Consider the following 57,671-nt stretch of genomic DNA (forward strand, 5'->3'; position numbering starts at 1 on the left):
TGGATAAGCCGGGTAAACTGACCCACCTTCGCCGGATGAAACTGACCATGGCAAATGGACTGCCCAGATTTGATCTATCCTTGGGTTAAACTTAGTTTTTATTTTTCAATTTTCTTCTCATTGATTCTCCTTTTATATCTATTCTGTGGGCTGTATGCACCAAACGGTCGAGGATGGCATCGGCCAGTGTTTTCTCCCCGATAATGTCGTGCCACTTTGATACGGGCAATTGTGATGCTATTATAGTGGATTTTTTGCCGTGCCTGTCCTCGATGATCTCCATAAGTGCATGCCTATTGATGTTGTCCAATGGTTTAAGGCCGAAGTCATCCAAGATGAGCAAGTCCTGTTTTTCAAGTTTGTTTATCTGTTTTGGATAGGAACCGTCTGCCTTTGATGTCTTGAGCAGGGTAAAGAGCTTCGCAGTATTGAAGTACATCGTTTTTGACCCCATGGAACAGGCCTGGTGGCCGATGGCCGATGCCAGGTAACTTTTGCCCACGCCGGTACTACCGGTAATAAGTATGTTCTCCCTTTTTTGGATGAACCCGCAGGAACCGAGCCGCCGGACCAGGTTCTTGTCCAGTTGGCGCGACGGTCGGTAGTCTATAGCTTCCATGACGGCCGTATACCTGAACCTTGCGGACTTGGTCAATCGCTCTATCCTACGGTTGTGACGGTCGTCCCATTCGCTCTGGACGAGATAGGCGATCAGTTCATCGTTGGTGTAACCGGTGGACGGACCGCCGGTTTCCATTGTTGTGGTGAAGGCCCTGTGCATTCCATAGAGCCTCATTTCTTTCATCGATTGCATTGTTTTTTCGTTCATATGTTCTGTTTTTAAGTATTGTTCCTATTCGTAGTATTTTCCTCCCCTTATGTTGTTGTGCTCGGGCATTTCCATGTCCCCGTCGATACCTTCATCGATCTGGTCCCACCCCTTTTTCAGGATGCGCTCGACCATATTGTAATTGTACGCACCATATTCCGCGGCACGCCTACAGGCACCGTCAAGACGTTCCCTTCCGTACTTTTTGGCAAGGTGGAGCACGCCCAGACAGGACTTATAGGATTGTTCCGGGTGTTGCTTCTTCTCCAGGATGGCAATGATGTACCCTTTACAGTGTCCGCCGATATCGCTTGCCCAATCGATGAACTTTTCACTGCTCCACTCGCTTATGAAACGATGGTGCGAGGGCATATGGTCGGCCAAGGTGGTATAGCCGTATTTCTTCCTGTTCCTTGTATGTACGGCGAACCTTTCGTGCTTATGGTAGATCTCGACGATACTGTCGGTATAGACCAGCTTGACCTGTTTGCCTATATGCCTGTAGGGCACGCTGTAATAATGCTTGTCCTTCCCAAAATAAACATGGCTGTTCTTGTGTACGGTGGCCTGGGCATAGCGTTTTACCTCATAGCGTTTCGCCGGTAACGGCATCAGTTCGTCCTTCTCGATCTCCATAAAAAGCGAACACCTGGAATATTCCCTTCCCCTGAACGACATTGCGTTGTGTTTTTCCAACAGTTCCCTTATCGCGATGTTGATATCGGTCATGCTATGGAAGACCTGGTTCCGTAAAGGGGCGAACACCCTGGTGTAGATTATCTTCACGGCGTTCTCCACTATGGCCTTGTCCCTTGGCCTATAGGTACGTGTGGGCAGTACTGCCGTTTCGTAGTGTTCGGCAAAGTCGGCGAACACCTCGTTGACCTTGGGCTCGTAACGGCTGCTCTTGGTAACCGCCGACTTAAGGTTGTCCGGCACCAAGGCCTTTGGTACGCCGCCGTAGAACCATAGTGCGTTCTCGGTGCAGCGGATGAAGTCCTCCAGTTTTTGGCTTGCACAGGCCTCTACATAAGTGTATTGGCTGCTACCGAGTATACACACGAACACCTCCAGTTCCTTCAGTTCACCGGTGTCCCTGTCAACAATATGGAGTTTCTTTCCCGTGAAGTCTATAAAGAGCTTGTCGCCGGCCTTGTGCTCCATGTGCATTACCGGAGAGGTCTCCTTGCGCCATTCGGCGTACCAATACTTGAACTGTGAGAGCTTGAAGCCATCGGGGTGCTTGGCATAATATTCTTCCCATAACAATTGTCTGGTCACCCCGGTCTTGCGAAGCTCTTTGTCAAAATAGGGAAAGTACTGCCTTAAGGTCAGCAAACGTTGGCTCTTGCGCTTTTGCCCGTCCTTAAAAAGGTTGTGGAGTTCCTCTAGGGTCATCTTCTCCACTTCGTAGGCGGTAAAACGGTACCGCCTGAAGAATTCGATGTACTTCCTGACCGTGACACGGGATATGCCCAATTGTTGGCTTATCCCACGCTTGCTCGTACCGGAGGTGTACAGTTTGTAAATCAGTTTTGTTTTTCGCATGTCTATCTGCTTGTTCGCCATGGTGCTTTTTAACAAAAAAAGCACTTAGACTTTTTACAGATAGATCTAATCTAAAGGTGGGTCACTTTGGCCCGGCGGGGGTGGGTCACTTTCGTCCGGCCAGCTATGGTCACTTTAACCCGGCGAGGGTGGTATACTATGTCCGGCGTTTCCATTAAAACCGAAATATCAATAACCAAATCAGTATTGTTCTTAAATGAAAAGTTGTTAAAAGTAACATTATCAAACTGTTGATGAAGTTTTGAATTACGAAATTCAGTTGTAGAAATCACGGACAAGTTTATATTTGGCATTTTAAGATGCCTTATGTTTTCGTCACTTGACAAACTGAATAACTTCGATAGCCAATTTTGAAAATCTTTGAAGGCTAGGTTTGCACATGGAATATCTCGTTCCAAAACAGTTAAATTCCATTCTTCGTTTTCCAAACTAAGCTTTCCTGATAGTAGTAATTCAACTATTATTTTTTGAAGGCGTGCAATAGCAAAAGGTGCAAGCGTAACTTCAAGATATTCCAACCATTTTGTATCATGAAGTGTTTTATTGTAGTTTTTACCTATGGTTTGAATATAATCTGATAATTCAGCATTATCCTTTGTGAACCATTTGATGAGTTGGTTTTCTTCTAATTCCCTTATTCTTAACGTTTCCCAATTTGAAAGATTAACTGATTCGTCTCTGGAATCATCAAGTAATTTTTGGGATAAGGAAGTGTGAAATTTTTGTCCATCAATTTCAATTACTGAACCTATATTTTTTCTATAACCTATTTTTTCATTTCCATATTTGGAATATATAAAACTGTTCAGATAGGGCACTTCTACGGCAAAATCAACCTGTTGCTTGGGAAATTTTGAAGCTAAGTGTTTAGGGACAATACTATCTACATTTCTCTGTGGTAAAAGTAAATGGGGTAAAAAAACCATTTTTTCTTGGGAGATGTAATCAAAAAGAAACTCTTTCTCAAAACCACTACCTAATAATTGGGTATTGTAGTTGTTTAGAGTAAATTTTATTCTTGGGTCAATCAGATGAAGTGCTTCATATAGATTATTTATCTCAATTTTTGAAAGGTTCGATTTGTAGTTAATATTGCCTAACTGTTTTGAATTTAGACTTTTGTCTATTGATTGAGCATCATACTTTTCAGTGAAAAAATCCTCAATAAAAGTGCTAGGTTTTGTTGGTATTCCTCTTGTAAAAATATTATTTAAAACAGAGCAATATGGATATTGAATGGACTCTTCATGTTGCAAGGATAAGTTTGTCTCAATGTCAAATACAGATAAACTTTGTAGTAAACCATCAACTTTATCTTTTGAAAATTTAGTTAAGTCCGACTTAACCCCTTCTAATATGTACCCAGCTTGAAATTGTTCCATTAAAAATCAGATAATCCATGGTCATAATCATAATGCCCCCCTTTGTCTGTCTTAGGAGCTTCAATGTGATCAAATACTTTTTCAATCGGTGTTATAATAATATCATTTTCCAAAGGAATAGATAAACCATATGATGTTGCCAAAATAGTGTATAGAATTTCATCAATGTGTTGATTTTTGATAAAAGGAATATTCAGTAGATTTCCGTTTACGAGTCTTATATCGTTAAAATTTAGCAAAGTAGTTTGCATACTACTATAAATTGCTCCACCGCCGCAATAAACAACTGGCCTATTTTCAAGAGCATTCATCAATTTTGAAGATGATAGATGGTGGGAAGGCCTTCTAGACTCGAATGATTTTGTAATCTTAGATACCATGTTTTTTACGTTAACTAGTAATTGGTCATGGTATTGTGAAATAGTGTTTTGGAATAATGATTCATCACCTTTCTTTTCAAGAAATATTTTCTGTACATCCGGAATTGATAATCGGGGGTTTTCCTTTATATAATTCTCAAAAATGTAATTCAATCCTTTTGGAAATGAATGAACCGTATGAATATCCGGTTGATTTTCACCAATGGTAAAAAACACTACATCAGTGGTCCCACCCCCAATATCAACTAATAAACTCATTCCATATTCCAATCTTTTTTGTTGGGTAATGGATGATAAACCAGCATATGCCTCTGGAATTACTTTTAAACCATAGAAATAAATATCATCCTCAGAATAAGGTGTTTGTAATTCTGTTAAATTTAATAGGTTAGTATATTTTTCTTTTAAATAATTCTCTTTAGTTTTATATTTCTCAACTAGTTTATATGCTGTAATCAGAAGAGCATAAGCCTTTTCTGTTTGATTTTTCAAAATGTCATGATTTGTACCACTAGGGATTCCCATCTGTACAAAGAAATTTTCACCTAGCTTTTCTTGCAAAATCAGCAAAATATAGGTGATAAACCAGACAGATATTTTGTCAGAGTCTATTTTGTGATTCCATTGTACAGAATTTGAAAACGCTGCAAGTTTGAAATACCTGTAGTAAAATTTTTCAACTAGATTTTCCTTCCATTCCGATAAATCATTTTTATAATCTATTTCTATCTTTTCATTCTGCTTACTCCATTTGATTAATCTTTCATTGTATTGTTCTTGAAGAATCCCACATTCCCTTTTCCATTCATTATTGGCTATATTGAAATTGTTTTGTATTCTGGTGCATTCTTTTTTCCAATCTATAATTTCAGGGGCAACATTTTGATTGATTTTACTAAATAATCTTTGAATTTTTTCTCTCCAGGAATTAGCTTGAATTATAGGTCTATCTGGAAAAATTGGAGTTCCTGGTTTTTTGGGGAGTTCTAAGATGGGCTCTTTTAACGGTTCAAACTTTGGCTTTTCTTTTCCTTCATTGTGCAACCATTTACAACTTTCATCATTTACAAAACCATAGCTTAATGTGTCATCTTCATTAATTTGAACTATTGAGGGAAATAGAACTGTTGGATTTCCAAAAGGGTTGTTAAATTCAACAAATTCGTAAGTCTTCTGAGCTGGATTAGTTGCATCTTCAATGCATACTTTAGTTTGATGTGTTCCAAAATCAAGGCCAACGGTAAAACTCATGTTAATAAACCGTTATATGGTTCAAGGAAAGTAATTGGGGAGATTTTGATAATATTTCACTAGCATTTAATTCACGTAAAACATTATCTTTTTCCTCTTCAAAATTAGACAGGACCTTTCTTTGAGCAGGCAGAATACTTTCAATATTTTTCCTTTCCTTTTGATTAAATGTTGTTTTAAGCCTATACTCTGAATTTTCAATGATATTTTTTTGTCTATTTATTTTGTTATCGTAGAATTCTGATTTCCGTTGAATCTGCATTTTTTTATGGGTTTCCAATCTCATTTTTTGTTCCTGTAAATTTTTGGACTCCATGAATTCAATTTCCTCTGCAAAAATGTATTCCAATTCAGAAATTAAATCATCTGGAATTTTTAGCCCACTCGAATTTGCTGTGGCATATAATTGCGATTCACCCAAGAATTGTTCTGAAATATTCTTGTCATTAATTACTTTCCCTTTGTGTACATCATATAATATTGGCAATAAGAGTTCTGTTTTTTGCTCTCGGTTATACCATTTTTTTATTGTTGTTGTGGAATAAATCGCTAGATAATAATCCCCTTTTTCAATATTATTTTTAAGAACCTCTTTGTCTAGTGCAAATTGAAATGTATTATCCGCTTTTAAATCTTGTGATTCAAAAAATTGCAATGCTGCAATAATGATTGGATGATAGGCATTTATCCGAATAATATTACTATTACTATAACCTACATCTTGTGAAAATGTAATTTTAAGTGAATTCCTCTCTCTAATTGAATTAATAAAACGTTTAAAAGAAATGATGGATTCTGAATCCTGTGGTTGAAACTCATTTAAAAAGTTTATTAATACTCTTGGTGAGCTTTTTGGTAAAATTAAATTATATGTTAGCTCTGCCTCATCTAATATTTCCAATTGACAAGTGGTTAGTTTTGAGCGAATCAGTATTTTAACATAATTAACTAATTCTTCTTCAGTTACGTAGCGATGGTTATTTTGAATGTTCTCAATCTCATTTTTAAAATAAATGTCATTTGTCAACGTATCTGTTAGTCCTTCACTTATTGATTCAAGATTTTTCTGTTCAGTGATAATGGCTCGTTCAATGGCATCTATTTTTTCTTTTCTATGTTCCTTTGATATTTCAGTACAATAAAGTTCCTTTTCCAAAGACTTAAACCATTCACGGATATTTCTTACACCAATATTTTCACTTCTATCCAAATCCTTATCCAGTATTGCTTCTAAATCTCCAATACAACCCCTGAAAATTCCAATCCTATCCAACAATCTAGTATAGATATCTTCCTGTATGGAGTCCTTTACAACCAAATTATAAATGTTAACAATCGAAGCTTTCTGACCAAATCGATCTATTCGACCTATTCTTTGCTCAACAACCATAGGGTTCCACGGTAAATCATAGTTAACCAACGCATCACAAAATTGCATATCCAAACCTTCACTCCCCACTTCCGATGATAAAAGAACCTGAACATTATCATCGAATTTAAATTTCTCAATCTCAGATGTCCTTTCATCAATCCCACCATGAATAATGGCAGATTGAATACCTTCTGATTTCAGTCTTATATTTAAATATTTTAGTGTTTTCTTAAAAATCGCAAAAACGATTAATTTTTTATTCTCCTTGTAAACAACCTGTTTTATTATTTTTAATAATTCCTCAAACTTAGCATCCCTTAAAGATCCATAGTTGTCTAAGTTATTATCTAAATCCTCAACTTTATTTAGGTATCCATATACACTACTTGCAACTTGACGTTTTTTTTGAACCAGCCCCAATGCACCACCCTGTGTCATTCTTTCATTACCATACTCGTCCATATAAGTCTTTTCATCAATGTAATTTTCAATAATTGCATCGAATTCTATACGTTCTTCAGGAAACAATTCAACAATTAATGTATGGGGCTCCCTAACAGCTTGAGACCAGTCTTGTGTCACCTCTTTTTTTCTTGTGCGTGAAAAGATTTTATTCAGCTCACTCATATCTGAAATGTCAAATTGCAACTGCACCCTCGTTTCAGGTGAATCATCTTTTGTTTTTAGATCGGATACAATCTTTTGGTATAAAGGGATACCATCGAATAAGTCCTTTATACATGAACGTTTTCTCCATTCAACACGATATTCCTCGCCTGAGCTATAGTAAAGAGATACCTCGGAATCTTCCAAATCTTTTAAAATCGTACTGAATAAAACTTGACTATTTAGCTGAGTCAATGCTTTTACAAAAGGGGCGTTCACCACTATTTCATTCTGAAAAGTTGAATATTCTGTATATTTATGTTCATCTAATAGCTGAAGAAGATTAAATAGATTTTGTTCACTAATCATTATTGGTGTTGCCGTCAAAAAAACCACAGCATTTGCCGTTTCCATTATTTTTTTTGCACCTCTAAAGGTCTGCGTTGTATGATTTCGTAAACGGTGCGCCTCATCACATAGAATGAAGTCGAATTTTAAATTCTTTTCATCTATTACCTCAAATAGGTTTTGACTTTTTGTATGTTTCTTAGATTCAATCTCCCTGGGCAGACGAATTTTTTCATAATTGACAATTGCTTTTATTGCTCCGCTTCGTTCCTTAATATCTGATATTAAATCTTTCGAAGAATCATATATTTTAAAACTAAAATTAAATTTTTCCCTTAGTTCCATTTGCCATTTTTCCTGTAACGATTTTGGGCAAACAATCAATGCATTTTTCAGCTCACGTCTTGCCATTAATTCAAGCATAATATGACCTGCTTCAATTGTTTTACCTAGTCCAACTTCATCAGCAACAAGAATTCTATGATTTTCTGAATTCAAAAACTTTAAAAGAGGTTTAAATTGATATGCTTTAAAAATTGTGTTGGAAGCTTTTAAGGAGGAAATTGTATTATTACTGGTATTATGTATTTTAAAACTTGTATTAATTCTTGAAAAGTCAAGAAATGAACCAAATATACCTTTTCGTAAACGCTGGAAGGGGTCTGACAAATCAGTATCTGGAATTAAGTTGCTTTCTAAGCAGTTTTTTATCTCATTATGTATACTGACACGATATAATTGGCGTCCTCTAGCTGGGGGGGACACTTCTGTCACTATTCCCTTTTCGTTTGAATTTACATATATTACCGAGTCTCCAATATTAAATCTTGCCATTTATCGATTTATAAGTATTTATGAAAGTAGATTTTTGGGTTCTTCAAATGCAAATATTGGTTGGTTTCGAGCTAACATTTTAAAGTTGATTAGCCATGTTTAATCCCATCAATATACGTTCTAGAACCTTCTTGCCTAGACTTAAAAATAGATCACTCTCTTTTTTGTTAATTCGACTTATATGAGCGGCCTTATTCCTGTAGTCATCAGTTAACAACCTTAATTCTTTTAAAAAACTTGTATTTAAAAAATACTCATTAGTATTATTAATAATATGTTTTCTAAATTCTTGTAAGAGATTAGAATTTGAAATTGTTTTACCATCTGAATCAACTATAAAACCAAGTGTGAAAACCATGGATCCCAAAGTAAATTTATCAGTTTTCTTCGCAAGGGATTTAGCAAAGGTTTTAGTCTTATTATCGCTAAACTCTTGTTCTAAAAAGTCAGGCTCCGTCTGAAGTATATTATTTAATCTAACATAAAATGAAATGAATAACTTATTTAGTAATTCACTTTCAATAGCACGAGAAAATTGTAGGATAAAAGGTGAGTAATCTTCAATGTTATTATTGTCAAATTTTTCTTTGAGAAAGAATGCAGATGCAAGGAACATTTTTGAGTTATCTTCTAAAACATCATATTTATTAAAACTATTTTTGACTTCCTTATAATACTCCTGAAGATTGTTAGAGCTCGAATTCTTATCTAAAATCTGATAAATCCCTTTAATTCTTTCTTCACTTTCTATAGAGGATTCCCTTATATCTTTAAATTGAGCACTGAGTTGTGAAAAATATGATTCCACCGTATTTCTTAATTCAAAGACGATATCTGTTAACTCTTTAATTTCGGAAAGAGTACTGTCTCCTATTCGATATCCAAAATTTTCTTCAATTATTTTAGCGATTTCTTTTGCTGATATTCCTCCTTTAGAATCGTCTTTGGTAATTATCAAGGTTCCGTTGTCACCTCCTCCATTTTCAACGGGTAAAATGTCATTTGATTTATACCAGCGTAGTTTTTCCTCCCACTTTCGAGCATAATCAACGTCATGTAACATTCCAAGATGTTCCCAGTAATATTCCACACCACTGTCATCATCAATAATAAAGAAATCGGGGCGTTTTACATGACCATCAATTTCCAATCTATACTCATATTCAGGTTCTAAACCATTTTTCAAAAGCAATTCATATATAATAACTTCTGATTTTGAACGTAAAAATTTACCGTCTGAAGCGCAGTGAATTAGATTCTTTTCAAACAAAACATCTTTATATTTTGTTATGTTAGGTTTATAAAACAGATTCGTAATTCGTTGTAAATTAGCAGAATGAAAATCATTAGTATAGTTGAAAAGCATCTGAGGATTGCCTTGATATAGTAGAATTACTTTATTTACTTGCCTCGTTAATGCTGTATACAAAAGCTCACGGGAAAGTAAAATACAAGGTTCTGGAATCGCTAAAATAACAGTTTTGAATTGACTGCCTTGTGCTTTATGAATGGTTAATGCATATGCCAATTCTAGATAACTACCATTCTCATCATCAAAGTCTTTTGCTGTAAATTGATATTTATATTCTTTTTGGGAGGAAAACACTGTTTCGAGTTGATAAGGCTGCTTTCCTTTCCACTTTGTATTCTTCCAATTTGTACGACCAACAGTTACTCCAATCTCCCCATTTGCTATATAGTTAATTCCATCATTTGGGTATGTGCCTTTACTTCTTGAGTGGTTCTGCAGATTTATTACTTTGTCTCCATATATTATTTCCTCTAAACCTAAAGGTTTTGGGGTCTTTTTTCCATTATACGCCCAGTGAAGAGCATCTTGTTTAAATCTTTTATGAAGTCCACGATTTAGTTGTTTTGTTCCAAAAACTTTAGCCCTTACCGGACTAAGTAGTTGCCAGTCCTCTATTTTGTCAACTGATTTATGACCGTCTAGATTAAAATTAAAAAAGCCCTTATCATTAGCACCAATTGATTTGTTGAACGACAATTCATCCGATATAGATAACTCCTCATTTAAAACTGTAATTAACAAATCTTCAAAATCAGATTCGTTGCTCCAATTATATATTTTAATATTATCATTACTACCACTAATCACTTTCTCAAAAACACTGTCTGCATTATTTTCTTGAACATTACCTCCAAATAAATTTGCGAAATCAGTGTCGAGCCTTTTTTTGTTATCCTTTTCCTCTTGTCTTGCAGAAGCTGTTAATTCAATATATGAATTGCTAATCTTGGGAAATATTCCATCGACATTGTTGGGTTTTATATATGTGATAATATCAAAAAAAGGTCTTCCCGCACCAATTGGGGGTAATTGCCGATAATCTCCCACTAAGATTAACCTTTCAACTCGTTTTAAATGTTGTAATGTAGCAGCCAGCATTTCCTCTGTTAGCATGGAACACTCATCAATAATAACTGTTTTGTACCCTGATTCTTTATCGGAATCATTAAGATGGAAAGTTTGTGTAGAACCTCTAAAACGACCAGATCTGAATAGAAAACTAGCAATAGTTTTTGCGGTTACACCGTGTTTTTTTGCCTTTTCTTCCATTCTCACCCTAGCTTTTCCAGTTGGAGCGAGAAAAAGGACATTACCTTGTTTGATTTTTGGAATTGAAGCCAATGCTGACAAAAGTGTGGTTTTACCAGAGCCAGCCTGACCTATTAAGACAGAAAACCTAGAATTTGCCATTGCCTCCAAGGCCTTTATTTTTTCTTCTTTAGCACGCTTATCGGCATCCGTAGTTTTAAATTCTATATCGCCTAGAAATTCTTCCCAATTCTCTTGTAAATTGTGTTTATTGGCTTTTAGTCTTTTATTAATTACAGTGTTTATTAATTCTGAAGTTTCATTAAATCGAGATAATTGATATGCCTTTTTATTGTCTGAAGTAGAATGGGTAACAATGCTTTCATCAAATATTTCGGATGCTAAATTAAAATAATCCGCATTTAAGTCACATTCAGGTTCTATTGGTAGGTTTCCAATGTTTTTAATGATTTCTTCTTCAGGAAACAATGTATGGCCGTTGTTAGCTTGACGCTCCAATTCCATAATTGAAAGAGCTTTGATTCTTTCTTTGCTTAATGGTGAGAATTGTTTAGTGTCATATGGTTTGAGTTCCTTATTCCGATTTAGCATTAGACCAGCATCAATTATTGAATAATTAATTGGTTCAATTGAATGAATTGATATTTCATAAAACAAATATGGATTCTTGACTAACTCCTCGTCTATAACATACTTGTAGCTTTTCTTCCTCTGTTCTAAATTGAATATGGTTTTGGCTTGATTTTCACTGAGGTTAAATCTGCTTATTAATTGTAAAAGAGACAAACGGGTTTGTTGTTTCTTGAAAAGATTCCAGATTTCTACATTTTCAATAGAAATACTTTCTTTCAATTTTTTTGGGAGCAACTCTAAATCACCCAATATCTTATCAAGATATTGCCAAGGACATTGGCCTTTTTCTATTTCATTCAAAATATGCTGGGCCAAAAAATGACCTCTTTCTATTCCCATTGTTGTAAGGGCAACACCAAGTCCAGGATAATCACCCCTTAGTTCTTTAATGGCTGCAAGCTTTTTGCTCAGCCATTCTAAAATATTATCCCAATTATTACCAATTTCTAATTTTTTGGCAAGCTCTATTTTTTTAATCGATTCTCGTAATATATAAATAGCGAAATCATGTGAGACATGCTCTGTTTTATAGGAAAACTCAGACCTGAATTCATTTGGAATTATTACTGCAATACTTTTCGGATCAAAATCGGGATATTCTTTTTGATATTCAAGTGCTTCATGGTAAGGGAAAATAAAACCATTTTTAAAATCAGGTCTTATGCCATGGTTGACCATATGTTCCCAGGGCATTGATATAAAACCAGTATCTTCTGATGTGTCGAAAGCTTTTGATTGAATTATGGATACAATTTCCCCCAAACCAATTAAAACCCGATTATTTTCTTCAACAAATGGAACTTCCTTTGCATAAAAAAAACTTAAAGATTCATTGGGGTTTATATGTTCAAAAAAGCAATCAAAAACAGCCTTCTGATTTTTAAGATCCTGTACCCAACTTGTTGTAAATTGCAATGATTCATCTTTGGTTTTATGGTAAGGTTCTCGGTGGGAATCATAATCTAGATCATACTGCTCAGCGAATACTTCTGCATTCTCGGGCATTCCCCATCTAAAAGGAATAGCGGGTGCACTATACTTAGGGAAAACTATGGGAGTCGGCAGCAAATGTTTATAATAATTATTGTATCCTTTGGCATAAGGATGTCTAATCTGTTTTGTAAAATTAAAATCAGCCATAAACATTGCACTTTCAGATATGCAGGGTGGTAGCTTATTTTCATCTCTTATGTCACAAATCTTTTGCCCAGATAAATCTTTTTCAATTTCATCACTCCTATTTTCGGCACAATTTTTTAATGCCAGGCAAGCATCATTGTTCTTAGCATTTTTACATATTGTGCCATTCCAAGCATTATCATGCCAAGGAACTCTTATTGAAAGGTGCTTTTTTGTGTATCTTGGGTTGTAGGCTATCTTCATGTATTAATAATTCTGTTTAGGATTGGCCGAATTGTAAATCTTCAATTATAAGTGGACTGAACTTTGTCTAAAGATAAGTGATGGTTTTGTTATCTTCAAGGCTAGCCTTGAATATGGTTCATTTACCATTTAAATCACTTTGAGTGACAACTTTTTTCAGGACGAGACAGATATATACATTTGTATGATCATACATTCATATAAATATTTGTATTGCTTGAAATTTCTGTAAAATATTTGTGGAAAGGGAGAAAAAGACCAAAATCAGGGTTTGTCTGAGTGTCAGCGTAAACTTATTTTTTTTCTCCCTACCCATATCTCCACGGTAGTTGCCAAAAACATCGTTTTTGGCAACACCCTCATAAGAATCGAATAGTGATGGTAAGCCTCAGGAGGCTTACCATCACTATTTTGGATTTAACCTCAATTCCTTTGCAAATTTATTTTGAATGCTTCTTGATTTGCCATACACGAACCGATGTACGGCAAATGGATTAAATGCTGTTCAATGTTGCTAGGTTTGTTCAATAAAGTAAATCAACAAATACCAGTAATATGAAGCGCATATTTATCATGGACGACGATGGATTAAAGGAGTACGTTCCTGTAGAATCTCTCAAAAACAATCTAGCTCCAAAACTGGAGGATAAGGATAATCAAAATCAAACTGAAAATGAAATGTTGACGATTGCCGATTTGGTCAAGAAATTTAAAGTGACCAGGCCGACCATTTATTCATGGATGGAAAAGGGATTGCTCAAAAAGATACCTATTGGCGGACGTGTTCTATTTCATCCCAATGACATCGACGAGCTTATCGATCGGTTAAGGGGTATTTCTTCTTAAAAACAGATTGATGATCCAAAGTCAAAATAAAAAATGGATTTTATTAATCGGAGGTCACGAAGCAAGTTGTGTTTTTGTATACAAAAACTGCTCACTTTGTTCGCAAGCTTGTTGAAGATACTCCTCAATTCCTAAAATTATGGCACGGCCAAAAAAAGAAATTAGAGAGCTTAAAGCAATTCATATCAGTTTTAGAACTACAGTGGATAATTATCTCATTGTAGCTCATAATGCAGAATCTTGCGGGCTTTCAATCGCTGATTATATCCGAAAAAAAATTACTGGAAAACCTTTGCCTAGATATAAGGTCTCTCCTTATGAAAGAAAAATTTTCGTTGAGCTGAGCAGGATAGGTAACAATATTAACCAGTTGGCCATCAAAGTTCATTTAGGGCAGAACCAACCCGAAAAATTGACGGGACAACTTGTGGAATTACAAAGGTTACTTTCCGAAGTAAAACAAATTATGGTAAAATAAAGTCAAAACAGTTTGATTAAATTTTAGTAAAAAAAGGAGAACAATAGCAATAATTACTAATATTCTTCTAAATTTACTAAATGCTTCTCACTGATTTTATCAAAAGTAGATTGTCATTGGAAGAATATTCCTTCTCCCGTGATGAATACATGGCTTATTCAGGGAAGGACGCAAATGCTATTGCAACGGATTTGGCCTATTTATCCGAGAAAGGGGAGATCCTCTCTTTAAGAAAAGGATTCTACCTTATCATACCACCAAGATATTCAAAGTTGGGGGTTTTGCCATTGGAGCTTTATATCAATAAATTATTTGAACATTTGGATAAGCTCTATTACATTGGTTTATACTCAGCAGCACAAATACATGGAGCGGCCCACCAACAAGTACAGGCTGAATACATCATCACACAGGGTACAAGAATGTTGGATATTCATAAAAAGAATATAGCCATAAACTTTTTTCTTGCCTCTAATTGGCCCCAGGCTAACATTGTCCAAAAAACATCGGATGCTGGATATTTTAATGTTTCAGACCCATTACTCACCATTGTGGATTTAATATACCACCAAAGAAAGCTGGGAGGAATAAACAGAATGTTGGCGAATATCGAGGAGCTTTTAGAAGAAGTTGAACCAAGTGAAATGGATTCCTTACTGCAATGGTATCCGAATAAAAGTGTTTTACAACGATTGGGTTTTTTGATTGATTTCATAAGCCCAAAGAGTGATTTGGCTGATCTACTTATCGCATATTTGGAAAGGTATGGGTTTTACCCTGTCCTGTTGAATACATCGGATAAAATTAAACCGGGTGCAGTGGATAACAGATGGAAAGTTGATGTGAACTTAGCCCTAAATAGCGATATATGATACCAAGACCCTACATAGTGGAGTGGCAAGAACATGCACCATGGAAATACATATAGCCGCTTTTGATCGGCTTAAAAATGATATAATGACCAAAATGAAATCAACATAAAATGACAAGCATAGCACAAAGAGCAGAATTGCAAAATCAAATATGGAAAATAGCCAACGATGTACGTGGTTCTGTAGATGGATGGGATTTTAAACAATTCGTATTAGGGACACTGTTCTACCGTTTCATAAGTGAAAATTTCACCAATTATATTGAGGGTGGCGATGATAGTGTAAAGTACCCGAACTTATCCGATGACGTTATAACTTCAGAAATAAAAGAAGATGCCATAAAAACAAAGGGATACTTTATTTATCCAAGCCAACTATTTGTAAATGTGGTTAAAAACGCAAGTAATAATCCAAATTTGAACACCGATTTAGCGGCTATATTTTCTGCCATAGAAAGTTCAGCTATTGGATTTCCTTCAGAAGACGACATCAAAGGCCTGTTTGCAGATTTTGATACCACGAGTAACCGTCTGGGAAATACAGTTGAAAATAAAAACAGTCGTTTGGCTGCCGTTTTAAAGGGTGTCCAAGGCTTAAAGTTTGGTAATTTTGAAGACAATCAAATAGACCTGTTTGGTGATGCCTATGAGTTTCTAATCTCCAATTATGCTGCCAATGCAGGTAAGTCTGGCGGAGAGTTCTTTACCCCTCAAAATGTGTCCAAACTCATTGCACAATTGGCAATGCATGGGCAAACAACTGTGAACAAGATTTATGATCCTGCGGCGGGATCTGGTTCTTTACTGTTACAGGCCAAAAAACATTTTGACAGCCATATTATTCAGGAAGGTTTTTATGGGCAGGAAATTAACCATACTACCTATAACTTGGCACGTATGAACATGTTTCTGCATAACATCAACTACGATAAGTTTCATATTGTACATGGCGATACGTTACGGCATCCAGAATTGGGTGATGAAAAACCGTTTGATGCCATTGTGTCCAATCCGCCGTATTCTGTAAAATGGATTGGTAGTGATGATCCAACCCTAATCAATGACGACCGATTTGCGCCTGCAGGAGTATTGGCGCCTAAGTCAAAAGCAGACTTTGCATTTGTATTACATGCATTGAGCTATCTTTCAAGTAAAGGTAGAGCGGCTTTGGTGTGTTTCCCAGGTATTTTTTACCGTGGTGGTGCAGAACAAAAAATTAGAAAATATTTGGTAGATAACAACTTCGTAGAAACCGTTATCTCTTTAGCACCTAACCTATTTTTTGGTACATCCATAGCGGTAAATATTTTAGTGCTCTCAAAACATAAAACCGATACCAAAACGCAGTTTATCAATGCCAGTGGGGAAGATTTCTTTAAGAAAGAAACCAACAATAATGTGATGACAGATACCCACATTGAAAAGGTGATGAGCATGTTTGATAGCAAAGAAGAGGTTGCTCATGTGGCTACAACTTTTGACAATATTAAGATTGCCGAAAATGATTATAACCTATCTGTAAGTAGTTATGTAGAACCTAAAGATACCCGTGAGAAAATAGATATAGAGGTGTTAAATGATGAGGTCGCTAAAACTGTGATAAAAATAGAGAACCTTCGTTCAGAAATTGATGCTATTGTAAAAGAGATTGAGGGATGAGTTATATAGATACATTATTGCGAGGTGCTGATGTGGAATGGAAAACTTTAGGGGATGAAGTAGAAATTGCAAATATTGGAGTAGACAAGAAAATCAACGTAAATGAAGCGGAAGTAAGGTTGTTGAACTTTGTTGATGTTTTCAAAAATCAATACATATCAAATGCAACGCCAACTATGGTTGTAACCGCAAGTGAAAGAAAAATCACAGATTGTAACATAAAAGAAGGAGATGTTTTTATCACTCCCTCATCAGAACTCATAGATGAAATTGGCTTTTCTGCGATGGCAATCGAGGATTTTAATAATGCAGTGTATAGTTACCATATAATGAGATTAAGGGTTAATAATAAAAATGTTTTATTCCCTGCTTTTTTAAATTATCTATTTAGTTCAACTAATGTTAGAAAACAAATTCGTTTAAAAGCTCAAGGAATAACTCGATTTGGATTGACCCAACCAAATTGGAAATCCCTTCAAATTCCTATCCCAACAATAGAAATCCAACAAAAAATAGTTGACATTCTCGACACTTTTACAGAGCTTACAGCAGAGCTTACAGCAGAGCTTACAGCACGTAAAAAACAGTATACGTATTACCGTGAGCAATTGTTGGGGTATGATGAAAATGAGGTGGAATGGAAAACGTTGGGGGAAGTGTGCATAAAGTCATATTCTGGCTCTACTCCTAAGGCGGGTAATCCTAGATATTATGAAAATGGAACTATACCGTGGTTAAGGACACAAGAAGTAAAGTTTATTGATATTTATTCAACAGAAATAAAGATAACTGAAACTGCATTGGCTGAAACTGGGGCAAAATGGATTCCAGAAAATTGTGTCATTATTGCTATTTCGGGAGCAACCGCAGGTCGTTCAGGTATTAACAAAATACCCTTAACTACTAACCAACACTGTTGTTGTTTGGAAATTAATCCAAAACAGGCTTTATATAAATATGTGTTTTATTGGGTTAGTTTGAATTATGAAAAATTAAAGAATTCAGGACAAGGAGCAAGAGGAGATATAAATTCAGGTATAATAAAATCACTGCAAATTCCAGTACCTCCAATAGAAGAACAAGAACGCATTGTTGCCATCTTGGATAAATTTGATACTCTTACCACTTCTATTTCCGAAGGTTTACCCAAAGAAATAGAGCTAAGGCAAAAACAATACGAGTACTACCGCGAACAATTGTTAACTTTTCCGAAAGCTTAAAACTAACCACCGACCACCATGAATTACAAAACCATAGCAGAATCCAACAACTTTATTGTTTTAGATAGCTATAAAAAATTCTCAGAAGTAAATGAGACTCCTCTATCTTATCAAACAGAGGCAGATTTAGAAAGAGAACTGGTTCAGGATTTGCAACACCAAGGCTATGAATTTGTGGCTCATATCAACAATCAAGAACGTATGTTGGCTAATGTGCGTGTGCAATTGCAGGAACTTAACAACATGCAATTCACAGATAAGGAATGGCAGCGTTTTGTGGTAGAGTATTTGGATAGACCAAGTGATAGCCTTACCGATAAATCAAGAAAGATACACGATAATTATATCTATGATTTTGTGTTTGATGATGGGCATATTCAAAATATCTACATAGTAGATAAGAAAAACATTGCCCGTAATAAAGTTCAGGTCATTTCACAGTTTGAACAAAAGGGTACGCATGCCAACCGTTACGATGTTACCATTTTGGTTAATGGTTTGCCCCTGGTACAAGTAGAACTAAAAAAACGAGGGGTAGCTATTCGTGAAGCCTTTAATCAGGTACATCGCTACACTAAAGAAAGTTTCAATGCCGAAAATTCACTGTTTAAATATTTACAGCTGTTCGTCATATCTAATGGTACAGACAGTCGTTATTTTGCTAACACAGTACAACGTGATAAAAATAGTTTCGATTTCACCATGAACTGGGCCAAAGCTGATAATGCTTTGATAAAGGACTTAAAGGACTTTACCATTACGTTTTTTGAAAAACGTACCCTGTTGAATGTGCTTCTCAACTATTCTGTATTTGATATAAGCGATACCCTTCTTATCATGAGGCCTTATCAAATCGCAGCTACAGAGCGGATGCTATGGAAAATTGAAAGCTCCTTTAATGCTAAAAATTGGTCAACAGCAGAGAGTGGTGGGTACATTTGGCATACTACAGGGTCGGGTAAAACCCTTACCAGCTTTAAGGCAGCAAGATTAGCAACGCAGCTGGATTTTATCGACAAGGTGTTCTTTGTGGTAGACCGTAAAGATTTGGACTTTCAAACCATGAAAGAATACCAACGCTTCTCACCGGATAGTGTAAATGGTTCTGATAGTACGGCAGGTTTAAAACGAAATATAGAGAAAAAAGACAATAAGATTATTGTTACCACTATTCAAAAATTGAATAATCTTATGAAAAGTGAGAACGATTTGGATATCTACCAAAAGCAGGTCGTTTTTATTTTTGATGAAGCACATCGAAGTCAATTTAGTAGTAAAAAAGATGGTAGAACCATAGGTACACAACATAACCTGAAAAAGAGGTTTAAAAAATATTATCAGTTTGGGTTTACAGGAACACCAATTTTTCCCGAAAATGCGTTAGGTTCAGAAACTACGGCTAGTGTGTTTGGTCGTGAACTACATTCCTATGTCATCACGGATGCCATTAGAGACGAAAAGGTATTAAAGTTTAAAGTAGATTATAACGATGTCCGTCCACGGTTTAAAGGCATAGAAACAGAACAGGATTTAACTAAACTAAGTGCAGCAGAAAACAAAAAAGCCTTACTGCATCCTGTGCGAATCAAAGAAATTTCACAATACATCTTAAAGCATTACAGACAAAAAACGCATAGAACTAAGGGCGGTAACAGCGGTTTTAATGCCATGTTTGCCGTTAGTAGTGTAGATGCAGCAAAATGTTATTACGAAGAATTAAATACCCTACAACAAGATTATGATAAGCCATTAAGGACAGCCACCATATTTTCTTTTGCTGCCAATGAAGAACAAAACGCTATTGGTGAAATTGTTGACGAGACCTTTGAACCAACGGCAATGGAAATAAGTGCCAAAGAGTTTTTAACTCAGGCTATCAACGATTATAACAGGATGTTCAAAACAAGTTATGGAGTTGAAAGCAAAGAGTTCCAAAATTATTATAGAGACCTGGCAAAACGGGTGAAGAATAAAGAAATAGACTTGCTCATTGTAGTAGGGATGTTTTTAACAGGCTTTGATGCACCAACGCTAAATACCTTATTTGTTGACAAAAACTTGCGTTATCATGGCTTAATGCAAGCCTTTTCGCGTACCAATCGCATTTACGATGCCACAAAAACCTTTGGAAATATTGTAACCTTTAGGGATTTAGAACAGGCCACTATTGATGCCATTACCCTTTTTGGGGATAGCAGTACAAGAAATGTGGTGCTGGAGAAGAGTTACAGGGAATACTTAGAAGGGTTTACAGATATTGCAACGGGCAATGCACGTCGTGGTTATATTGAAGTGGTTAAGGAACTAAGAGAAAAGTTCCCTGACCCGGAAACTATTGAAACAGAGAAGGACAAAAAGGAATTCTCTAAACTTTTTGGTGAATATTTACGGGTAGAAAATATACTCCAGAATTACGATGAGTTTACCAACCTTAAAGCGTTTCAGGATATTGATATAAATGATTCGGAAGCTGTGGAAGCATTCAAAGAAACCTATTTTGTTTCAGATGAAGATATTGAGGTAATGAAGCAAATTGAATTGCCGGCAGAGCGAACCATTCAAGATTATCGTTCAACGTATAATGATATTCGTGATTGGTTGCGACGAGAACGAAAAGGAAAGGAAGCAGAAGAATCTGATATTGATTGGGATGAAGTGGTGTTTGAAGTCGATTTATTAAAGTCGCAAGAAATAAACCTGGACTACATTCTGGAATTGATTTTTGAGCATAATAAGAAAACCAAAAACAAAGCAGAATTAGTAGAAGAAATAAGACGCATAATCCGTGCTAGTGTGGGTAACAGGGCAAAAGAAAGTTTGGTAGTCGATTTCATCAATGAAACAGATTTGGATGAAATAAAGGAAAAGGCCACAATCATCGATGCTTTCTTTGCTTATGCACAAGGCAAACAAAAAGCGGAGGCTTCAGAATTGATTGCAGATGAGAATTTAAATGAAGAAGAAGCGAAGCGTTATATGACAGCATCATTAAAAAGGGAATATGCTAGTGAAAATGGCACGGAACTTAATTCATTATTACCTAAAATGAGCCCTTTAAATCCTCAATACCTTACTAAAAAACAAAGTGTCTTTCAAAAGATCTCATCTTTTGTTGAGAAGTTTAAAGGAGTTGGAGGTGAAATTTAAATTGGTATTTTGAAACAATTGCAATTGAAAGATGTTGGTTCAAGAAATATTACATTGGGTCATTTGACAACTAAATCTTGATAATTTGAGCCGAATAACACTTCTAATCGGCTCACTGGAGAAAAAAAGTGGTTCCAAACACCGCGAAAAATGTAGTTTGTTGCAAATGCATTTTAATGGCAAGATTATTTTATCCTACTTTTTAAGGAGTAATTTTTCGGAATGAAAAGTATTGTAAAATGCTGCAAAGAAGTAAAAAAGAATCAAAAATGCAGCACGAACGCAGCACGCTAATTAACTTTTGTTTAACATTTTATTTTATAAATACCTGAAAAACAGAATGTTATAAAACAAAAAAGCCTCATAAAATGAGGCTTTTGCGGTCTGGACGGGACTCGAACCCGCGACCCCCTGCGTGACAGGCAGGTATTCTAACCAACTGAACTACCAGACCAATGATTTTATCTTTTAAAGACTCCGACAACAGTCAGATTCAAATCTTGTTCAGATTGCTTTTTTAAAGCGAGTGCAAATATACATTCTCATTTCGGATTCGACAAAACATTTTTTTAAAAATGTAATCAAACAAATTTTTGCCTTTCGATCATGAACGAATTCAATACTTGTGAAAAATCGCCCCGTACATCCACCTCTACATATTTGATCTTGTACTGGGCACATTTCAGCTTCAATTCCTGCTGATATTGTAATACTTTTTCAGAGTAGGTTTTTTGGATGGATTCGGCATAAAGGTCGATTTGTTGGCCAGTTTCCACATCTACAAAACGTTTGGGTGCATTACCAAAATCAAAATTGATTTCATGCTCATGGTCCATCAAATGGAACAGGGCCACAGCATGTTTATTGTATTTCAAATGACGCAGGGCCTCAAACAGTTTTTCCTCTTCGGTCTCGGTTTGGAACATGTCCGTAAAAAGGAAGATCATGCTCCTTCTGTGGATTTTCTCGGCAATCTGGTGTAAAAAGGTGTAGGTCTTTGTGGATTGCGAGGCACTTTTAGTGGCTGCCACCTCGTTCAACTTGGAATACAACATCTGAAAATGCCTTTCGCTGTTCTTTTCCGAAGCATAAAAATCATAGGTGTCGGAATAGATGCTCAGACCCACCGCATCCCGTTGCTTTTTAAGGATTTGCATCAAGGCCGCAATGGACAACACCCCATATCCAATTTTGTTGAGGTTGTCCAGGGAAAGATTCTTTACTTCCGGATAATACATGGAAGCCGAATTGTCCAAGATCATGTGGCACCTCAGGTTGGTCTCGTCCTCATACCGTTTGGTGTATAGTCGGTCTGTTTTGGCATAAAGTTTCCAGTCGATGTGTTTGGTGCTTTCGCCCGAATTGTAAATTTTGTGCTCCGCAAACTCGGCAGAAAAACCATGGAAAGGACTTTTATGGATACCACTGATGAATCCCTCCACAATCTGGTTGGCCAAAAGTTCCAGATGGTTGAAGAGCTGTGCCTTATGTAATTCCGATCGTACGTCCATACCCAGATTGTTGCGACAAGATAAAATAAAAAAGGCTTGGCCAATGCCAAACCTTTTTTAAAATATGATCGTGGGCACTTTTACAATGCCGCGTCAATAGCGTCTGTGTAGACTTTCTTAGGGGAAACCCCAACCTGACGGTTGATCACTTCACCATCCTTGAAAACAAGAACAGTAGGAATGTTACGAACGCCGTACTTGGCCGCAAACTGTTGGTGTGAATCCACATCCACCTTACCAACAACCGCTTTGCCCTCGTATTCTTGACTTACTTCCTCAATGATCGGGCCTACCATTCTACATGGACCGCACCAAGCTGCCCAAAAATCGACAAGAACAGGTTTGTCACTTTTCAAAACCACTTCGTCAAAACTTGCATCTGTTATTTCTAGTGCCATTTTATTTATTTTTTGTTACGCAAAGTTAGTCAATTATTGTGCATGTACCTTACGGTGAGGGCATTCGTTTTCATTATGGTGCTATTTGTATTTGTTATGGTCAATTGAGCTGATAATGAATTTCATGCGCTTCCAATTCGGATAACAGTTCGCTATTGATCTTTACCTTTTGTTTTCTGCTGGATAGTTTGAGCTTGATTTCCTCTTCCATCTCATAGATCTCAAAATTGAGGGGATGTTCACCTTTGTATGATCGCAAGGTGTCCTTCAATGCCTTGATACGTTGTTCCTGTAATCGGTCAATATCCAGTTTGATGGTCAACTTTTTGGCAAACGCATCCATCACATCCTGTAGCTGTTTAAAATCGTTGAACTGAAGTCGCGGGTCACCTTTTTTCCCCGTATCCCGGTTTACCCAACCCTCACGCACAAAGGCCTTGATGTAGACAAAGGAATTGATCATCAGAAAATGGCGGAATTTGAGGTATTCCTCCCCAAAAATCCGGAATTCGTACGACTCGTTATAATCCTCCAAAGTGAAAAGTCCCCAGCCTTTCCCGTTTTTGGATACCCTGTGCTGTACATCGGTAATGACCCCGGCCACGGAGAGCTCACGGTTCACAAATCCTTCCAAATTGGAAAAAGCCGAAACATCGGCATTACAAAAGGCAGTGATTTCTTTTTTGAAATCATCCAAAGGATGCCCCGAAATGTAGATGCCCACTACCTCTTTTTCCCTTCGCAGTTTTTCCATGGTACCCCATTCCTCACAAGGGGGAACAATGGGTTCGGGTATTTGTACTTCGCTGGCATCCCCAAAAAGGCTTACTTGGGAAGAGTTTTCGTTCTCTTGGTATTTGGAACCATACCGGACGGCCTTTTCCAAAAAGGTGATGCCGTCACCCTCATCGTGAAAATATTGAGCACGGTGTGTATCCGTAAAGGAATCGAAACCACCGGCCAAGGCAAGGTTTTCAAATGCCTTTTTGTTGGCGGAACGTAGGTCCACCCGTTTGGCCAAATCGAAAATGGAACGGTAGGCCCCGTCTTTTTTCCGGTTTTCCACAATGGTTTCCACGGCGGAACGCCCAACACCTTTTATGGCACCCATACCAAAACGCACGGCATTGTCCTTGTTTACGGCGAATTTATAGTAGGATTCGTTCACATCAGGACCCAAAACCTGTAGTCCCATCCGCTTACATTCTTCCATAAAGAAGGTCACCTGCTTAATGTCGTTCATGTTGTTGGACAGTACCGCAGCCATATATTCGGCAGGGTAGTGGGCCTTTAAGTAAGCCGTCTGGTAGGCGATGTACGCATAACAAGTGGAGTGACTCTTGTTGAAGGCATAAGAGGCAAAGGCTTCCCAATCCTTCCAGATTTTCTCCAATACATCCCTTGGGTGACCGTTCTTTTCACCACCGTCCAAAAACTGGGGTTTCAATTTTTGAAGCAGGGCAAATATCTTTTTTCCCATGGCCTTTCGGAGTACGTCAGCATCACCTTTGGAGAAACCGGCCAACTTTTGGGAGAGCAACATCACCTGCTCCTGGTAGACGGTAATACCATAGGTTTCTTTTAGGTATTCCTCCATGTCGGGGAGGTCATAGGTAATCTCTTCATCGCCATGTTTTCGGGCAATAAAGCTGGGGATGTATTCCATGGGCCCAGGTCGGTAGAGGGCATTCATGGCGATAAGATCATCAAAAACCGTAGGTTTCAGGTTTTTCATGTGTTTTTGCATCCCAGGGGATTCGTATTGGAATATCCCTACCGTGTCACCTCGCTGGAACAGTTCATAGGTCTTCTCGTCATCCAACGGAAAATCGTCGGGAATGAGTTCGACCCCGGTCCTGGCTTTTACGATTTTCACCGTGTCCTTGATCAACGTCAAGGTCTTCAGTCCCAAGAAATCCATTTTGAGGAGTCCGGCACTTTCCACCACGGAGTTATCAAACTGCGTTACGTAGAGGTCGGAGTCTTTGGCCGTGGAAACAGGTACGAAGTTGGTGATATCATCGGGTGTGATGATGACCCCACAGGCATGGATGCCCGTATTTCGCAAGGATCCTTCCAACACGCGTGCCATGTTCACCGTTTGGCCTTCCAAATCTTCGGTTTCGGAAATGTTGAGCAGTTCTTGGACCTTTTCAAATTCATCCTGACGGAATTTTTTCTTCAGATCCGATTCCTCAACCCCAAAAATCTTGTTGAGCTTGGACATGTTGGGGATCAACTTTGCAATACGATCCGCATCGCTCAAAGGCAGGTCCAAAACCCTTGCCGTATCCCGGATGGACGATTTCGCGGCCATGGTACCATACGTGATGATCTGTGCGACCTGATTGGACCCGTACTTGTTGATCACGTATTCCATCACACGACCCCGGCCTTCGTCATCAAAGTCGATATCGATATCGGGCATGGATACCCTATCCGGATTCAGAAAGCGCTCAAAAAGGAGGTCGTACTTCATCGGGTCTATGTTGGTGATGCCCAAACAATAGGCCACCACCGATCCCGCGGCCGAACCTCTTCCCGGACCTACCGAAACATCCATGTTCCGGGCTTCGCGGATAAAGTCCTCCACAATCAAGAAATAACCGGGGTACCCTGAGTTTTTGATGGTCTCCAACTCAAAATCGATACGTTCGCTGATTTCAGGCGAAATCTCACCATATCGTTTTTCGGCACCTTGGTAGGTGATATGCCTCAAATAAGCATTTTCCCCACGTTTGCCTCCATCTTCTTCATCTTCCTGTACCTTGAACTCCTCTGGAATATCGAATTTGGGAAGTAGGATGTCGCTTGCCAGGTCATAAGGTTCCACTTTGTCGATAATCTCGTGGATGTTCAAAATAGCTTCCGGAATATCCTTGAAAATCTCCTTCATCTCGTCCGAAGACTTGAAATAATATTCCTGATTGGGCAAACCGTAGCGGTAACCGCGTCCACGACCAATAGGGGTGGAGCGTTTTTCGCCATCCTTCACACAAAGGAGAATATCGTGGGCCTCGGCATCTTCCTTGGCGCAATAATAGGTGTTATTGGTGGCCACCATTTTAACGTTATGGTCCTTGGCCAGTTGCACCAGTACTTGGTTTACCCGATCCTCATCTTCCTGACCATGGCGCATGAGTTCCACGTATAGGTCGTCCCCAAATTGTTCCTTCCACCACAATAGGGCTTCTTCAGCCTGCTTTTCACCTACGTTCAATATTTTGTTGGGCACTTCCCCATAGAGGTTTCCGGTAAGGGCAATCACATTTTCCTTGTATTGCTCCACGATTTTTTTATCGATACGGGGCACGTAATAGAACCCATCCGTATAAGCGATGGAAGACATTTTAGCCAGGTTGTGATAGCCCTTCTTGTTCTTTGCCAACAACACAATCTGGTAACCGTAATCCTTTACATTTTTATTGGTGTGGTCCTCGCAGACATAAAATTCGCAACCCACGATCGGGGTGATCTCTTGTTCTGTGGGTATTTCACCTTTTTCCTCCCGTTCCTTGTTACGTTCCTTAACCCCCTTGTTGTGCGCCATGATTTCTTTCACAAAGTGAAAAGCCCCCATCATATTGGCGTGGTCGGTAAGGGCAACGGCGGGCATGCCATTATCAGCAGTGGCCTTTACCAAATCTTTTATGTTGATGGTGGACTGAAGTACCGAAAACTGGGAATGGTTATGCAAGTGCGCAAAAGGGGCATCTTCCAAGGTCTCGATATTCTCTTGGATTTCCTCTGCGGAAATTTCCCCGGTGTCTTTTGCCCAAAGGGCATCAGCAATTTTTTTGGATGCCGCTTTTAGGTTGATGTGCTTTAGGCCGATGAGTTCGATCTCTTGTGGATTGGCCTCGGAGAATCGCTCAAAATAATCGGGTTGTACATCCAGTTCGTTGGCAGTAAACTGTCTTTTTCTGACCAATTCCAGAAAACAACGGGTAGTGGCCTCTACGTCGGCGGTAGCATTGTGTGCCTCGGCAAAGGGTTCCCCGAAAAGGAATTCATGGAGTTCGGTCAAGGTGGGCAGCTTGAACTTACCCCCACGACCACCGGGAATCTTACAAAGTTCGGCGGTATGTTCCGTACAAGTGTCCAGAACGGGCAATGTGGTCAATGAACTTTCCACTTGGTAACGGTGGAACTCGCATCCCATGATGTTGACATCGAAATCAACATTCTGACCCACCACAAATTTGGTGCGGGACAACGCCTCATTGAACTTGACCAATACCTCTTCCAAAGGAACACCCTGTTCTTCTGCCAGTGCGGTGGAAATGCCGTGAATTTGCTCCGACTCGTATGGAATGTTGAATCCATCGGGCTTGATCAGGAAATCCTGATGCTCCACCAAATTACCGAGATCGTCGTGCAATTGCCAAGCAATCTGCACACAACGGGGCCAGTTGTCGGTATCGGTGATGGGGGCGTCCCAGCGTTTGGGCAAACCAGTGGTTTCTGTATCAAATATCAAATACATAGGCTATCGGTATGGGTCAAAAAAGCAATGGATAAAAATACGGAAGAAGACCGTTTTGGTAAAATAGAGTTTTTACGATTTATCAACTAAAAAAAGCTGGAGTTACTCCAGCTTTTCTTTTTCAATATGAAACTTGGGTTTATGAAACTGCGGTTTCAAAAATATGGGTTGTTTCCAAAGTCTTCCTAATGGCATTTCGATGGCGCATCAATAAACCTTCGGTAGATGGGGGCAATACAAAGTCCTTGTCCTGTAAGATATCATTGTAAGTTGCTATGGCTTCTTTTTCGCCGCGAAGAACTTCTTCCAGCATGGCTTCTTCCGTGTTGGCCACGACCATTGATTTAAAGTCTATCCATGAACGGTGCAAAGTCCCTTTGGTGCTTCCTCCTTTATCCGGGGCCTGCCCAAATGAGCGTATCTCTGCTTTCAGTTCTTGGCCAAAATCATATCGTTGTTTCGCACTGTTCAGGAAAAAATCCTTAAGAGCTTTGTTTTCAACCTTTTCAGCGACCTGTTTAAAACCTTTTTCGGCATCATAGGTTCTTTCCAAAAGTTCATTCAATTTGTTCGACATTTCTACGGTATACTTCATAGTTTCATTTTTCATTTAGGTTCTTGGTTGTCGACTCTCGACAACTTCTATAAATAACTTATCATTAATACGAAGAATACCAAATAGTTGAAGGGGTTTATAATAGGTTTAACGATGTTGCTGTCATCTGTTAAGGACGTTTAACTTTTTTTGGATTTTTTGAGGGGCAATAAACAAATAAGCGTATATTTGCACCCGCTTAACAGACAAGCGATTGATTTCCGATTTCTCGGAAATGACATTTTGAAAAATAAAAGAATTAATAACCAGGGTCGGGCACCCTACAAATTAATGTGATATGCCAGTTAGAATCAGACTTCAGAGACACGGTAAAAAAGGTAAACCATTTTATTGGGTGGTTGCCGCAGATTCCAGATCAAAAAGAGACGGTAAATTTTTGGAAAAATTGGGAACCTATAACCCCAATACCAATCCTGCTACCATCGATTTGGATGTAGATAGTTCCGTAAAATGGTTGCAGAATGGAGCACAACCTACTGACACGGCCAAAGCCATCCTATCTTATAAAGGAGTTTTGTTGAAGCACCACTTGTTGGGCGGTGTTCGTAAAGGAGCATTGACCGAAGAACAGGTTGAGGAAAAATTCAACGCTTGGTTGGATGAGAAAACCAACAAGATCCAAGCTAAAAAAGATGGTTTGAGCAAAGCTGATGCCGATGCCAAAGCAAAAGCATTGGAAGCTGAGAAAGAAGCCAATGAAAAAAGGATTGCTGCTGCCGCTCCTGTTGAAGAAGTAGTGGAAGAAGTTGCCGAGGAAACTGCAGAAGTAGCTACCGAAGAGGCTCCAGTTGAAGAAACTGCTGAGGCTCCTGCTGCTGAAGAAGCTTCTAAAGAAGAAGAATAAGATCCAAGAACGATGCGCAAGGAGGATTGCTTCTACCTAGGCAAAATCGTTTCAAAATATAGTTTTAAGGGTGAGGTGTTGGTTAAATTGGACACCGATGAACCCGATATCTACGAAAATATGGAATCAGTATTTGTTTCTTTGGGAAACAATCTGGTTCCATTTTTTATTGACCGCTGTCGACTGCACAAATCCGATCTACTCCGCATCGACTTTGAAGAGGTGAAGGATGAATCCTCTGCGGACAAGATCATTGGTTGTGAATTGTTCCTGCCACTTTCTCTTTTGCCGCCATTGTCCGGGGACAAATTTTATTTTCACGAGGTGATCGGTTTTACCTTGATGGATGAGGTGCATGGGAATATCGGCGTGATACAATCCATTAATGACAACGCTTCCCAAGAGCTTTTTGAGGCGGTAAAGGATGGGAAGGAACTCCTGATCCCTATCAGTGATGAGATCATCACTAAAGTGGACCGCAAGAACAAAACCATCCATGTGAAGACACCCGAAGGGTTGGTGGACCTATACCTGGGTGAGTAAATAAGCTTTTTGGCTATATTTATCAAAACCTTTCTTCATGTATCGATTTATTATTTTGGCCATGCTCCTTGGTTTGGGCCTTATTGTCGAAGACAAGCCACAAGTTGAAAAACCCGATACCCCACCCAATATTGTATTGATCTTTACTGATGACCAAGGGTATCAAGATGTTGGGGTTTTTGGCTCCCCGAACATCAAGACCCCGAACCTGGACCAAATGGCCGCCGAAGGACTGCAATTGACCAGTTACTATGCCGCGCAAGCGGTCTGTTCTGCTTCCAGGGCAGGGATTTTAACCGGATGTTATCCTAATCGTATCGGCATCCACAATGCGTTGGGTCCTGATAATACTCATGGGATCAATGCTTCAGAAACCACTATCGCCGAAATGTTGAAGGAAAAAGGCTATGCTACGGCAATCTATGGAAAATGGCATTTAGGTCATCACAAACAATTTTTGCCAACAAGACACGGGTTCGATGAATGGTTCGGCATTCCGTATTCCAATGATATGTGGCCGAAACATCCGCAACAAGGAACCATTTTCAACTTTCCCGATCTTCCATTGTATGAAAACGAAAAAGTCATCGGTATTCTCGAAGATCAATCCCAGTTGACCACGCAGATTACGGAGCGTAGTGTGGATTTTATCAAAAGAAATAAGGATAAGCCCTTCTTTTTGTATGTGCCCCATCCCCAACCGCATGTCCCACTTTTTGTTTCGGAAAAATTCAAGGGAAAATCGGAAAGAGGTTTGTATGGTGATGTAATCATGGAAATCGATTGGTCTGTGGGCCAGATCATGAAGGCATTAAAAGATAACGGATTGGAGGAAAACACGTTGGTCATCTTTACTTCCGATAATGGACCTTGGTTGTCGTATGGCAATCACGCAGGAAGTGCTTTACCTCTTCGGGAAGGTAAAGGTACGGCTTGGGAAGGTGGACAACGGGAACCCTGCATCATCAAATATCCCAAAAAATTAGCAGGGGGTAGGGTGATTGATGTCCCTATGATGGCCATTGATTTATTGCCAACACTGGCAGAACTTACCCAAGCTTCGCTTCCGAAACAGACTATTGATGGCAAAAGTGTTTGGAAAATTTTGACCGAGGAACAGGATGAGCCGGTTCAAGAGGCCTACTTTTTTTATTATCGAGTGAATGAAATGTTCGGGGTGCGCTACGGCAAATGGAAATTATATTTCCCTCATCGCTACCGCACCATGGACGGACAGGAACCTGGCAAGGATGGGCAACCAGGAGAGTATCGTATGGTCGATTTAAAAGAAATTGAACTGTACGATTTGGAGAGTGACATTAGTGAGGTTACCAATGTGGCAGCCCAACACCCTGAAGTAGTTGCCGAAATCGAAAAATTGGCCAATGAAATGAGGTACAGATTGGGGGATTCCCTAAAAAATATGAAAGGTTCCGAAACACGGGAACCAGGGAGGATAGATGAGTAAGCCATTTCAGTTTAAAGAATTCACGGTTTATCAAGACCGATGCGCCATGAAGGTGGGTACGGACGGTGTGCTTTTGGGTGCTTGGACCTCTTTGGACCATCAACCGGAAACCATTTTGGATGTTGGTGCGGGAACCGGACTCATTGCACTCCAATTGGCTCAGCGTTCGGTTGCAGAAACCATTGATGCCATTGAATTGGATGAGGCGGCCTATGAACAATGTGTTTCCAATTTTGAAGGATCGCCTTGGGCGGACCGTTTGTTTTGTTACCATGCGGGTTTTGATGAATTTGTGGATGAGATCGAGGATGAATACGATCTTATTGTTTCCAATCCTCCTTTTTACTCAGAAGAAGTTGCTAGTGGTGATGTGTCGAGAGACCAAGCTAGACAGAACAGTTCCCTCCCATTTGATGAATTGATGGAGGGTGTTGCCAAACTCCTTTCGGAACATGGGCGTTTTTCGGTCATTGTTCCCTTTAAGGAAGAAGGTAACATGTTGGATTTGGCCAGTCGAAATCAATTGTATCCCCAATGTATCACAAGGGTAAAGGGAAATGCCCAAGTGGAATACAAGAGAAGTTTGATGGAGTTCGGTTTTGAAAAAGGGGAAGTGCAGATTGATGAACTTATCATTGAAACGGAACGCCATCAGTATACGGATACATACATTAAACTGACCGAAGCATTTTATTTAAAAATGTAACAATACTGAAATGAAATGTTATATTTCGTTATTATATTTGGCGGACACTCCGCATGAGTGCTGAGCGCAGTCGAAGCACAATGAGGACCTCATTATAAAATTAAGATTCCTGCTTTTACAGGAATGACATATTAAATGATAATATATGAAGCCCGATCTATTTGAAGCCCCGGATTACTACAATCTCGATGATCTTTTTTCCGAAGAACACAAACTGGTGCGCGATGCGGCCCGACAGTGGGTAAAAAGGGACATATCCCCCATCATTGAGGAATTTGCCCAAAAGGCCGAATTTCCCAAACAAATTATTGGTGGATTGGCAGAGATCGGTGCTTTTGGTCCGTACATTCCCGAACAATACGGAGGGGCTGGTTTAGATCAGATCAGTTATGGGTTGATCATGCAGGAAATTGAGCGTGGTGATAGTGGGGTGCGCTCCACGGCATCGGTACAATCCTCCTTGGTCATGTATCCCATTTATGCCTACGGTTCCGAAGAGCAAAGGCAAAAATATTTACCCAAATTGGCTTCTGGGGAATGGATGGGCTGTTTTGGACTTACCGAACCCAACCATGGGTCCAACCCCGGCGGAATGGAAACCAAGTTCAAGGATATGGGCGACCATTACCTTTTGAACGGTGCCAAACTTTGGATCTCCAACTCGCCTTTTGCTGATGTTGCGGTGGTCTGGGCCAAGAATGAGGAAGGAAGGATCCACGGTTTGATCGTGGAACGTGGAATGGAAGGCTTCTCCACTCCGGAAACGCACAACAAGTGGTCGTTACGCGCATCTGCCACAGGAGAATTGATATTCGATAACGTAAAAGTGCCCAAGGAAAATCTTCTTCCCGGTAAAAGTGGCCTTGGTGCCCCGCTAGGATGTTTGGATTCCGCTCGATATGGAATTGCTTGGGGAGCCATTGGTGCAGCCATGGATTGTTATGATACTGCCCTTCGATATGCCAAGGAACGCATTCAGTTCGGGAAACCGATCGCAGCCTTTCAACTGCAGCAGAAAAAATTGGCCGAAATGATTACGGAAATCACCAAAGCCCAATTGTTGGCTTTTCGATTGGGTCAGTTAAAGAATGAAGGAAAGGCAACAACGGCCCAAATTTCTATGGCCAAGCGGAACAATGTGGAAATGGCCATCAAGATTGCCCGCGAAGCAAGACAGATGTTGGGCGGTATGGGCATCACAGGCGAATATAGCATCATGCGCCATATGATGAACCTTGAAAGCGTGATCACTTACGAAGGTACCCACGACATCCACCTATTGATTACAGGGGCTGACATTACTGGAATTCCGGCTTTCAAATAACAGGTTAGGCTATTTTCTCCACAGTAACCTTGATCGATTTACTGATAGGGGTGTGACTCTTGTCCGCAAAATGGTTATACGGAACCAACATGTTTGTTTCCGGAAAATAGGCCGCCATGTTCCCTTTGGGAATGTCGTAAGGGACGACCAAAAATTGTTCAGCGGTGCGTTTGATGCCATCGTAAAGGCTGTGCAGGTTGACTACATCCAGTTTTTGCAATTTTCTTTTGTCCATATCCTCCTGATTCATAAAAACAACCCGGCGTTCATTGTGGATGCCCCGATAACGATCGTTCAAACCGTAAATGGTGGTATTGAATTGGTCGTGTGACCGAATCGTCATCAACAATAATTCATCCTTTTTGAGCTGATGGTCCGGCAAGGTGTTGAAGGTGAGTTGTGCCTTTCCGTTGGGCAACATCCGGAAATCTCGCTCCCTCACATTGTTGGGCAGGTAATAGCCAAAACCTTTGGAACGTTCACTGGTATTGTCAAAACCCTTCACCACTTTGTCTATGTAACTTCGGATGAGATTATAATCCTGTCCCATGGTAAACCAATCCACAGGATGGTTGCCCCGAAAATAGGTGTGGGCCAATAAGGCAATGATTTCAGGTTCACTTTTGATGTGTTCCGAAGCTGGTTTCAACAATCCCTTGCTTTGGCGCACCTTGCCCGTACTGCTTTCCATGGTCAAAAATTGAAAGGAACCGTTCTTTTCGTCTTTTTCGGAACGACCAAAAGTGGGTAAAAGCAGGGCAGTTTTTCCAGAGACCAAATGGCTCCGGTTCAGTTTGGTGCTGACCTGCACGGTCAAACTGCAATTTTGCAGGGCTTTGGCCGTGTATTGGGTGTCCGATGCGGCCATCAAGAAGTTGCCTCCCAAACATATAAAGACTTTTGCGTTGCCATCGTGCATGGCCTTAATAGCATTTACCGTGTCGTATCCCGGTTCGGTGGGTGGTTCAAATTGAAGGTGTTCTCGTATTTTTTCGTTCAAGGTTTTGTTCACGTAGTGCATGATACCTACCGAGCGATCGCCCTGCACATTACTGTGTCCTCGAACTGGGCAAGTTCCTGCAAAGGGTTTTCCAATGGCACCCTTCAATAACAGAATGTTTACGTATTCCTGAATGCACTGCACTGCATTTTTGTGTTGGGTGAGCCCCATGGCCCAGCAAACAATGATTCTCGAATTTGCCGTCAATAATTGCACTACATGGTCAATTTTTCGCATGGAAACCCCGGTTCTGCGCTGCAAGGACTCCATGTCATATCTTGCCAAATCCTGTAAAAGGGCATCATATCCATCCACATGGTCCACGATGAATTCATGATCTAGAACATTCGAATTTTTAGCATCCAAGGCGACCAATTTTTTCAGAATAAGTTTGGCTAAAGCAATATCCTCATTGATCTTAACAGGCAAATGGATGTCGGCCATCGCTTGTCCGCTTCCCAACATATCCGATACGCTCTGCGGATTTTTAAAATGAACCAAACCGGTTTCGGCCAAAGGATTGATGCTGACAATTTTCCCTCCGTTTCGTTTGCATTTTTCTAGTGCCGATAGCATTCTGGGATGGTTGGTACCGGGATTTTGCCCCACCACCAAAATGACTTCTGCGCCGTAAAGGTCATCCAAGGTCACGGAGCCTTTGCCAATACCCAAGGTTTCGGAAAGGGCCACACCTGATGATTCGTGGCACATATTAGAGCAATCCGGCATGTTGTTGGTGCCAAAGGCTCGCGCGAACATGCCGTAAAGAAAGGCTGCCTCGTTGCTGGATCTTCCGGAAGTATAAAAAATGGCCTCATTGGGATCGTTGAGTTGGTGCAGCTCATCGGAAATCAGCTCAAAAGCCTCTTGCCACGCAATCGGTTCATAATGCAGACTGTTTGGTTTCAGTACCAAAGGTTCCACGACCCGTCCTAATTTGTTCAGTTCGTAATCCGAGAGCTGGGATAATTCTTCCACGGAATGTTGGGCAAAGAAATCTGTCCCAATATGCTCCTTGGTGGCTTCATCTGCCAAGGCCTTGGCACCATTTTCACAATATTCGGCAATTTTGGAAGGATGTTCTGGCACCGGCCAAGCACAACTCGGACATCGAAACCCGTCCTCTTGGTTCATTTCAAGCAAGGCCTTTATGGATTTGGCAATGCCCATCTCCTTAAAACTATGCCGAAGTGCTTCCGTCACCCCCAAAAGTCCAGCGGCGGTATGCATGGGTTCCTTAAGGCGCAATCCAGTAAATTGGATATCACCGGTCAGTGAAACGTTCCGTTTGATGTCTTTATCCATGGGTTTGGCTTAGCATTGCAATTTTGGGTTGGGGTAATTGTCAGATTGGTCTTCGGAAGTATTCTCTAGGCAGGCAAAGTCTTTTTCCACGAGTAGATGGAGTTTTTTCCCTTCAGGAAGGGGCATTTCATGTTCAAAACCAACGATTTCCTTCTGGAACCAATCCTTGCCGTCCGTTTCAGGGATGGATAACACTATTTCGTTTTGGGTGTAGGATGCTTCTAGATTTTGTATCCCTTTCATCAACTGTACCCGATATTGAAAAGTTTGTGCGCCAAATTCGGTGGTCTCTTGTACCGATCCGGTTTCGGATAACTGTTTCACTTCACTCTGGGTCAGTCGAAAACGCACCGAATTGCCTTTGATTCGTATCTTCATTACAACAAATTTCCTATGTAATTTAGGAAAAATCGAGTACTTTGGAGCATGTTTGCCTTGGTGGATTGTAATAACTTCTATGCTTCTTGTGAACGGGCCTTTCAACCTCAGTTCAACAATGTCCCCGTGGCCATTTTGTCCAATAATGATGGCTGTTTCATCTCGCGAAGTGATGAGGCCAAAGAATTGGGCCTGCCCATGGCCGCCCCTGCCTTCAAATACCGAAAGTTTTGTGAGGACCATGGCATCAAGGTGTTTTCCTCCAATTATCCCTTGTATGGTGACATGAGTACGCGGGTGATGAACATTTTGGGCACATTCACACCCGACATGGAGGTGTATAGTGTGGATGAGGCTTTTTTAAAGTTTGATGGTTTCAAGAATTATGATTTTGATGCGTACGGAAGGGAAATCCAACGGACCGTTCAAAAATGCACGGGCATTCCCATCAGCATAGGAATAGCACCCACAAAAGCCTTGGCAAAGGTTGCCAATAAAATTGCCAAAAAGTTGAGGGCCAAAACAGGGGGAGTATATGTGATCCAATCCGAAGAAAGACGCATAAAAGCACTAAAATGGACCAAGATCGAGACGGTTTGGGGGATTGGGCACGGAAATTTGAAACGGGTACAGACCCAAAATGTAAAAACCGCCTATGACTTTACCCAATTATCAGATGAATGGGTGAGAAAACAAATGGCAATCATAGGGTTGAGGTTGAAAAAGGATTTACAGGGCATCCCAACATTGGATTTGGATGATGATACCCGGGACAAAAGGGCCATTGCCACCACAAGAAGTTTTGAGAGCACATATTCCGATATCGAAAATATCAAAGAGCGTATCTCCACCTTTGCCAGCAGCTGTGCCGAAAAATTGCGGAACCAGGGCAGTAGTTGCAACCATATTGTGGTGCTTTTGCGAAGCGACAGACATAAAAAGGACGAACCACAGGACAGAAGCAGTGTTATCGTTACATTGCCATACGCCACGGATTCGAGCTTGACCATAAGCAGCTATGCAGTTAAGGCTGCAATTTCCATATTTAGGCCAGGAATCAAATACAAGAGGGCCGGGGTGATCGTATCGGGTTTGGTACCTACCAATGAAAGGCAATTGGATTTGTTTCTGTCCGAAAATCCAAAACACCATAAAATCATGGAGGTGATGGATGGTATCAATGATAAATATGGGGGTTATAAGATGAAGATTGCCAACCAAGATTTGGAAAGAACCTGGAAGATGCGCCAAGAACACCTTTCGCCAAGGTACACGACAAACATCAATGAAATTATTACGGTGAAATGACCCCTAAAAAACCGATGAATACGGAATCACTTAATTTTTTTTCTCCAGATGAGAAAGGGGAAATGGACGTTCCTCTGTCCAACAATGCCGTTTCTGCAGGATTTCCTTCACCAGCAGATGATTTTAAGGAAAAGCGAATCAGTCTTGATCAAACACTCATCAAAAACAAGGAGGCAACCTTCTATGCAAGGGTGAGTGGAAAATCGATGATCGGGGCTGGGCTCGATGATGGGGATCTTTTGGTGATAGACCGGAGCTTGGAGGCGGAGCATGGCAAAATAGCCGTTTGCTTTTTGGATGGAGAGTTCACGGTAAAACGATTGCATATTGAAAAGAATGCCATGACATTGATGCCCGAAAATGAAAATTACAAACCCATAAAAGTCTCCAAGGACAGTGATTTATTGATTTGGGGAGTGGTCACTTATGTCATCAAGGCTGTTTGATATCCATTTTATTCTGATGGAAACAAATTGGTGAATCCAAAACCTTTACTATCTTTGTCCTGTTGTGTTGGATTTCAATCCCAGCGATTGGAATCAGGTTGAAGCATCGAAGCGATGCTTGCCAATGAAAGGCTTTCCATTTGGAAGGCTTTTTTTGTTTGTGAAACCCAATTTTGAACTTAGTTCAAAATTGGTGGTTGAACAAATTCCGCTCTGGAGCGGAATCTTTTCCAAATAGATTATAAAAGTTGCCAGGTCGAGCGCAGTCGAGACCTAGACAGTAAGACCTCTCGACTGCGCTCGAGGTGACATCTGTAGATTAGCGGGAATTAGTGCCATTCGTGTCAAACCATTCCTTGCATTAGATTCTTCACTCTGTTCAGAATGACAATTGGATTTCTCAATCGTAGCTAAGCTCCTCATTTCGAAATGACGTGTTACTCTTTTTATTGTTTTTGTTCTGGAATCATAGATTTCCTTATTGTCATTTCGAACCGAATACCGATTAAGTATCGGTAGAGTGTGAGAAATCTCAGAATGACGATTCGAGGTAATGTCAACTCCCTGAAACCGTATGCGCTACATGGTGCACCAAAGAAGCGGCCAGTTTGGCTGTTTGCCCATCAATATCATACTTAGGGTTCATCTCGGCAATATCCAAACTGATCAGTTTACCGGTGGACATAATGGTCTTTAGGCATTCCAAAACAATGTGCGGGGTAAAACCCATTGGTGAAGCAGCACTGACCCCTGGTGCAAACGCCGAGGAAAACCCGTCAAGATCAATGGTCACATACACATAGTCTACGTTTTTGGCAAAGGCATTGATCCAAGTGTTGATTTCTTGTAACAGTGGAACTTGAAAGGTGTCGTTCATGACATAAGTAACATCCAGATCCCGGGCGGTTTGAAAAAGATTGCGGTCATTGGCATCTTTTCGGATACCGAGGCAGAGGTAATTAAAATCGATACCTTCTTTTTGACAATCTTGGGCAATCTGATAAAATGGGGTGCCCGAATTGCTCTGTTCCGTATTTTTCCGAAGATCGAAATGGGCATCAAAATTAATGATGCCGATGGTCTGGCCTTCTTTTTTTCCATCCAGATACTTTTTGATGCCACAATAATGTCCATAGGCCATATCGTGTCCGCCACCCAGCACAATAGGAAATTGCTTTTTCTCCAAAAGAGTGGCAACGGCTTCGGCAAGTTGGTCTTGGGACGCTTCCATATCGCTATTGGAGCAGGTGATGGAACCAACATCATGCAACAAAACATGACTGGCCAAATGGTTGGGCATTTTTCCAAAGCTACTTTTTATGGCATCCGGACCATCGACCGCGCCGACCCTACCTTGATTACGGTGCACCCCAGCATCACAGGCATAGCCCAATAGGGCAATGGATTTTTTCTGGGCTTCGGGAATTTCGGTCAATGGAGTGCAATGCACTTTTTCGTGGAGGTACAGCCACTTGTTGGAAAGGCGTCCTGTCCAGAGGTTCTTTTTTGGGGGTTCGTAGTGTTTCATCACATTAAAAAAGGTCGTCCAGTATATTCGGTTCCACCAGATTTGGCAAAGTTACCCTTAAATTTGGAGTGCGGTCCATTTCTCGTTGAATGGCAAACAAGGCTTCTTTGTTTCTGGCCCAACTTCTTCGGGATATACCATTGTTCACATCGTAGAACAACATCTTTTTCAAGCGGTTGGAAGCTTCTTCGGAACCATCGAGCACCATGCCAAAGCCCCCGTTGATGACTTCACCCCAACCTACACCACCACCATTGTGGATGGATACCCAGGTAGCACCCCTAAAGCTGTCACCGATTACATTGTGGATGGCCATGTCCGCGGTGAACTTGCTGCCATCGTAAATATTGCTGGTCTCCCGAAAAGGGGAATCGGTTCCGCTTACGTCGTGATGATCGCGACCCAAAACCACGGGTGCGCTGATTTCGCCTTTGGCAATGGCCGTATTGAAGGCATCGGCAATCTTGCTTCGTCCTTCGGCATCGGCATAAAGGATACGGGCCTGTGAACCCACCACCAATTTGTTCTGCTCCGCTTCGGAGATCCATTTGATGTTGTCCTGCATCTGTTGTTGGATTTCTTCAGGTGTCTCGGCCTTGATTTCTCTCATGACCGCCAATGCAATGGCATCGGTTTTTTGAAGGTCTTTTGGATTGCCCGAAGTACATACCCACCTGAACGGTCCAAAGCCATAATCAAAACACATGGGCCCTAAAATATCCTGTACATAGGAAGGGTATCTAAAATCGATGTTGTTCTCCGCCATCACATTGCCACCGGCACGGGAAACTTCCAACAAAAAGGCATTCCCATAATCAAAAAAGTAGGTGCCTTTGGCCGTGTGTTTGTTGATGGCGTTGATTTGTCTACGGAGGGATTCCTGTACTTTTTCCTTGAACGCTTCGGGATTTTCGACCATCAAGACATTCGCTTCTTCAAACGAAAGCCCAACGGGATAATATCCACCTGCCCAAGGATTGTGCAAGGAAGTCTGATCGGAACCTAGATGTACAAAAATGTTCTCTTCGTAAAAATGCTCCCAAACATCCACCACATTGCCAATGTAGGCCAAGGATACGGTTTCTTGTTTGGCAACGGCCTCTTTTACCCTTACCATCAATAAATTTAAATCTACCAAAAGTTCATCCACCCAACCTTGTTCGTGCCTTTTTTTGGCCGCTTCTGGATTCACTTCGGCACAAACAGTAATGCAGCCGGCAATGTTGCCAGCTTTGGGTTGCGCTCCGCTCATGCCGCCCAATCCTGCGGTCAGGAACACTTTCCCCTTTGGGGAATCCTTTTTGTCCAGCACTTTTCGGAAAGCGTTCATCACAGTAATGGCTGTTCCGTGCACAATGCCCTGCGGACCTATGTACATGTAGGAGCCGGCAGTCATCTGTCCGTATTGGGTAACACCCAGGGCGTTGAATTTTTCCCAGTCATCAGGTTTGGAATAGTTGGGGATCATCATCCCATTGGTGACCACCACCCTAGGGGCTTCCTTGGATGAAGGGAACAATCCCATCGGATGCCCGGAGTACATGTGCAGGGTTTGTTCCTCCGTCATGGTCGCCAAATATTTCATGGTCAACAGGTATTGCGCCCAATTTTGAAAAACGGCCCCATTGCCTCCATAGGTGATGAGTTCTTCTGGATGTTGTGCCACCGCTGGGTTCAAATTGTTCTGGATCATCAGCATAATGGCCGCCGCCTGATGGGTTTTGGCAGGATATTCCGAAATAGGCCGGGCATACATATCATACTCCGGTTTAAAGCGGTACATGTAGATCCTTCCATACGTTTTTAGCTCATCGGCGAATTCATGGGCGAGTTCCGCATGCCATTTTTTCGGAAAATAACGCAGCGCATTTTGCACCGCCAATTTCTTCTCTTCTTTGGAGAGGATATCTTTCCGTTTTGGTGCCGGGCTCCCGTTTTGGGGATAGGGCCTTTTTGCAGGAAGCTGTTCTGGGATTCCCTGTAATATCTGTACTTGAAAATCGGTTAATGTTGTGGTCATGCTCAATCGTTTTGATGGATGGGTTCTCCTTTTTTCCAGACTTCACTGGGTTTCATTTGCCCTTGGTAATAAGTGATTTCTTGGTAATTATCCGTTGGGAAAATGGCGAAATCAGCCCAAGTTCCTGGTTCCAATTTTCCTCTATCTGATAAACGTAATGCAGCAGCAGCCCTAAACGTGATACCAGCCAAAACTTCAGTGTTGGACAGTTTTTCGAACGTACCCAAGATGCTGGACTGGGTCAACAGGTTACCCATGGGGGCGGAGCCTGGGTTGTGGTCGCTGGCGATGGACAATGCCCCGCCGGCATCCAAAATTCTTCGGGCCGGGGTGTAGGCACAACCCAAACCAAGCGTAGCGCCGGGCAATGCAGTGGCGATGGTATCGCTTTTTGCCAAAAGCTGTATTTCCTTTTCGGTGCTGGCTTCCAAATGGTCGGCGCTTATCGCTCCAAAATCAACCGCAACCTGACTTCCTCCTGTGGTAAACTGATCGGCATGCACAGTAATATCAAATCCCATAGCTTTTGCTTTTTGGAAATAGGGTTTGATTTCTTCGGGGGAAAAAGCACTCTCTTCCACAAAGGCATCGATGCGATAGGCTAGGTTTTCAGCTTTTAGGAAGGGAAACAGGGTTGCGCTTATTTCTTCAAGATATTCCGTCTGATGATTCCAATCTTTGGGTTTCATATGGGCTGCCAAGCAAGTCGGCACCAAGGTGGCCCCTACCTTTTCATTGGCCTGTTTAATAGCTCGAAGCATTTTCAGTTCCTCTTCCACAGAAAGGCCATACCCACTTTTCACTTCAATGGTGGTAATGCCGTTCCGAAGGTGTGTTTTGCTTCTGGAAACGATTCCCGTAACCAATTCCTCTTGGATCGCTTTTCGGGTTTGGGTCACCGTGTCCCAAATGCCTCCACCTGCCTTGGCAATTTCCAAATAGGACTTTCCGGCATTTCTGAACGCGTAATCCCGAGCGCGATTTCCTGCGAAGCAGATATGGGTGTGGGAGTCTACAAATCCGGGGAGGCAAACGGTCTTGCCTTCTATGTGATGGATGTCGACTTCGTTCGATTTCAAGTCATCAAAAATGCCGATGACCAATATTTTTCCTTCGGAAACCACAATGCCCCCGTTTTCAATTAGGAGCAATTGTTCATCCTTCAAAGCCCCTTTCAAGGGCAAACCTGTCATGGGCAACAATTGGGAAAAAGGTCCGATCAAAAGTGGTTTCATACTAATAGATTTCAAATGCTTCCAGGTGGGGCGTGTTCCAATGCAGATTTTTTTCCTGCATTACATCTTCCACCAAATGAATGATGTCGTTGTTTTGGATGATTTCGATTCCTTTCTCGATATCATTGGCAAATACTCTATCGTGCTCGGCAAAAGCGACTTTGGTTCTTAGGAAGGTATGGATTTCGTCCAACACAATCCCTGATTTTAAAGGTTTGCGGTACTCAAAGGCTTGGGCAGCCGTCAACAGTTCAATGGCCAATATTTTTTCAACGTTTTCAATGATTTGCAGGGCCTTTCGTCCACTGATGGAACCCATGCTCACATGGTCCTCTTGTCCCAAGGATGTGGGGATGCTATCTGCACTGGCAGGGAAACATAGGCTCTTATTTTCACTGGCCAAAGCGGCCGAAGTGTATTGCAGGATCATATAGCCGGAATTGATGCCGGTGTCCTTCATCAACAACTTGGGAACTCCTGGACTATTCCCTTCCAGTGCCAAGTAAATGCGACGGTCTGAAATATTCCCTATTTCCGATGCGGCCAAAGCGGCATAATCCAAAGCCATGGCCAAAGGCTGACCGTGAAAATTCCCCCCGCTTATGGTGAGTTCGTCATCAATGATGACAGGGTTGTCGGTTACGGAATTCAGTTCAATTTCTAACAATTCTTTTAGATGCAACCATGTATTTCGTGATGCTCCATGCACCTGTGGAATACAGCGAAGGGAGTAGGGGTCCTGTACCCGTTCACAATCGATGTGGTCTTCTAATATTTCGGAACCTTGGAGCAAGGTACGGATCCTGCCCGCCACATGTTGGTTACCTTTAAAAGGACGGAGTTGGTGCAGTTCCTCGTAAAACGGTTTCAAAGATCCTTGAAGCCCCTCGATCATCATGGTGCCGATGATGTCGGCATGTTTTAGGCAATGCTGTAGTTTATGAAGCACTACTACCCCGTGGGCGGCAATGAATTGTGTGCCGTTGATCAAGGCCAATCCTTCTTTGGGTCCCAATTCCAAAGGTTGTAATCCAGTCTTTTGGAAAAGCTCTTGGGTTGTGATGGTCTTTCCTTGGTATTCCACTTTGCCCAACCCAATCAAGGGGAGGAACAAATGGGACAGCGGAGCCAAATCGCCCGAAGCCCCTACTGAACCCTGACTGGGAACCACTGGAATCGCATCATGTTCCAAATGCCACAACATGCGTTGTAAAGTGGTTTCAGCAATGCCCGAAAAGCCTTTGGCCAAAGCATGGATCTTTAGGATCAGCATGATCTTGGCCAATTGGTTGGCAATGGGTGTACCTACTCCCACACTATGGCTCTGAAGTATGTTGGATTGAAGGATTTTGGTGTCTTCCTTCGAAATTTTGGTGTTGCACAAGGGGCCAAAACCGGTGTTGATTCCATAGACCGTATGGCCTTTTTCCACAATGCGTTGTACCCTTTGGTGGCTGGTGTTGACTTTTTTGAGGCAGGTGTCGGATAAAATTCCTTTTACGGTGCCATCTGCCAGACCAAGTGCCAAGCCAGCAGTCAGGTGGTCCTCACCATATTGAAATGTCTTGATGTGCGACATGGGATATCTTTTGATATAAAATTAGCACTTGCATATGATAATTACCAATACTTATTTTTGTATTATTTAATAAGTATGAATTATCAAATAGAACTCCGACATTTCATCTACTTTTTGGCTGTAGCTGAAGAATTGCACTATAGAAAAGCTGCAGAAAAGCTCTTCATTTCTCAGCCAGGATTGAGTACCCAAATCAAGCAGATGGAAGAAATCTTACAGACCCAACTTTTTGTGAGGGATAAAAAGAAGGTACGTTTGACCCCGGCCGGGGAGTTTTTGAAAAAGGAAGTGGAATTCATCCTGAACCATCTGGACCAGACCAAAAAACAATTGAAACTGATCGGTCATGGTCATATGGGTGAAGTACGGATCGGATTTTTGGGATCGGCCATGCAGAACGTGGTTCCTGAACTTTTAGTAGGATTGAAGGAAAAATACCCCTTGGTGCACACTACTTTGGAAGAATTGTCCAACCGGGCACAGATCAATGCCATTCTTTCCGATCGGCTGGATCTGGGTTTTGTTCGGATGTCGCGAGTGCCAAAAGGTTTGGAAGTAAAACCCGTCTTTGAAGATACTTTTTCATTGGTGTTACCAAAAGACCACCTTATTGATGACAAAAACTTTAAGAGTATTGATCAATTGGTTCATGAGGATTTTATACTCTTCGCCCAAGATTACAGCCCTGAGTATTACGATACGGTGTTGAGTATTTGTGAGGACAGTGGTTTTGTGCCGAAAGTGTCCCATAAATCAGTTCATGCACAGACCATTTTTAAGTTGGTGGAGAACAAATTGGGTATTGCCATTGTGCCCACCACATTGCAACATGGATTTCAGATGGAGGTAAAGTTCATCGAGATGAAACAGATCAGGCAAAGGGCAGTATTGTCAATGGTATGGAAAGCTGACAATCGCAATCCTGCGTTAAAAAACTGTATGGATTTGCTCTTGAAATTATGACAACATGTTTTTGGGCAGTACCTTTGAATTTGTCAATTCGAGTGATTTTTGAAGTGAAATGAAGAAAATAGTATCGAGAATTACGGACAAATTCAGTTTTTGATACTTTTTCTAAAGGAAAAACTCGAACTGACATATTATTTACTATTTAATTTTAATAAGTATGATTTTTGATCTTATAGCGAAAAGAAGGAGCATTTTTCCTGTTCAATACAACGATAAACCTATTTCCAAGGAAACGTTGGAGAAAATTGTGGAGGCCGCCAATTGGGCCCCGACCCATAAGAAAACGGAGCCTTGGCGCTTTAAGGTGTTGACAGGCAAGAAAAAGAATGAAATGGGTGCCTTCCTTTCCCAAAAATATCAGGCAGTGGATTCTAAACCGAAGCAGGTCACCATTGCAAAATTGGAAGACAATGCGGTTCGTTCCGCTGCTGCGATTGCCATTTGCATGCAACGGGATCCTATGGAAAGTCTGCCCGAATGGGAAGAAATTGCAGCTACGGCCATGGCTGTGCAAAACATGTGGTTGTGCTGTACCGAACTGGGAATCGGCTGTTATTGGGCTTCCCCAGGATTGATTAAGTTTATGGGTGAATTCTTTGATCTGAACGAAGGTGAAAAATGTCTTGGATTTCTATACATGGGTTACTATGATGGCGAAGTGGAACCATCGAGCCGTACGCCCATTGCTGAAAAAGTAGAGTGGTTGGACTAACTAAAGGTAAAGAGTTCGCTGGCGTATTTTACGGCAATGTAGACATAGAAAATGGCATACATGACGGTCAAAACCAGTTTCATAAAGGTACCCGTTAAAAAGCCCAAAAAAGAACCAAAAGCCGCCTTCAGGGCGGTTTTTTGATTGGCCTTGTTCAACAACTCGCCTACTAAAGCTCCAATAAAGGGCCAGATGATAATCCCGAAAGGACCGAATAGAGGGACAAAAATGGCAACAAGTAGGCCTATAATGGTACCCCACATGCCGGCCTTGCTTCCCCCAAAGCGTTTGGTACCCATGGCAGGGATTACATAATCCAAAATAGTAATGGTAATGGCTATTACAAAGGTAACGCCAAGCACCCACCAATTATCAGGAACGGCTTGGGTCAAATAGAGGAGGAGCAACCCAACCCAACTAATGGGTGGTCCGGGTAACACGGGCAAAAAACTGCCCAAAATGCCGACCAGCATCAACAGAAATCCCAAAATCAACAAGGCAATGTCCATGGCTTTCTTTTCCTGTTAGACAAATGTAGCCCACAAATGTTACAAACAAGTAAAATTAAAACCCTTCACTTTCAAATTTCGTAAGTAGATTTGAAGAAGATAGCCCATAGGTTTTGAAAACGACAAAAACATATCGGAAATCAAGGTTTGCACAGGTAGGATGCGCTTTACTTTGCACTTTCTATGCCATTGGACTTTTTAACGGTCTGGTGTTGGAAGGATTGCATGAGGTGTCCCACTTCATGGGGCCAAAGACGCACCACCATAGTTTTTTTGCCGAACAGGAAGAAGTGGATTATTCATCCTTGGAAGCCATGGCCGGACACTCCCACGAGGCATTGGAGGCCTTGAAAGAGTTGTTGCAAGCCAATCAGCAGGACGAACAGGAATCACAAGACACCATTAGTTTTAAGTTTGATAAACATTTTGTTGAAAGACAGGATATTGTATTTGGGCATATACTTTCCACGAATACCAAAACCCATTGGGTGTACTACAACAAGACTTCCGTTGGGTATGAAGGTGTGACCACACCACCTCCCCGACACAGCTGAATTAATCTTAGCTGATTTACCAGAAGAGTTCTGAAACCCCCTGGACTTGTTTCAGGGTCACATTACGAAAAAGATATTGGTTATGAGATGCTGAAACTTGTTCAGCATGACATTCAAATGAACTTTTCTAACGCGCTAGACAGATACTAGTTTTTTACAAATCAATTTTTAAAGACAACGACATGAAATATTTTATGGCGGCTCTGTCCATGCTTTGCATGGGCACGATTGCTGCGCAAAATTTAAAAGGACAAGTGGTCGATGAAGCTGGCTCAGCATTGGAGGATGTGGGCATTTTCAACAAGACCAATGGCCAACATAGCCATTCTGACGGTACGGGACATTTTGTTTTGGACCAAACATCAGTAAACGATACCATTTATTTTTCCCGATTGGGATTTGAGACCCTCACCAAGGTGATTACCCCATCGGATTTGAACAATCCAGTGACCATTGTGCTCAAGGAAGGTTCCATTTCTTTAGATCAAGTGGTGCTGGTGGCCAAAGTGGATGCCCTGAGCAGGGTGGTGGATGTGGACGTGAAGACCAATCCCGTGAAATCATCACAGGAAATCCTGAGAAAAGTCCCTGGCCTGATCATTGGCCAACACGCAGGGGGAGGAAAGGCCGAACAACTCTTTTTACGGGGTTTTGATGTGGACCACGGTACCGATGTGGCCATCAGTGTGGACGGAATGCCGGTAAACATGGTCTCCCATGCCCATGGGCAAGGCTATGCCGATCTTCACTTTGTGATTCCCGAGACCATTGAAAACGTAAACTTTGGCAAAGGACCGTATTATATGGAGCAGGGAGATTTCAACACGGCGGGGTATGTGGACCTCCGATTGCGGAAGCGTTTGGACAAAAGCATGCTTTCCACAGAAGTCGGCCAGTTCAATACCCGAAGGTTTATGGGGATGTTCAATGTGTTGGACCAAGGGAAGAGTACAGCCTATTTGGCTTCGGAACTGTACTTGACCGATGGAGCTTTCGATTCCCCCCAAAATTTTAACCGTCTCAATATCATGGGTAGGTACCGATATGCCTTGCCCGGTGATCAGGAGTTGCTGTTGACCGCATCACATTTTTCCAGTAAATGGGATGCATCAGGGCAGATTCCACAAAGGGCCATTGACCAAGGATTGATAGGTCGTTTTGGCGGGATTGATGATACCGAAGGGGGACAAACCAGTAGAACTAATTTCATACTAGACCATAACAAGAATCTAGGTACTGGTAAATCGCTACATACCATGGCCTTTGTGTCCCATTATGATTTTGAACTCTATTCCAACTTTACCTTTTTCTTGGAAGATCCAGTGAACGGGGATCAGATCAGGCAAAAGGAAAATCGAATTTTGATGGGTGCAAAAACCGTGTTCCAAGACAATTCCGCACAATTGGGCGAACTCCGTTTTAAGTACAATGCAGGTATCGGTTTTCGATATGATAACGTGGATGATATGGAACTCTCGCATACCAGAAACCGACAGGAACTGTTGGAGCGTTTGGCCTACGGCGATGTGGATGAAGTGAATACCTACGGCTTTGCAGGGGCAGTCTTTAAATCGGGCAAGTTTACTTTGGAGCCTGCGGTTCGGTTGGATTATTTCAAGTTCGATTATCTGAATAAACTCAGCACGGTTTATGATAACCAGAGTGATGAAAAAGTGGCCTTCAGCCCCAAGTTCAATACCATCTACAGTCCAACGGAGAATACCCAGATTTTCTTGAAAACGGGAATCGGGTTCCATTCCAATGATACCAGGGTGGTAGTGGCCAATAACGGGAAGGACATTCTCCCAGCGGCTTACGGCATCGATTTGGGGACCATCATTAGACCAGCGGACAAATTGGTTTTGAACGCTACTTTATGGAGTTTGTTCCTAGATCAGGAATTTGTATACGTGGGTGATGCTGGGGTAGTGGAACCTAGCGGCAAGACCAGAAGATTGGGTATTGAGGTGGGGGCCAGGTACCAACCCTCGGATTGGATTTACCTCTACACCGACGCTAATTTCACCCAAGGTCGCAGTACCGAAGAAGCAAAAGGTGAGGATTACATCCCATTGGCGCCGGACTTTACCATGGTGGGAGGTGTTACACTCGGGAACAACAATGAAGGGTTTTCAGGTGGAATCAGCTATCGGTATGTGGATGACAGGCCTGCGAATGAGGACAATTCCATCGTAGCGGAAGGATATTTTGTTACCGATGCCACTTTGAACTACAGTCTGAGGAATTGGACGTTTGGTTTGATTGTGGAGAATCTATTCGACACGGAATGGAACGAAACCCAATTTGCCACGGAAAGCCGCCTTTTTAATGAACCAACGGCTGTGGAGGAAATCCATTTTACACCGGGAACACCCTTTTATTTGCGAGGGAAAGTCACGGTTTCATTTTAAACAAGAATCCGCTGGGGAATATACCTTGGCGGATTTTTTATTCACTTTTTAACTAAAAAATTAGTTTAAACTAAATATTTAGTTATATTTGTTTCGTGTTGAACTAAAAAGTTAGTTGAAATGAAACAGCTCACCAAAGCAGAAGAAGAGGTTATGCAATTGCTCTGGACATTGCAAAAGGCCAATGTAGCCTCCCTATTGGACGAATTGCCGGAACCCAAACCGGCGTATAACACCATCTCTACCATTATTCGGATTTTGGAGGATAAGGGGTTTGTTTCCCATGAAAAAGTAGGGAAGGGGCATGTATATTTTCCTTTGGTGAAAAAGGAAGAGTACAGCAACCAACGACTCAACACCTTGGTCGATGGATATTTTCAAGGTTCGTTCCAAAGCATGGTGTCTTTTTTTATGAAGAAAAACGACATCAGCTTAAAAGAACTGGAAGAAATCATGAAAAACATTAAAGAAGAGGAGAAATGATCACCTATATCTTGGAAACCCTTGCCTTTCAGTTGGTCTTTTTGTTGACCTATGACCTCTTTCTAAAGAAAGAAACTTTTTTCCAATGGAACAGGCTGTATCTGCTGACCACTTTTGTATTGTCCCTAGTGTTGCCCTGGGTAAAGTTTGAGATGTTAAAAACCACCATGCCCCAAGAACTGGGCAATGTCACCATATTCCTAACGCAATTGGATGGGGTGGTTCTTACGCCCGAAGGTGTAGAAACCTCTTTTTGGTCCAGTATTCCTTGGTATTATGGTGTCTTGGCTTTTGGAAGTATTTTGTCCATCCTTTGGTTTGCCCATAAACTACATCAGATTGGAAGATTAAAGCGTTCGGGAACCATTCAACAGTTTCCTGAATATGACAAGATCATTGTGAAAAGTAGCACTTTGGCCTTCTCCTTTTTCCGGAACATCTTTTTGGGGACAGAAATCCAAAAGGAAAAGGAAGCCAACATCATTGCGCATGAATTGGTGCATGTAAAACAAAGGCACACTCTCGACCTGCTCTTTTTTGAGCTTGCCAGGATCGTGTTTTGGTTCAATCCATTGACCTATGTATACCAAAACCGGATGGCAGAATTGCACGAGTTCATTGCCGATGCCCAGGTGGTAAAGGACAATAAAAGGGAGCATTTTGAAATGCTGTTATCCGAAGCGTTTAAGACACAGCATATCAGTTTTGTTAATCAATTTTTCAATAAGTCACTAATCAAAAAACGAATAGTCATGTTACAAAAAAAGCGTTCAAAGGCCGTTTGGCAGTTAAAGTATGTATTGTTGTTGCCTCTGATATTGGGGATGTTGGTATATACTTCCTGTGAAACGGGGAAAGAAGAAAATACCGAAGAAATAGATTCCAGTGTTTCGTTAAAAGCAATAGAAGAGGTCCCGTTTGCAGTTGTGGATGAGGTACCTGTTTTTCCTGGCTGTGAAGATGCTGAGGATAAAAGAGCTTGTTTCAATGAAAAAATACAGGAACATATCAGAAAGAATTTCCACTATCCCGAAGCAGCACAGGAACAGGGGATTCAAGGCAGGGTTAGCACTATTTTTAGAATAGATCCAAAAGGAAATATTGTGGATATAAAAATGAGAGGTCCCCACGAACTGTTAGAAAAGGAAACCGAACGGATTCTGGCAAAATTGCCCCAAATGAAACCAGGGAAGCAAAATGGGGAGCCTGTAAAGGTGCCGTTTTCCATTCCAATAACATTTAAACTACAAGACAATAATGAAGACATACCTAGTAATAAAAGGAATGAAGAAATGATTCCCTTTGCAACAATTGATGAAGTCCCTGTTTTTCCCGGTTGCGAAAATGCTTCAGATAGAAAGGCTTGCTTTTATGAAAGTATGCGAAACCATATCCGTAAGCATTTCAATTATCCTCAAGAGGCACAGGAGCAAGGAATTCAAGGAAGGGTGGCCATCATGTTCACCATAAATGGTGAAGGAGAAATTGTTGATATTAAAAAGAGAGGTCCAAGCCCACTTTTGGAGGCAGAAGCCGAACGAATCATTAAAAGATTGCCCAAAATGATACCGGGTAAACAAGATGGAAAGATTGTGAAAGTTCCATTTTCAATCCCCATAACGTTTAAGTTGCAAAGTCAAACCAATGAAATGTCGAGTAACAAGCCAAAGGATTATATGCAAGTAAATGGAGGTTTATTGACTGAAAATGGCAGCACTTATTTCAAAGGTACGGTCATGGACAGTGAATCAATGGGTCTGCCAGGGGTTAATATTTCTATTCAAGGTACTGAAAAAGGGGCAGTCTCCGATTTTGATGGCTACTTCTCCCTTGCCGTGGCAGAAAATGATGTATTGAAATTTCAATACCTAGGGCTTCCCAATAAATTGATTCGAGTATCTCATTAATGATGTATAGAAAACTTAAACCGTATTACGGAATCTTTTTGATGTTGTTCTCTTTCAAAGCCGGTGCACAGTCATCGGCTTTGTCCATTGCGGATAGTCTGTATGCCTTGGGCAATCACACCGCGGCCATAAACGAGTATGCCAAAATTGGGAATGACACATCGAGTCTTCAGATTGCACGGGCCTACAATGCCATTGGGAATTTTGACAAGGCCATCGCGCAATACCAGGCTACCTTGGCCAAGAACCCTACTATGGACATTACCCGTTTTGAACTGGGCAAACTTTTGCTCAAGACCAAAAGCTACCAACCCGCTTTGGAGGCTTTCCATGATTTGGTTGCCAAAGGACAGGAAAACCCCGAGTACTTTTATTATCTGGGCAGAGCCTATGAATCGATAAAAAATCAGGACGAGGCCAATACCGCTTTCCGGAAAGCAGTCGATAGGGACAGTACCCATTTGCGCAGTCTCTACGCTTTGGGCAAATATTTTGTGGGTCAAGAAATTCGGGACTCCGCATTGGTCTATGTGGATCAAGGGCTTAAATTTTATGAGGACGATATTTCCATGATCAATTTAAAGGCACAGGCCTATTACAACAACGGGCAATACAAACAGGCCATTCCATGGTTCGAAAGATTGATTGAACTTGGAGAGGACCGGCCTTTTATTTTGGAGCGCATGGCATTCAGTTATTACCGCAATTACGATGCGGAAAAAGCCATTCAAGCGTATCGTATGTTGGCCCTAGATCCCTGGTCTTTGGCCGATGCCTATTCCGGTATGGGGCAGGTGTACCTTCAGGAAAAGGAATTGGACAGTGCCCAGTACTACATCAAAAAATCAATAGAAGAGCGCACCCAAACCTTTGAGAACGAGTATGCCGATTTGGGCCGAATTGCCCGCTTGCAGGACAAGACCAAGGAGTCGATGGACTACTACAAAAAAGCATGGGAAGAAAACAAGGAGAACCCTCGTAACTATTATCAGGTATGTATCTTGGCCGATGAATATTACAAAGATTCCAAAACCCGATTGCAGTATTACGAATCCTTGTTGGAAATGTATCCCGATCTAACCCCCTTCATCAAGGAACGTGCGATCAAGCGCATATCCGAAATCAAGGAGGAAATACACTACGCGGGCAACTGATTTCTTCAAAATATCGTAATTTCAGCCAAATTCTCGGGGCTGTTATGCGGAAGCTTTTGTTCTTATTCTTTCTTTTTGGTCTGCTTTGCAGTTGCGAGCTCTTTGAGTCCAAAGAGGAAAAGACCCAAAAACTGGTCAATGAGGAACTTATGGCCATTGATTGGAACGATGTGGACCAATACCCGCATTTTGACAATTGTGATGAAACGGCGACCAAACAGGCGCAAAAGGAATGTTTTGAAAGCGTGATGTTGGATTTCTTTTCCAAGGCCTTGGCCGGACTTACCTTTGAGGTGGACCACGAATTGCACGACACGGTCTATATCGATTTTTTGGTGGACGAACACGGTTTTATCTCCGTGTTGAACGTGGAGGAAAAAACCGATGTGCTCAATGAAATTTCAGATTTCAACCATAAGATATCCGAGCGTTTGAACGATTTGACCACAGTGGCACCCGCCCTGAAACGCGGTAACCCGGTAAGCCTTCGGTTTAGGCTTCCACTGGTTTTAAATACTCCTTGACATTTGGCTACGGAAAAGATCATATTGGGAATAGACCCCGGAACGACCATTATGGGTTTTGGAATCATCAAGGTCATCAACAAACAGATGCACTTTGTGCAGATGAACGAATTGATGCTCAAAAAATACGACGATCCCTATACCAAGCTCAAGCTCATCTTTGAACGGACGATTGAGCTCATCGATACCTTCCATCCTGATGAAATTGCCATTGAAGCCCCTTTTTATGGCAAAAACGTCCAATCGATGTTGAAGTTGGGTCGTGCCCAAGGTGTGGCCATGGCGGCCGGACTTTCCAGACAGATACCCATCACGGAATACATGCCCAAAAAGATTAAAATGGCCATTACCGGCAATGGAAATGCCAGCAAGGAACAAGTGGCCAAAATGCTTCAGAGTGTATTGAAATTGAAGTCATTGCCAAAAAATTTGGACAGCACCGATGGACTTGCCGCGGCCGTTTGTCATTTTTATAATGAAGGTAAGGTGGAATTGGGCAAAAGCTACACCGGTTGGGAGGCGTTCATTAAACAGAACCCTGGTAAAATCAATAAACAATGAACAATGGTCAATGACCAATTAACAATAAGCAATGAACAGTTTACATTAACCAATTAATTTCTTCTAGAATCCCAAAACCTACTTTATGCAAGCCGAGAACCCATTATTGAAAAAGTCATATGACTTTGCTTTGAAAATTATCAAACTGTACAAATCCATCATTCACGCGAACAAGGAATACATTTTGTCCAAACAGTTGCTTCGTTCTGGCACTTCCATTGGGGCCAATATATCCGAAGCGAATGGGGCCATCTCCAACGCGGATTTTTCCGCGAAGATTTCCATTGCCTATAAAGAAAGCTTGGAGGTAAAATATTGGTTGTCCTTGTTGAAGGATTCCGAGTATATTTCCAAGGAAATTGCCCACAAGTTAATGGTTGATGCGGATGAACTTTCCAAGATTATGTTCTCCATTCTCAAAACCACCAAAAGGGTCAAATGATCATTGTAAATTGCCAATTGCTAGTTGTATATTGATAATTGTTAACTGAATGAGCGGTATTTACATCCATATCCCCTTTTGTAAGCAAGCTTGCCATTATTGCGATTTTCATTTTTCCACCCAAATGAAGAAGAAGGACGCGATGGTGGATGCCTTGGTCCGGGAAATGGAAATGAGAAAAAGCGAGTTGGGCGATGAGGTCATCGAAACCATTTATTTTGGTGGAGGCACCCCTTCGGTTTTGGAGTTGCAGGAATTGGAACGATTGATCCAAGCCGTGTATGACCATTACAAAGTAATCGAAAACCCAGAAATCACCTTGGAGGCCAACCCTGATGACCTATCCAAAAATCGAATCATCCAACTATCCAAAAGTCCAGTGAACCGTCTCAGCATCGGCATCCAATCTTTTTTTGAGGAAGATCTGACCTTGATGAACCGAGCCCACAATGCCCAAGAGGCCGAAAATTGTATTGAGGAAGCCGTAAAACATTTTGATAACATCACCATCGACCTGATCTATGGGATTCCGGGGATGGGTCATGATCGATGGAAGGCCAACATCCAAAAAGCCTTGGATTTCGGTTTGCCCCATATCTCTAGCTACGCCTTAACGGTGGAACCCAAAACGGCATTGGAAAAATTGATCCAAAAAGGAACCGTGCCTCAAGTGGATGACGGTCAGGCGCAGGAGCAGTTTCATATATTGGTGGATGTGTTGGAAGAACAAGGTTTTGTGAACTATGAGATTTCCAACTTTGGGAAATCGGGCTATTTTTCCAAGAACAATACCGCCTATTGGCAGGGCAAAAAGTATTTGGGCATTGGTCCGTCTGCCCATTCCTATGATGGACTATTCCGCGCTTGGAACATCCGAAACAATTCCATCTACATCAAACAGATCCAACAAGGGATTTTACCAAGTGAAAAGGAAACCTTGACCGTGACCGATCGGTACAACGAATATGTGATGACGGGCCTCCGGACCATTTGGGGGGTATCCAAGGAGAAGATTACTAAGGAATTTGGATCGGATTACGCGAACTATTTGGAGCAACAATCGGAAAAATTCATTGAACAGCAATTGCTGTTTTGGGAAGATGCCCTTTTACGCACCACTAAGCAAGGCAAGTTTTTAGCGGATGGAATTGCGGCAGATTTGTTTTTTTTGGAATAGCGTTGTTCGATTTGACACCTCCTTTTTTAGGGTGCATTTACTGGTTTGTGTATGATTTGTTACAATGCGAGTGATTTTCCGAAGTGAAAATCTATACACTTTGTTGTAATCAGTTATTTACTTTTATGATAAAGTTGGATTTCATTATTAATTTTCGAAACTAAATAATCGTTTTTCAATTCCTCAAGTTCTTTTTCATCCTCCAACGGGAAAAATGTTTCTAGTCTATAAAAATCAACATTTCCAATTCCTTTTTCTTGCTTAACTCTCTTTTTAATCCATACTCGATAAGTTTTATTGAGGTATTCAAATGATATTTTTTCCATTTCAGGTTTAGTTATAATTCCTGAGCTATTTATTGCTGTCATGATTTTTTTTAATCTCAAATGAAGTCCTTTTGGTTCGAATTCCTCAACATGATATGACTTATCTGGATTACCCTTAATTATTTTCGCATAATGTCGATTAATTATATGGACTAAAGTATAATAATCTATTTCAATTTGTTCGCCGCAAAAATCAAATAAGAAGTCAGCTTCATCACTGTCTTGCTTAATTTTCTTTATAAGAATATATAGATATTTTGAATGAAGAATAATTTTTGCTTTTCGGAAAGCGTATTTTTCTTTGGATTTTCTAAAAAACAATCTGCCTGTTTCTTTTTTTAACTTTTTGAGCTCATTTCTTGTTTCAATGGATAATTTCAGTAATAGTTCTTCTTTATGATTTTCTTTTTGAATTTGATTTAACCATTTATTTTCTACTATTTTCAAATAGTTAAAGTCCGATTTTTTTTCACTATCGGAAACTTCATAAAGATTAGCTTTTCGCGCTTTAATGAATTTCCCTTCACCAAAAGCACCACTGTAATAAGTTAAATAAAGGCTTTTAAAAATATAGTTTTCGCAAATGGAGTAACCTTTAAGTTTTCCATCTTCTTTTACAATAGAAGCAGTTAAACCAAGACAGAAGAAATCTTTTTCTCTTTCCAATAATGGTAAGTTTTTCTCAGCCCGAATTTTTATATCTTCAAAGATTGATCTTGTTCTCTTTTGTTCTTCTTCTCTGCCACCATCTTTGAAATCTAATTCTTCTACACTATACATTTTTTAATTGTTTACAACATTCTCAGACATGATTTGTTTTAAAATGAATCATATCTGACCTAATTGTGAAGTTACTGGATTTATATCAAAAAGAGTTATTTGAAATAAATACCTGTTGTACATTATACTTGAAATTTGTCAGTTCGAGTGATTTTTCGTTAGAAAAATTGTATCGAGAACCAACATTTCAAGTAAACAGTTCTCGATACAAAATTCCTATGGAATTTCACTCGAACTGACAATTCCACCAAAAAGACAAATTAATTGCATTTCTCAACGGAATTGAGTTAATTAATGCAACAAGTCCAGTTTACATGATTGCAACCCTAAAATACCTTTCCAAAAATTACAAGATAGACCTTTCCAAACCGTTGGACATCTCCATTGCACTTTCGGGAAGGGAGAACAACATCAATGCGTGGTATTTGGGCCCACCCCAAATTGAGCCCCATGCCGAGGAGGGATTTGTAGGCAAGGTCACCGAAGGGGCCTCCACCAATTTCAACGATATTTATTTTAATCCGCATTCGCATGTAACGCACACGGAATGTTTGGGCCACATCACTGAAGGGTTCCATTCCATCAACCAAAAACTGAAAAAATTCTTCTTTTTGGCCGAAGTGATCACCGTGGCCCCCGAACAAATGGGGGAGGATTTTGTCATTTCCGAAAAGCAGTTGAAATATGCCTTGGGCAACAAAAAAAGGGAAGCCGTGGTCATCAGAACGTTGCCCAACACCAAAGAAAAACGCTCCCGAAACTATTCCGATACCAATCCGCCTTACCTATTGGAAGAAGCGGCTCGTTATTTGGTAAAAAAAGGGGTGGAGCACTTATTGATCGACCTGCCTTCGGTGGACAAGGAACGGGACGGTGGGGCACTTTTGTGCCATAATGCCTTTTGGACCATGAAAGGAAAACCTCGGGAAAAGGCCACCATCACGGAACTGATCTATGTGCCGAACAAGGTTAAGGACGGCACCTATTTTTTAAACCTTCAGGTGGCACCGTTCGAAAACGATGCCAGTCCCAGTCGCCCCGTACTCTATAAAATCGAAGAAAAATGAAGACCGTTCTA

General features: G+C 40.9%; 44 protein-coding genes and 1 tRNA gene (1 of these 45 running past the window's edge). 26 read left to right on the plus strand and 19 right to left on the minus strand.

Annotated features, from left to right (window positions below):
* Positions 1 to 91: 91 nt before the first annotated feature.
* The 6 genes from istB to D2U88_RS01000 all read right to left on the minus strand — a co-directional run bounded on the left by istB (position 92) and on the right by D2U88_RS01000 (position 13,168).
* Positions 92 to 829 (minus strand): IS21-like element helper ATPase IstB, encoded by a 738-nt coding sequence (gene istB / locus D2U88_RS00975; RefSeq protein ID WP_116186018.1) that lies wholly within the window; start codon positions 827 to 829, stop codon positions 92 to 94.
* 24 nt (positions 830 to 853) lie between these two features.
* Entirely contained in the window at positions 854 to 2,398 is a 1,545-nt protein-coding gene (gene istA, locus D2U88_RS00980; RefSeq protein ID WP_119638271.1) for an IS21 family transposase, read from the minus strand.
* A gap of 50 nt (positions 2,399 to 2,448) precedes the next feature.
* Positions 2,449 to 3,780: a hypothetical protein gene (locus tag D2U88_RS00985; RefSeq protein WP_119638435.1), complete on the minus strand. Its 1,332-nt coding sequence runs from the start codon at positions 3,778 to 3,780 to the stop codon at positions 2,449 to 2,451.
* Complete coding sequence (locus D2U88_RS00990; RefSeq protein WP_119638436.1) at positions 3,780 to 5,411, minus strand: acetate and sugar kinases/Hsc70/actin family protein; 1,632 nt, start codon at positions 5,409 to 5,411, stop codon at positions 3,780 to 3,782. The genes D2U88_RS00985 and D2U88_RS00990 overlap by 1 nt, the downstream gene beginning before the upstream one ends.
* A 1-nt stretch (position 5,412) precedes the next feature.
* Positions 5,413 to 8,571, minus strand: a complete 3,159-nt coding sequence (locus tag D2U88_RS00995) for a DEAD/DEAH box helicase (RefSeq protein ID WP_119638437.1) — start codon at positions 8,569 to 8,571, stop codon at positions 5,413 to 5,415.
* Between the two features lie 79 nt (positions 8,572 to 8,650).
* The gene (locus D2U88_RS01000; protein ID WP_119638438.1) at positions 8,651 to 13,168 is read right to left on the minus strand and encodes an ATP-dependent DNA helicase; all 4,518 of its coding nucleotides are present in this window, start codon (positions 13,166 to 13,168) and stop codon (positions 8,651 to 8,653) included.
* A gap of 555 nt (positions 13,169 to 13,723) precedes the next feature.
* Between D2U88_RS01000 and D2U88_RS01005 the strand changes: the two genes are divergently transcribed.
* The 6 genes from D2U88_RS01005 (at position 13,724) to D2U88_RS01030 (ending at position 21,389) form a co-directional block, all read left to right on the plus strand.
* On the plus strand, positions 13,724 to 14,014 hold the full coding sequence (locus tag D2U88_RS01005) for a helix-turn-helix domain-containing protein (RefSeq protein ID WP_119638439.1): 291 nt from the start codon (positions 13,724 to 13,726) through the stop codon (positions 14,012 to 14,014).
* Positions 14,015 to 14,153: 139 nt separating this feature from the next.
* Positions 14,154 to 14,492 carry a plasmid mobilization protein gene (locus D2U88_RS01010; protein WP_119638440.1) on the plus strand — a complete coding sequence of 113 codons (339 nt, stop codon included), beginning with the start codon at positions 14,154 to 14,156 and terminating at the stop codon, positions 14,490 to 14,492.
* 116 nt (positions 14,493 to 14,608) lie between these two features.
* Positions 14,609 to 15,364 (plus strand): type IV toxin-antitoxin system AbiEi family antitoxin domain-containing protein, encoded by a 756-nt coding sequence (locus tag D2U88_RS01015; RefSeq protein WP_235855691.1) that lies wholly within the window; start codon positions 14,609 to 14,611, stop codon positions 15,362 to 15,364.
* A 110-nt stretch (positions 15,365 to 15,474) separates the two neighbouring features.
* A complete protein-coding gene (locus tag D2U88_RS01020; protein WP_119638442.1) occupies positions 15,475 to 17,022 on the plus strand; it encodes a type I restriction-modification system subunit M in 1,548 nt (515 codons plus the stop codon).
* The gene (locus D2U88_RS01025) at positions 17,019 to 18,242 is read left to right on the plus strand and encodes a restriction endonuclease subunit S (protein WP_119638443.1); all 1,224 of its coding nucleotides are present in this window, start codon (positions 17,019 to 17,021) and stop codon (positions 18,240 to 18,242) included. The genes D2U88_RS01020 and D2U88_RS01025 overlap by 4 nt, the downstream gene beginning before the upstream one ends.
* Before the next feature lie 18 nt (positions 18,243 to 18,260).
* Positions 18,261 to 21,389: a type I restriction endonuclease subunit R gene (locus D2U88_RS01030; RefSeq protein WP_119638444.1), complete on the plus strand. Its 3,129-nt coding sequence runs from the start codon at positions 18,261 to 18,263 to the stop codon at positions 21,387 to 21,389.
* Between the two features lie 380 nt (positions 21,390 to 21,769).
* Here D2U88_RS01030 and D2U88_RS01035 read toward each other — a convergent pair.
* From D2U88_RS01035 to D2U88_RS01055, 5 genes are all read right to left on the minus strand, one after another.
* Positions 21,770 to 21,843, minus strand: a tRNA-Asp gene (locus D2U88_RS01035).
* Between the two features lie 127 nt (positions 21,844 to 21,970).
* Positions 21,971 to 22,900 carry a DUF58 domain-containing protein gene (locus D2U88_RS01040; RefSeq protein ID WP_119638445.1) on the minus strand — a complete coding sequence of 310 codons (930 nt, stop codon included), beginning with the start codon at positions 22,898 to 22,900 and terminating at the stop codon, positions 21,971 to 21,973.
* A gap of 80 nt (positions 22,901 to 22,980) precedes the next feature.
* A complete protein-coding gene (trxA, locus tag D2U88_RS01045) occupies positions 22,981 to 23,298 on the minus strand; it encodes a thioredoxin (protein WP_119638446.1) in 318 nt (105 codons plus the stop codon).
* Between the two features lie 100 nt (positions 23,299 to 23,398).
* Positions 23,399 to 27,784 carry a DNA polymerase III subunit alpha gene (gene dnaE, locus D2U88_RS01050; protein ID WP_119638447.1) on the minus strand — a complete coding sequence of 1,462 codons (4,386 nt, stop codon included), beginning with the start codon at positions 27,782 to 27,784 and terminating at the stop codon, positions 23,399 to 23,401.
* Positions 27,785 to 27,923: 139 nt separating this feature from the next.
* Positions 27,924 to 28,379 carry a ferritin-like domain-containing protein gene (locus D2U88_RS01055; protein ID WP_119638765.1) on the minus strand — a complete coding sequence of 152 codons (456 nt, stop codon included), beginning with the start codon at positions 28,377 to 28,379 and terminating at the stop codon, positions 27,924 to 27,926.
* A 298-nt stretch (positions 28,380 to 28,677) separates the two neighbouring features.
* On the opposite strand from D2U88_RS01055, the gene D2U88_RS01060 reads away from it, so the two are divergent.
* The 5 genes from D2U88_RS01060 (at position 28,678) to D2U88_RS01080 (ending at position 33,285) form a co-directional block, all read left to right on the plus strand.
* A complete protein-coding gene (locus D2U88_RS01060; RefSeq protein ID WP_119638448.1) occupies positions 28,678 to 29,244 on the plus strand; it encodes a 30S ribosomal protein S16 in 567 nt (188 codons plus the stop codon).
* Positions 29,245 to 29,256: 12 nt separating this feature from the next.
* Positions 29,257 to 29,787 carry a ribosome maturation factor RimM gene (rimM, locus tag D2U88_RS01065; RefSeq protein WP_119638449.1) on the plus strand — a complete coding sequence of 177 codons (531 nt, stop codon included), beginning with the start codon at positions 29,257 to 29,259 and terminating at the stop codon, positions 29,785 to 29,787.
* 37 nt (positions 29,788 to 29,824) lie between these two features.
* Positions 29,825 to 31,255 (plus strand): sulfatase family protein, encoded by a 1,431-nt coding sequence (locus D2U88_RS01070; RefSeq protein WP_119638450.1) that lies wholly within the window; start codon positions 29,825 to 29,827, stop codon positions 31,253 to 31,255.
* Positions 31,248 to 31,961 (plus strand): tRNA1(Val) (adenine(37)-N6)-methyltransferase, encoded by a 714-nt coding sequence (locus tag D2U88_RS01075; protein WP_119638451.1) that lies wholly within the window; start codon positions 31,248 to 31,250, stop codon positions 31,959 to 31,961. Before D2U88_RS01070 ends, D2U88_RS01075 begins: the two co-directional genes overlap by 8 nt.
* A 145-nt stretch (positions 31,962 to 32,106) precedes the next feature.
* Positions 32,107 to 33,285: an acyl-CoA dehydrogenase family protein gene (locus D2U88_RS01080; RefSeq protein WP_119638452.1), complete on the plus strand. Its 1,179-nt coding sequence runs from the start codon at positions 32,107 to 32,109 to the stop codon at positions 33,283 to 33,285.
* Positions 33,286 to 33,289: 4 nt separating this feature from the next.
* Here the strand turns inward: D2U88_RS01080 and D2U88_RS01085 are convergent, their stop codons facing one another.
* Entirely contained in the window at positions 33,290 to 35,590 is a 2,301-nt protein-coding gene (locus D2U88_RS01085) for an FdhF/YdeP family oxidoreductase (RefSeq protein WP_119638453.1), read from the minus strand.
* A gap of 9 nt (positions 35,591 to 35,599) precedes the next feature.
* On the minus strand, positions 35,600 to 35,968 hold the full coding sequence (locus D2U88_RS01090) for a DUF7009 family protein (RefSeq protein WP_119638454.1): 369 nt from the start codon (positions 35,966 to 35,968) through the stop codon (positions 35,600 to 35,602).
* A 48-nt stretch (positions 35,969 to 36,016) separates the two neighbouring features.
* On the opposite strand from D2U88_RS01090, the gene D2U88_RS01095 reads away from it, so the two are divergent.
* Together D2U88_RS01095 and D2U88_RS01100 are read left to right on the plus strand one after the other, a co-directional pair.
* The gene (locus D2U88_RS01095) at positions 36,017 to 37,276 is read left to right on the plus strand and encodes a Y-family DNA polymerase (RefSeq protein WP_119638455.1); all 1,260 of its coding nucleotides are present in this window, start codon (positions 36,017 to 36,019) and stop codon (positions 37,274 to 37,276) included.
* 14 nt (positions 37,277 to 37,290) lie between these two features.
* Positions 37,291 to 37,722, plus strand: a complete 432-nt coding sequence (locus D2U88_RS01100) for a LexA family protein (RefSeq protein ID WP_235855692.1) — start codon at positions 37,291 to 37,293, stop codon at positions 37,720 to 37,722.
* A gap of 556 nt (positions 37,723 to 38,278) precedes the next feature.
* Here the strand turns inward: D2U88_RS01100 and hutG are convergent.
* The 4 genes from hutG to hutH are packed head-to-tail and all read right to left on the minus strand — an operon-like array spanning position 38,279 to position 44,084.
* Positions 38,279 to 39,250 (minus strand): formimidoylglutamase, encoded by a 972-nt coding sequence (gene hutG, locus D2U88_RS01105; RefSeq protein ID WP_119638457.1) that lies wholly within the window; start codon positions 39,248 to 39,250, stop codon positions 38,279 to 38,281.
* 4 nt (positions 39,251 to 39,254) lie between these two features.
* Positions 39,255 to 41,270 carry a urocanate hydratase gene (locus D2U88_RS01110; protein WP_119638458.1) on the minus strand — a complete coding sequence of 672 codons (2,016 nt, stop codon included), beginning with the start codon at positions 41,268 to 41,270 and terminating at the stop codon, positions 39,255 to 39,257.
* A 2-nt stretch (positions 41,271 to 41,272) separates the two neighbouring features.
* Positions 41,273 to 42,505, minus strand: a complete 1,233-nt coding sequence (gene hutI, locus D2U88_RS01115) for an imidazolonepropionase (protein ID WP_119638459.1) — start codon at positions 42,503 to 42,505, stop codon at positions 41,273 to 41,275.
* A 1-nt stretch (position 42,506) separates the two neighbouring features.
* The gene (gene hutH / locus D2U88_RS01120; protein ID WP_119638460.1) at positions 42,507 to 44,084 is read right to left on the minus strand and encodes a histidine ammonia-lyase; all 1,578 of its coding nucleotides are present in this window, start codon (positions 44,082 to 44,084) and stop codon (positions 42,507 to 42,509) included.
* 75 nt (positions 44,085 to 44,159) lie between these two features.
* On the opposite strand from hutH, the gene D2U88_RS01125 reads away from it, so the two are divergent.
* Both D2U88_RS01125 and D2U88_RS01130 read left to right on the plus strand, forming a co-directional pair.
* The gene (locus D2U88_RS01125) at positions 44,160 to 45,047 is read left to right on the plus strand and encodes a LysR family transcriptional regulator (protein ID WP_119638461.1); all 888 of its coding nucleotides are present in this window, start codon (positions 44,160 to 44,162) and stop codon (positions 45,045 to 45,047) included.
* Positions 45,048 to 45,210: 163 nt separating this feature from the next.
* On the plus strand, positions 45,211 to 45,765 hold the full coding sequence (locus tag D2U88_RS01130) for a nitroreductase family protein (protein ID WP_119638462.1): 555 nt from the start codon (positions 45,211 to 45,213) through the stop codon (positions 45,763 to 45,765).
* Here the strand turns inward: D2U88_RS01130 and D2U88_RS01135 are convergent.
* Positions 45,762 to 46,274, minus strand: a complete 513-nt coding sequence (locus tag D2U88_RS01135; RefSeq protein ID WP_119638463.1) for a DUF456 domain-containing protein — start codon at positions 46,272 to 46,274, stop codon at positions 45,762 to 45,764. The genes D2U88_RS01130 and D2U88_RS01135 overlap by 4 nt on opposite strands.
* A 113-nt stretch (positions 46,275 to 46,387) precedes the next feature.
* On the opposite strand from D2U88_RS01135, the gene D2U88_RS01140 reads away from it, so the two are divergent.
* The 9 genes from D2U88_RS01140 (at position 46,388) to hemW (ending at position 55,487) form a co-directional block, all read left to right on the plus strand.
* The gene (locus D2U88_RS01140) at positions 46,388 to 46,828 is read left to right on the plus strand and encodes a hypothetical protein (RefSeq protein ID WP_147378498.1); all 441 of its coding nucleotides are present in this window, start codon (positions 46,388 to 46,390) and stop codon (positions 46,826 to 46,828) included.
* Between the two features lie 182 nt (positions 46,829 to 47,010).
* Entirely contained in the window at positions 47,011 to 49,239 is a 2,229-nt protein-coding gene (locus tag D2U88_RS01145) for a TonB-dependent receptor (RefSeq protein WP_119638465.1), read from the plus strand.
* A 120-nt stretch (positions 49,240 to 49,359) separates the two neighbouring features.
* On the plus strand, positions 49,360 to 49,722 hold the full coding sequence (locus D2U88_RS01150; protein ID WP_119638466.1) for a BlaI/MecI/CopY family transcriptional regulator: 363 nt from the start codon (positions 49,360 to 49,362) through the stop codon (positions 49,720 to 49,722).
* A complete protein-coding gene (locus tag D2U88_RS01155; protein WP_119638467.1) occupies positions 49,719 to 51,629 on the plus strand; it encodes a M56 family metallopeptidase in 1,911 nt (636 codons plus the stop codon). Before D2U88_RS01150 ends, D2U88_RS01155 begins: the two co-directional genes overlap by 4 nt.
* Positions 51,629 to 52,783, plus strand: a complete 1,155-nt coding sequence (locus D2U88_RS01160; protein WP_119638468.1) for a tetratricopeptide repeat protein — start codon at positions 51,629 to 51,631, stop codon at positions 52,781 to 52,783. Before D2U88_RS01155 ends, D2U88_RS01160 begins: the two co-directional genes overlap by 1 nt.
* Before the next feature lie 44 nt (positions 52,784 to 52,827).
* Positions 52,828 to 53,307, plus strand: coding sequence for a hypothetical protein (locus D2U88_RS01165; RefSeq protein ID WP_119638469.1), 480 nt, complete (start codon positions 52,828 to 52,830; stop codon positions 53,305 to 53,307).
* A gap of 3 nt (positions 53,308 to 53,310) precedes the next feature.
* Entirely contained in the window at positions 53,311 to 53,868 is a 558-nt protein-coding gene (ruvC, locus tag D2U88_RS01170) for a crossover junction endodeoxyribonuclease RuvC (protein WP_119638470.1), read from the plus strand.
* A gap of 85 nt (positions 53,869 to 53,953) precedes the next feature.
* Positions 53,954 to 54,310, plus strand: coding sequence for a four helix bundle protein (locus D2U88_RS01175; protein ID WP_119638471.1), 357 nt, complete (start codon positions 53,954 to 53,956; stop codon positions 54,308 to 54,310).
* 49 nt (positions 54,311 to 54,359) lie between these two features.
* Positions 54,360 to 55,487, plus strand: coding sequence for a radical SAM family heme chaperone HemW (gene hemW / locus D2U88_RS01180; protein WP_119638472.1), 1,128 nt, complete (start codon positions 54,360 to 54,362; stop codon positions 55,485 to 55,487).
* Between the two features lie 113 nt (positions 55,488 to 55,600).
* Here hemW and D2U88_RS01185 read toward each other — a convergent pair whose 3' ends face one another.
* Complete coding sequence (locus tag D2U88_RS01185; RefSeq protein WP_119638473.1) at positions 55,601 to 56,593, minus strand: hypothetical protein; 993 nt, start codon at positions 56,591 to 56,593, stop codon at positions 55,601 to 55,603.
* A gap of 314 nt (positions 56,594 to 56,907) precedes the next feature.
* Here D2U88_RS01185 and D2U88_RS01190 point away from each other — a divergent pair, with 314 nt between their 5' ends.
* Positions 56,908 to 57,660, plus strand: a complete 753-nt coding sequence (locus D2U88_RS01190) for a cyclase family protein (protein ID WP_119638474.1) — start codon at positions 56,908 to 56,910, stop codon at positions 57,658 to 57,660.
* Positions 57,657 to 57,671, plus strand: partial view of a DUF4260 domain-containing protein gene (locus tag D2U88_RS01195; RefSeq protein WP_119638475.1) — the beginning only. It continues 336 nt past the right edge of the window; the window shows 15 of its 351 coding nt (coding positions 1–15); the start codon lies at positions 57,657 to 57,659; the stop codon falls past the right edge of the window. Before D2U88_RS01190 ends, D2U88_RS01195 begins: the two co-directional genes overlap by 4 nt.

The sequence above is a fragment of the Flagellimonas aequoris genome, assembly GCF_003584165.1.
GTDB classification, from domain to species: Bacteria; Bacteroidota; Bacteroidia; order Flavobacteriales; family Flavobacteriaceae; genus Flagellimonas; species Flagellimonas aequoris.

Coding starts and splice junctions, on each gene's coding strand:
- dnaE (WP_119638447.1), bottom strand. CDS start 27,784: ATGTATTTGATATTTGATACAGAAACCACTGGTTTGCCCAAACGCTGG.
- D2U88_RS01160 (WP_119638468.1), top strand. CDS start 51,629: ATGATGTATAGAAAACTTAAACCGTATTACGGAATCTTTTTGATGTTG.
- D2U88_RS00990 (WP_119638436.1), bottom strand. CDS start 5,411: ATGAGTTTTACCGTTGGCCTTGATTTTGGAACACATCAAACTAAAGTA.
- D2U88_RS01165 (WP_119638469.1), top strand. CDS start 52,828: ATGCGGAAGCTTTTGTTCTTATTCTTTCTTTTTGGTCTGCTTTGCAGT.
- hutI (WP_119638459.1), bottom strand. CDS start 42,505: ATGAAACCACTTTTGATCGGACCTTTTTCCCAATTGTTGCCCATGACA.
- D2U88_RS01185 (WP_119638473.1), bottom strand. CDS start 56,593: ATGTATAGTGTAGAAGAATTAGATTTCAAAGATGGTGGCAGAGAAGAA.
- D2U88_RS00985 (WP_119638435.1), bottom strand. CDS start 3,780: ATGGAACAATTTCAAGCTGGGTACATATTAGAAGGGGTTAAGTCGGAC.
- D2U88_RS01090 (WP_119638454.1), bottom strand. CDS start 35,968: ATGAAGATACGAATCAAAGGCAATTCGGTGCGTTTTCGACTGACCCAG.
- istA (WP_119638271.1), bottom strand. CDS start 2,398: ATGGCGAACAAGCAGATAGACATGCGAAAAACAAAACTGATTTACAAA.
- D2U88_RS01125 (WP_119638461.1), top strand. CDS start 44,160: ATGAATTATCAAATAGAACTCCGACATTTCATCTACTTTTTGGCTGTA.
- D2U88_RS01085 (WP_119638453.1), bottom strand. CDS start 35,590: ATGGATAAAGACATCAAACGGAACGTTTCACTGACCGGTGATATCCAA.
- D2U88_RS01020 (WP_119638442.1), top strand. CDS start 15,475: ATGACAAGCATAGCACAAAGAGCAGAATTGCAAAATCAAATATGGAAA.
- D2U88_RS01000 (WP_119638438.1), bottom strand. CDS start 13,168: ATGAAGATAGCCTACAACCCAAGATACACAAAAAAGCACCTTTCAATA.
- D2U88_RS01190 (WP_119638474.1), top strand. CDS start 56,908: ATGATTGCAACCCTAAAATACCTTTCCAAAAATTACAAGATAGACCTT.
- D2U88_RS01025 (WP_119638443.1), top strand. CDS start 17,019: ATGAGTTATATAGATACATTATTGCGAGGTGCTGATGTGGAATGGAAA.
- D2U88_RS01055 (WP_119638765.1), bottom strand. CDS start 28,379: ATGAAGTATACCGTAGAAATGTCGAACAAATTGAATGAACTTTTGGAA.
- D2U88_RS01135 (WP_119638463.1), bottom strand. CDS start 46,274: ATGGACATTGCCTTGTTGATTTTGGGATTTCTGTTGATGCTGGTCGGC.
- rimM (WP_119638449.1), top strand. CDS start 29,257: ATGCGCAAGGAGGATTGCTTCTACCTAGGCAAAATCGTTTCAAAATAT.
- D2U88_RS01095 (WP_119638455.1), top strand. CDS start 36,017: ATGTTTGCCTTGGTGGATTGTAATAACTTCTATGCTTCTTGTGAACGG.
- D2U88_RS01155 (WP_119638467.1), top strand. CDS start 49,719: ATGATCACCTATATCTTGGAAACCCTTGCCTTTCAGTTGGTCTTTTTG.
- istB (WP_116186018.1), bottom strand. CDS start 829: ATGAACGAAAAAACAATGCAATCGATGAAAGAAATGAGGCTCTATGGA.
- D2U88_RS01150 (WP_119638466.1), top strand. CDS start 49,360: ATGAAACAGCTCACCAAAGCAGAAGAAGAGGTTATGCAATTGCTCTGG.
- hemW (WP_119638472.1), top strand. CDS start 54,360: ATGAGCGGTATTTACATCCATATCCCCTTTTGTAAGCAAGCTTGCCAT.
- D2U88_RS01070 (WP_119638450.1), top strand. CDS start 29,825: ATGTATCGATTTATTATTTTGGCCATGCTCCTTGGTTTGGGCCTTATT.
- D2U88_RS01030 (WP_119638444.1), top strand. CDS start 18,261: ATGAATTACAAAACCATAGCAGAATCCAACAACTTTATTGTTTTAGAT.
- D2U88_RS01110 (WP_119638458.1), bottom strand. CDS start 41,270: ATGACCACAACATTAACCGATTTTCAAGTACAGATATTACAGGGAATC.
- D2U88_RS01040 (WP_119638445.1), bottom strand. CDS start 22,900: ATGGACGTACGATCGGAATTACATAAGGCACAGCTCTTCAACCATCTG.
- hutG (WP_119638457.1), bottom strand. CDS start 39,250: ATGAAACACTACGAACCCCCAAAAAAGAACCTCTGGACAGGACGCCTT.
- D2U88_RS01060 (WP_119638448.1), top strand. CDS start 28,678: ATGCCAGTTAGAATCAGACTTCAGAGACACGGTAAAAAAGGTAAACCA.
- D2U88_RS01010 (WP_119638440.1), top strand. CDS start 14,154: ATGGCACGGCCAAAAAAAGAAATTAGAGAGCTTAAAGCAATTCATATC.
- D2U88_RS01175 (WP_119638471.1), top strand. CDS start 53,954: ATGCAAGCCGAGAACCCATTATTGAAAAAGTCATATGACTTTGCTTTG.
- D2U88_RS01130 (WP_119638462.1), top strand. CDS start 45,211: ATGATTTTTGATCTTATAGCGAAAAGAAGGAGCATTTTTCCTGTTCAA.
- hutH (WP_119638460.1), bottom strand. CDS start 44,084: ATGTCGCACATCAAGACATTTCAATATGGTGAGGACCACCTGACTGCT.
- D2U88_RS01005 (WP_119638439.1), top strand. CDS start 13,724: ATGAAGCGCATATTTATCATGGACGACGATGGATTAAAGGAGTACGTT.
- D2U88_RS00995 (WP_119638437.1), bottom strand. CDS start 8,571: ATGGCAAGATTTAATATTGGAGACTCGGTAATATATGTAAATTCAAAC.
- D2U88_RS01075 (WP_119638451.1), top strand. CDS start 31,248: ATGAGTAAGCCATTTCAGTTTAAAGAATTCACGGTTTATCAAGACCGA.
- trxA (WP_119638446.1), bottom strand. CDS start 23,298: ATGGCACTAGAAATAACAGATGCAAGTTTTGACGAAGTGGTTTTGAAA.
- D2U88_RS01080 (WP_119638452.1), top strand. CDS start 32,107: ATGAAGCCCGATCTATTTGAAGCCCCGGATTACTACAATCTCGATGAT.
- D2U88_RS01100 (WP_235855692.1), top strand. CDS start 37,291: ATGAATACGGAATCACTTAATTTTTTTTCTCCAGATGAGAAAGGGGAA.
- D2U88_RS01145 (WP_119638465.1), top strand. CDS start 47,011: ATGAAATATTTTATGGCGGCTCTGTCCATGCTTTGCATGGGCACGATT.